50 protein-coding genes (2 of these 50 running past the window's edge) are annotated in these 57671 nt (G+C 71.6%); 28 read left to right on the top strand and 22 right to left on the bottom strand.

The genetic code is table 11. The features are described from left to right. Positions 1-1008 carry the 3' portion of an SLC13 family permease gene (locus tag ACFY93_RS14175; RefSeq protein WP_391357632.1) on the top strand. It extends 291 nt beyond the left edge of the window, so 1008 of the gene's 1299 nt are visible here — the last part of the coding sequence; the start codon falls outside the window, past its left edge; the stop codon is at positions 1006-1008. A 435-nt stretch (positions 1009-1443) separates the two neighbouring features. Here ACFY93_RS14175 and ACFY93_RS14180 read toward each other — a convergent pair whose 3' ends face one another. Then, on the bottom strand, positions 1444-2541 hold the full coding sequence (locus tag ACFY93_RS14180) for a helix-turn-helix domain-containing protein (RefSeq protein WP_391357635.1): 1098 nt from the start codon (positions 2539-2541) through the stop codon (positions 1444-1446). Between the two features lie 82 nt (positions 2542-2623). Between ACFY93_RS14180 and ACFY93_RS14185 the strand changes: the two genes are divergently transcribed. The 3 genes from ACFY93_RS14185 to ACFY93_RS14195 all read left to right on the top strand — a co-directional run bounded on the left by ACFY93_RS14185 (position 2624) and on the right by ACFY93_RS14195 (position 6442). Beyond that, positions 2624-3712: a tyrosine-type recombinase/integrase gene (locus ACFY93_RS14185; protein WP_391357637.1), complete on the top strand. Its 1089-nt coding sequence runs from the start codon at positions 2624-2626 to the stop codon at positions 3710-3712. 68 nt (positions 3713-3780) lie between these two features. Beyond that, a complete protein-coding gene (locus ACFY93_RS14190) occupies positions 3781-6042 on the top strand; it encodes a tyrosine-type recombinase/integrase (protein ID WP_391357639.1) in 2262 nt (753 codons plus the stop codon). Next, the gene (locus ACFY93_RS14195) at positions 6032-6442 is read left to right on the top strand and encodes a DUF6262 family protein (protein ID WP_391357642.1); all 411 of its coding nucleotides are present in this window, start codon (positions 6032-6034) and stop codon (positions 6440-6442) included. The genes ACFY93_RS14190 and ACFY93_RS14195 overlap by 11 nt, the downstream gene beginning before the upstream one ends. Here ACFY93_RS14195 and ACFY93_RS14200 read toward each other — a convergent pair. Beyond that, a complete protein-coding gene (locus tag ACFY93_RS14200; protein WP_391357645.1) occupies positions 6439-6855 on the bottom strand; it encodes a hypothetical protein in 417 nt (138 codons plus the stop codon). The genes ACFY93_RS14195 and ACFY93_RS14200 overlap by 4 nt on opposite strands. Before the next feature lie 487 nt (positions 6856-7342). Next, complete coding sequence (locus ACFY93_RS14205; RefSeq protein WP_391357647.1) at positions 7343-9307, bottom strand: NAD-binding protein; 1965 nt, start codon at positions 9305-9307, stop codon at positions 7343-7345. 361 nt (positions 9308-9668) lie between these two features. Here ACFY93_RS14205 and ACFY93_RS14210 point away from each other — a divergent pair, with 361 nt between their 5' ends. From ACFY93_RS14210 to ACFY93_RS14225, 4 genes are all read left to right on the top strand, one after another. Next, positions 9669-10103: a hypothetical protein gene (locus ACFY93_RS14210; RefSeq protein WP_391357650.1), complete on the top strand. Its 435-nt coding sequence runs from the start codon at positions 9669-9671 to the stop codon at positions 10101-10103. Positions 10104-10223: 120 nt separating this feature from the next. Further along, complete coding sequence (locus tag ACFY93_RS14215; RefSeq protein WP_391357652.1) at positions 10224-12269, top strand: SPFH domain-containing protein; 2046 nt, start codon at positions 10224-10226, stop codon at positions 12267-12269. Between the two features lie 74 nt (positions 12270-12343). Continuing rightward, on the top strand, positions 12344-17224 hold the full coding sequence (locus ACFY93_RS14220) for a DNA repair ATPase (RefSeq protein WP_391357655.1): 4881 nt from the start codon (positions 12344-12346) through the stop codon (positions 17222-17224). A gap of 61 nt (positions 17225-17285) precedes the next feature. Continuing rightward, positions 17286-17504: a hypothetical protein gene (locus ACFY93_RS14225; protein ID WP_391357658.1), complete on the top strand. Its 219-nt coding sequence runs from the start codon at positions 17286-17288 to the stop codon at positions 17502-17504. Positions 17505-17558: 54 nt separating this feature from the next. On the opposite strand, the gene ACFY93_RS14230 is transcribed toward ACFY93_RS14225, so the two are convergent. The 8 genes from ACFY93_RS14230 to ACFY93_RS14265 all read right to left on the bottom strand — a co-directional run bounded on the left by ACFY93_RS14230 (position 17559) and on the right by ACFY93_RS14265 (position 24673). Further along, positions 17559-18050 (bottom strand): CBS domain-containing protein, encoded by a 492-nt coding sequence (locus tag ACFY93_RS14230; protein WP_391357661.1) that lies wholly within the window; start codon positions 18048-18050, stop codon positions 17559-17561. A gap of 152 nt (positions 18051-18202) precedes the next feature. Further along, a complete protein-coding gene (locus ACFY93_RS14235; protein ID WP_391357662.1) occupies positions 18203-18550 on the bottom strand; it encodes a hypothetical protein in 348 nt (115 codons plus the stop codon). Positions 18551-18691: 141 nt separating this feature from the next. After that, positions 18692-20125 carry an SPFH domain-containing protein gene (locus ACFY93_RS14240; RefSeq protein ID WP_391357665.1) on the bottom strand — a complete coding sequence of 478 codons (1434 nt, stop codon included), beginning with the start codon at positions 20123-20125 and terminating at the stop codon, positions 18692-18694. Between the two features lie 113 nt (positions 20126-20238). After that, a complete protein-coding gene (locus ACFY93_RS14245) occupies positions 20239-20754 on the bottom strand; it encodes a hypothetical protein (protein WP_391357667.1) in 516 nt (171 codons plus the stop codon). A 263-nt stretch (positions 20755-21017) separates the two neighbouring features. Continuing rightward, positions 21018-22004, bottom strand: a complete 987-nt coding sequence (locus tag ACFY93_RS14250; protein WP_391357669.1) for a hypothetical protein — start codon at positions 22002-22004, stop codon at positions 21018-21020. Next, positions 22001-23476, bottom strand: a complete 1476-nt coding sequence (locus ACFY93_RS14255; RefSeq protein ID WP_391357673.1) for a M48 family metalloprotease — start codon at positions 23474-23476, stop codon at positions 22001-22003. Before ACFY93_RS14255 ends, ACFY93_RS14250 begins: the two co-directional genes overlap by 4 nt. A 194-nt stretch (positions 23477-23670) precedes the next feature. Continuing rightward, entirely contained in the window at positions 23671-24444 is a 774-nt protein-coding gene (locus ACFY93_RS14260) for a hypothetical protein (protein WP_391357676.1), read from the bottom strand. Position 24445: 1 nt separating this feature from the next. Then, positions 24446-24673, bottom strand: coding sequence for a hypothetical protein (locus ACFY93_RS14265; protein ID WP_391357678.1), 228 nt, complete (start codon positions 24671-24673; stop codon positions 24446-24448). A 461-nt stretch (positions 24674-25134) separates the two neighbouring features. Here ACFY93_RS14265 and ACFY93_RS14270 point away from each other — a divergent pair, with 461 nt between their 5' ends. Further along, positions 25135-25542: a hypothetical protein gene (locus ACFY93_RS14270; protein ID WP_391357681.1), complete on the top strand. Its 408-nt coding sequence runs from the start codon at positions 25135-25137 to the stop codon at positions 25540-25542. Between the two features lie 248 nt (positions 25543-25790). Here ACFY93_RS14270 and ACFY93_RS14275 read toward each other — a convergent pair whose 3' ends face one another. After that, entirely contained in the window at positions 25791-26075 is a 285-nt protein-coding gene (locus tag ACFY93_RS14275; RefSeq protein ID WP_391357684.1) for a hypothetical protein, read from the bottom strand. 436 nt (positions 26076-26511) lie between these two features. After that, positions 26512-27135, bottom strand: coding sequence for a TetR family transcriptional regulator (locus ACFY93_RS14280; RefSeq protein WP_391357687.1), 624 nt, complete (start codon positions 27133-27135; stop codon positions 26512-26514). A gap of 220 nt (positions 27136-27355) precedes the next feature. On the opposite strand from ACFY93_RS14280, the gene ACFY93_RS14285 reads away from it, so the two are divergent. The 5 genes from ACFY93_RS14285 to ACFY93_RS14305 all read left to right on the top strand — a co-directional run bounded on the left by ACFY93_RS14285 (position 27356) and on the right by ACFY93_RS14305 (position 32820). Next, a complete protein-coding gene (locus tag ACFY93_RS14285) occupies positions 27356-28024 on the top strand; it encodes a DUF2218 domain-containing protein (RefSeq protein ID WP_391357690.1) in 669 nt (222 codons plus the stop codon). Between the two features lie 374 nt (positions 28025-28398). Beyond that, positions 28399-29355 (top strand): hypothetical protein, encoded by a 957-nt coding sequence (locus tag ACFY93_RS14290; protein ID WP_391357692.1) that lies wholly within the window; start codon positions 28399-28401, stop codon positions 29353-29355. Positions 29356-29811: 456 nt separating this feature from the next. Continuing rightward, complete coding sequence (locus ACFY93_RS14295; RefSeq protein WP_391357695.1) at positions 29812-31245, top strand: DUF2252 family protein; 1434 nt, start codon at positions 29812-29814, stop codon at positions 31243-31245. 91 nt (positions 31246-31336) lie between these two features. After that, a complete protein-coding gene (locus tag ACFY93_RS14300; RefSeq protein WP_391357698.1) occupies positions 31337-32353 on the top strand; it encodes a hypothetical protein in 1017 nt (338 codons plus the stop codon). 137 nt (positions 32354-32490) lie between these two features. Then, a complete protein-coding gene (locus ACFY93_RS14305) occupies positions 32491-32820 on the top strand; it encodes a rhodanese-like domain-containing protein (protein ID WP_391358026.1) in 330 nt (109 codons plus the stop codon). A gap of 199 nt (positions 32821-33019) precedes the next feature. Here the strand turns inward: ACFY93_RS14305 and ACFY93_RS14310 are convergent, their stop codons facing one another. The 5 genes from ACFY93_RS14310 to paaA are packed head-to-tail and all read right to left on the bottom strand — an operon-like array spanning position 33020 to position 36786. Continuing rightward, positions 33020-34090 carry a 2Fe-2S iron-sulfur cluster-binding protein gene (locus ACFY93_RS14310; RefSeq protein ID WP_391357701.1) on the bottom strand — a complete coding sequence of 357 codons (1071 nt, stop codon included), beginning with the start codon at positions 34088-34090 and terminating at the stop codon, positions 33020-33022. After that, positions 34090-34662, bottom strand: coding sequence for a 1,2-phenylacetyl-CoA epoxidase subunit PaaD (gene paaD / locus ACFY93_RS14315; RefSeq protein WP_391357704.1), 573 nt, complete (start codon positions 34660-34662; stop codon positions 34090-34092). Before paaD ends, ACFY93_RS14310 begins: the two co-directional genes overlap by 1 nt. Continuing rightward, the gene (paaC, locus tag ACFY93_RS14320) at positions 34656-35423 is read right to left on the bottom strand and encodes a 1,2-phenylacetyl-CoA epoxidase subunit PaaC (RefSeq protein WP_391357707.1); all 768 of its coding nucleotides are present in this window, start codon (positions 35421-35423) and stop codon (positions 34656-34658) included. The genes paaD and paaC overlap by 7 nt, the downstream gene beginning before the upstream one ends. Then, complete coding sequence (paaB, locus tag ACFY93_RS14325) at positions 35420-35707, bottom strand: 1,2-phenylacetyl-CoA epoxidase subunit PaaB (protein WP_391357710.1); 288 nt, start codon at positions 35705-35707, stop codon at positions 35420-35422. Before paaB ends, paaC begins: the two co-directional genes overlap by 4 nt. Then, positions 35704-36786 (bottom strand): 1,2-phenylacetyl-CoA epoxidase subunit PaaA, encoded by a 1083-nt coding sequence (gene paaA, locus ACFY93_RS14330; protein ID WP_391357713.1) that lies wholly within the window; start codon positions 36784-36786, stop codon positions 35704-35706. The genes paaB and paaA overlap by 4 nt, the downstream gene beginning before the upstream one ends. 258 nt (positions 36787-37044) lie before the next feature. Between paaA and ACFY93_RS14335 the strand changes: the two genes are divergently transcribed. Genes ACFY93_RS14335 through ACFY93_RS14345 form a run of 3 tightly spaced genes read left to right on the top strand, consistent with a single transcriptional unit; the run spans position 37045 to position 40207 of the window. Beyond that, a complete protein-coding gene (locus tag ACFY93_RS14335) occupies positions 37045-38019 on the top strand; it encodes a DUF5819 family protein (protein WP_391357716.1) in 975 nt (324 codons plus the stop codon). Then, entirely contained in the window at positions 38016-39344 is a 1329-nt protein-coding gene (locus ACFY93_RS14340; protein WP_391357719.1) for an HTTM domain-containing protein, read from the top strand. The genes ACFY93_RS14335 and ACFY93_RS14340 overlap by 4 nt, the downstream gene beginning before the upstream one ends. Continuing rightward, positions 39341-40207, top strand: a complete 867-nt coding sequence (locus ACFY93_RS14345) for a TrmH family RNA methyltransferase (protein WP_391357721.1) — start codon at positions 39341-39343, stop codon at positions 40205-40207. The genes ACFY93_RS14340 and ACFY93_RS14345 overlap by 4 nt, the downstream gene beginning before the upstream one ends. Positions 40208-40227: 20 nt before the next feature. Here ACFY93_RS14345 and paaN read toward each other — a convergent pair whose 3' ends face one another. After that, positions 40228-41934 carry a phenylacetic acid degradation protein PaaN gene (paaN, locus tag ACFY93_RS14350; RefSeq protein ID WP_391357724.1) on the bottom strand — a complete coding sequence of 569 codons (1707 nt, stop codon included), beginning with the start codon at positions 41932-41934 and terminating at the stop codon, positions 40228-40230. A 148-nt stretch (positions 41935-42082) separates the two neighbouring features. Here paaN and ACFY93_RS14355 point away from each other — a divergent pair, with 148 nt between their 5' ends. Next, on the top strand, positions 42083-43597 hold the full coding sequence (locus ACFY93_RS14355) for a 3-hydroxyacyl-CoA dehydrogenase (protein WP_391357727.1): 1515 nt from the start codon (positions 42083-42085) through the stop codon (positions 43595-43597). Then, a complete protein-coding gene (locus tag ACFY93_RS14360) occupies positions 43594-44184 on the top strand; it encodes a TetR family transcriptional regulator (RefSeq protein WP_391357730.1) in 591 nt (196 codons plus the stop codon). Before ACFY93_RS14355 ends, ACFY93_RS14360 begins: the two co-directional genes overlap by 4 nt. A gap of 55 nt (positions 44185-44239) precedes the next feature. Here the strand turns inward: ACFY93_RS14360 and ACFY93_RS14365 are convergent, their stop codons facing one another. Continuing rightward, a complete protein-coding gene (locus ACFY93_RS14365) occupies positions 44240-44740 on the bottom strand; it encodes a winged helix-turn-helix transcriptional regulator (RefSeq protein ID WP_391357733.1) in 501 nt (166 codons plus the stop codon). A gap of 174 nt (positions 44741-44914) precedes the next feature. On the opposite strand from ACFY93_RS14365, the gene pdhA reads away from it, so the two are divergent. The 7 genes from pdhA (at position 44915) to ACFY93_RS14400 (ending at position 53592) form a co-directional block, all read left to right on the top strand. Continuing rightward, positions 44915-46060 carry a pyruvate dehydrogenase (acetyl-transferring) E1 component subunit alpha gene (gene pdhA / locus ACFY93_RS14370; RefSeq protein WP_391357735.1) on the top strand — a complete coding sequence of 382 codons (1146 nt, stop codon included), beginning with the start codon at positions 44915-44917 and terminating at the stop codon, positions 46058-46060. Next, positions 46057-47061: a transketolase C-terminal domain-containing protein gene (locus tag ACFY93_RS14375; protein ID WP_391357738.1), complete on the top strand. Its 1005-nt coding sequence runs from the start codon at positions 46057-46059 to the stop codon at positions 47059-47061. Before pdhA ends, ACFY93_RS14375 begins: the two co-directional genes overlap by 4 nt. Further along, on the top strand, positions 47061-48488 hold the full coding sequence (locus ACFY93_RS14380) for a 2-oxo acid dehydrogenase subunit E2 (RefSeq protein ID WP_391357741.1): 1428 nt from the start codon (positions 47061-47063) through the stop codon (positions 48486-48488). Before ACFY93_RS14375 ends, ACFY93_RS14380 begins: the two co-directional genes overlap by 1 nt. A gap of 120 nt (positions 48489-48608) precedes the next feature. After that, the gene (locus ACFY93_RS14385) at positions 48609-49742 is read left to right on the top strand and encodes a DUF6457 domain-containing protein (RefSeq protein WP_391357743.1); all 1134 of its coding nucleotides are present in this window, start codon (positions 48609-48611) and stop codon (positions 49740-49742) included. Continuing rightward, entirely contained in the window at positions 49739-51286 is a 1548-nt protein-coding gene (locus tag ACFY93_RS14390; protein ID WP_391357746.1) for a molybdopterin-binding protein, read from the top strand. The genes ACFY93_RS14385 and ACFY93_RS14390 overlap by 4 nt, the downstream gene beginning before the upstream one ends. 46 nt (positions 51287-51332) lie before the next feature. Continuing rightward, the gene (locus tag ACFY93_RS14395) at positions 51333-52430 is read left to right on the top strand and encodes an NAD-binding protein (protein WP_391357749.1); all 1098 of its coding nucleotides are present in this window, start codon (positions 51333-51335) and stop codon (positions 52428-52430) included. A 172-nt stretch (positions 52431-52602) separates the two neighbouring features. Beyond that, the gene (locus ACFY93_RS14400; protein ID WP_391357752.1) at positions 52603-53592 is read left to right on the top strand and encodes a zinc-binding dehydrogenase; all 990 of its coding nucleotides are present in this window, start codon (positions 52603-52605) and stop codon (positions 53590-53592) included. A gap of 73 nt (positions 53593-53665) precedes the next feature. Here the strand turns inward: ACFY93_RS14400 and ACFY93_RS14405 are convergent, their stop codons facing one another. After that, positions 53666-54397 carry a hypothetical protein gene (locus ACFY93_RS14405; protein WP_391357754.1) on the bottom strand — a complete coding sequence of 244 codons (732 nt, stop codon included), beginning with the start codon at positions 54395-54397 and terminating at the stop codon, positions 53666-53668. Between the two features lie 440 nt (positions 54398-54837). Here ACFY93_RS14405 and ACFY93_RS14410 point away from each other — a divergent pair, with 440 nt between their 5' ends. Beyond that, positions 54838-55380 carry a proteasome activator gene (locus ACFY93_RS14410; protein WP_391357757.1) on the top strand — a complete coding sequence of 181 codons (543 nt, stop codon included), beginning with the start codon at positions 54838-54840 and terminating at the stop codon, positions 55378-55380. 117 nt (positions 55381-55497) lie between these two features. Here the strand turns inward: ACFY93_RS14410 and ACFY93_RS14415 are convergent, their stop codons facing one another. Then, a complete protein-coding gene (locus tag ACFY93_RS14415; RefSeq protein WP_391357759.1) occupies positions 55498-57141 on the bottom strand; it encodes a protein kinase in 1644 nt (547 codons plus the stop codon). Between the two features lie 357 nt (positions 57142-57498). Here ACFY93_RS14415 and ACFY93_RS14420 point away from each other — a divergent pair, with 357 nt between their 5' ends. After that, positions 57499-57671, top strand: partial view of a protein kinase gene (locus ACFY93_RS14420; protein ID WP_391357762.1) — the 5' portion only. It continues 1384 nt past the right edge of the window; only the first 173 of its 1557 coding nucleotides appear in the window; it begins with the start codon at positions 57499-57501; its stop codon lies beyond the right edge, outside the window.

The raw sequence follows: 57671 nt of genomic DNA on the forward strand, positions 1-57671 counted from the left end.
CGGGTGATGGCCATGCTGGTCGTGATCACAGCGGTGGCCTCGGCCCTGCTGGACAACGTCACCACGGTGCTGCTGATCGCGCCGGTGACGCTGCTCGTCTGCGAGCGCCTCGCCCTGCCGGCTGCCCCGTTCCTGATCGCCGAGGTCATGGCGTCGAACATCGGCGGGACCTCGACCCTGGTCGGTGATCCACCCAACATCATCATCGCCAGCCGGGCCGGACTGACCTTCAACGACTTCCTGGTCCATCTGGCGCCGATCGTGGTTGTCCTGGTGATCGCGCTCCTCGTGGTGTGCCGGGTGATGTTCCGCAAGGCGTTCCGCTACGACGGGGATCGGGCCGCCGAGATCATGGCGCTGGAGGAGCGTGAGGCCATCAAGGACCCGCGACTGCTGGTGCAGGGCCTCGGGGTCCTGACGCTCGTGGTCGCGGGTTTCGTCCTGCACCCGGTGCTGCACTACGAGCCCAGTGTCGTCGCCCTGCTCGGCGCCGGGCTGCTCATCGCCATCTCCACGGCGGAGACCGGAGAGGTCCTCAAGGAGGTGGAGTGGCCCACTCTTGCCTTCTTCGCCGGGCTGTTCATCATGATCGGCGGCCTGATCGAGACCGGGGTGATCGGCGAGATCTCCAAGGCCTTGGCCGACGCGATCGGTGACAACGAACTCGGCGGCTCCATGACCCTGCTGAGCGCCTCCGCCGTCCTGTCCGGCATCGTCGACAACATCCCCTACGTCGCCACCATGGCACCGATCACCAGCGACCTCGTCCAGAACATGGGCGGCGGCAGCGACCACGTCATGTGGTGGGCCCTGGCGCTCGGAGCCGACCTGGGAGGCAATGCCACCGCCATCGGCGCCAGCGCCAACGTCGTCGTCCTCGGCATCGCCGAACGCAACCGCCAGCCCATCTCCTTCTGGCAGTTCACCAAGTACGGCCTGGTCGTCACCGGCGTGACCGTGTCCCTTGCGCTCGGCTACGTGTGGCTGCGCTACTTCGCGCTCGGCTGACGTCTCCCGAAGCGGGCCGAACCCCTGTCCCACACACCGGATCGGAAGAAGGGGCGAGCGCTGACTCCTCTCTCCCGGCACGGCTGGTCGTCATCGCCATGCTGGTGATCAGAACCGCGATGATGGACGGAGATCCGCCGACCGGGCAGCGTGGGCCGGCAGTGGTCGTTCCTGGCCAGGCGCGAGGCGCCAGGCGCCAGGCGCCAGGCAAGTGCGGCAGGAGCGGCAGCGGCCGTCCTGCTCTCCGTCTACGGCTGGCCCGCGGCAGGATGTGTCTGCGTGTGTCAGACCTCGGGTCTACTTGTAAGCCGCGTCGCCTGATCGGCTGACGCCGTCCGCCCAGTCGGGCTTGCGGTAAACGGTCAGACAGCCGCGACTGCGGGCGAGGGATCGGCCGTGCGTGAGCAGTGCCCGACGACGGTGGACTGTGGGCCGTCAGACGTCGTCCTGGGGCCACCCCAGGAGCCGGGCCCCGATCACAGCGGTCTGCAGGGTGTAGCGGTGGACGGGGTCACCCGGGTCCGCGCCGGTGAGCGTGTGGATACGCTCCAGACGGTAGGTGAAGGCCCGTACGCTCAGGTTCAGGCGCCGGGCCGCCTCGGCGGCGACGCAGCCGGAGTCGAAGTACGCCGTCAGTGTCTCTACGAGGAGCCCGGCTCCGCCGCGTGCGCTCTGCAGCGGGCCGAGGGTGTTGCGCACAAGGTCGGCCATGGCCTGCCGGTCGCGCGTCAGGACCGGGTAGACGAGGAGGTCGGAGGCGCGTAGCACCGGCTCGTGGATCTGCAGCCGAGCCGCCAGGTCGAGGGCGTTGAGAGCCTCTTCGTAGGAGTGGACGACTCCACCGGCGCCCGGGTGCGCTCGTCCGATGGCGACCTGGCCGCCCTCGGTGGCCGCGTACGCCTGTTTGGCGAAGAACGTCAGCACGTCGTCCTGGTCGCCGGGCGCGATGCAGACCAGTCGGCCGTCCTTGGTGGTGAGCAGGATGCGTCGCTCGCCGAACCGGCCCACCACGGCACTCTCCACCTGCCGGGTGGCCGGGGCGGTCTCCTCGACCGGCTTGCCGCCCTGAGCGACGGCGACGGCGTGGGCGCGGGAGAGGAGCAGCCCGAAGCGTTCGGCCCGTTCGGACAGTCGGCCCAGATCGCTCCGGCCGTACAGCAGGTCGTCGATGAACTCCCTGCGCACCGCCTCCTCCTGCCGCACGGCGAGCTGCTGCGCACGTTCATGCCCCTCGGCGAAAGCGTCGACCGATTGCTCGATGGCGGCGAGCGCGCGATCACCCGCCGCGGCGGAGAGGACCGGCCAGATGTCCCGGGCCACGGCCAGGTGGCGGCGAACGACGGCCCGCAGCCCGAAGCTGGCCTCGGCGGCTTGCTCCCCCCGCGTCCGCAGGAACTCCAACTCGTCCCGGGTGAGGCGGCGACCCGTCGCACACACCTCGGTCAGTATCTGGGCATACCCTTCCAGATTTATCTGTACGCAGGCCAGACGTGTCAGGGACGTTCGCCACGAGGGATCGGCGAAGTCGCGCATCCTCGTGGCTGACAGTTGGTCGTGACCGTTGTCCGTGACAGTCGTTACCCCATCCGAGTAGCCAGCGGGTGGGGAGATCGGGATGTACGTGCGTCGGGTCGTGGGGACGGGAGCGGGTCGGGAGACGTACACGATCGTGGACGGCGACGGGAGAGTCGTCGAGATGGTGGACGACTACCTCGCACTGTGCACTGACCGGGAGCACTCGCCGAACACGCTGCGGGCGCGTGCCTTTGACTTGAAGGCGTGGCTGGTCTTTCTGCAGCTCGTGGGCCTCGATCCGCTGACCGCGTCTCCGGAACACGTGGACCAGTTCGCCGGCTGGATGCGCCGCCCGGTCCAGCCCGGCCGTCTGCGCCCGGTGGATACGGACAGCGGCCCGGCTCGGGAGGCATCGACGGTGAACCGCGCACTGAACAGCGTCTACATGTTCTACGAGTTCCTCGCCCGCCGCGGTGTCGGCATGGGTGCTCAGCTGACCCACCGTCGGGCGACCTCGATCGGTGACCACGGCGGCTTCCTCGCGGGGATCGCCGAGCGGCAGGTCGTCCATCGGCCGACACGGCTGAAGCAGACCAAGCGCCGACCGCCGACACTGACCGACGCCGAGGTCCAGCAGATCCTGGACGCCTGCGACCGGATTCGGGACCGGCTGCTGATGGCCTTGATGTTCGAGACGGGCTGCCGAATCGGCCAGGCGCTGGGGCTTCGCCACGAGGACATCAACACCGACCGGCGGACGCTTACCCTGCGGCCGCGCGAGGACAACGCCAACCGGGCACGGGGTAAAAGCCGCGACCCGAAGGAGATCCCGGTCCGGTGCACACTGCTCGACCTCTACACCGACTACCTGTTCGCCGAGTACGGCGAGTTGGACTGCGACTACGTGTTCGTGAACCTGTGGAACGGCGTGGTCGGCACGCCGATGGGGTACTGGGCCGCAATGAGCCTGGTCAAGCGGCTGCGGCGGCGCACGGGCATCGACTTTCACCCACATCAATTCCGGCACACCCACGCGACTGCGCTCCTGCGGGCGGGGGTCCGGCTGGAGGTGGCGAGCGAGTTGCTCACGCATGGCTCGGTCCGCACCACGGCCGAGATCTACGGGCACCTCGACGTCGACGACCTCGCCGAGGAGCTGGACCGTGTCGGCTTCCGGGGCTCGCGGTGAGCGCCGACGGCGGGATGGCCGCCATCGTCCCGTTCCCCGCAGACCCACAATTCGCGGCCCTTCTGAGCGTGGTGCGCACCGAGTTCCGTGTCGAATGCTTCATGCCGCGCGCCGGGCACTTCCTCGCCCCGACTCCATGCAGGGTCAGCACCTGTCTGCGGAAGAACGCCTCGCGGGGGTTGTGCGCCGAGCACGACGTGGCCTGGCGGAAGGCCGGCCGACCGGACCGCGAGGCGTGGATTGCGGACCCGGCGAACTGGCCGGCCGGGCTGAGCCTGGACGTGGCTTCCTGCCGGGTCGGCGGATGCCCTTATTCGGGCGGCCTGTCACGGCTGTGTGACCTGCACCTTGCCGACTGGAACGGCCTGCACTCACGTGGCCGGCGCATCGGCGTCACCGAGTACGCAGCCGCGGCTCCGGTCCTCGCTCGCCCGGCCGTGGGGCCGTGCAGCTTCCCCACCTGCGGCTACGGCATCAGCCGCCACCAGCTGTGCGACGGCCACCACTACCGCTGGGCGAAGATCGGCCGACCTCCGCTTGCAGAGTTCCCTGCCGAGCTGGAGCGGCGCAACATCCCCCGGTTCTCCGTCGCAGGACTGCCACCGCTGGCCGCGCTGGAGTTCCAGTACCTGCTTCAGATCCGCACCGACCAGCGCCGCTCGAAGGCGCTCCCCAGCGCCTGGGTCCGCGCGGTGAACACCGTCGTCGCCGAAGGCGTCACCTCCGTACGCGACCGCACGGCACAGCACTGGGGCCAGCTGTCCCCCCGCCACACCACCGTCCGCCAACTCTTCACAGACCTGCTGGAGGCCCTCGGCGACCTCGACGGCCCCGCCGAGGAGTGGGACAGGGATGTGTGGCGCCCGGACCGGCTCGGCTTCAGCATCGAAGAACGCCAGCGGGTCGCCCCGCTGGACTTCACCGGCATCACCCAGCCCTGGCTGCGGGAGACCATCAAGCGCTACCTGCGGCTGCGGCTCGCCCGGACGGAACTGCGGACGGCCGCGCGCAACCTCAACGACTTCGTGATGTTTTCCCGGTTCATCGCGGAAGCCCGTCCGGACCAGCAGCACGATCCGGCCGTCCTGGACCGGCCGTTGCTGGAGTCCTACATCGGCTGGGTCGGCCGCAGGACCGTGGAGAAGAAGGGCGCGTACTACGGTCAGCCGCTCACGCCGAGCAGCCGCAGCCGCCTGCTGTCCGTGGTGGCCACGCTGCTCGAAACGTGGCGCCGCTACCACTGGCAGCCCGTGCTGCCGCCCGACGCCCGCATCCACCGGGACGAGTACCCGCGGCCCCGCGGGCTGAAGGCCAACTTCATCGACGAGCACCTGATGGAGCAGTTCGAGTCCGAGGAGAACCTGGCCCTGCTCGATCCCGAGACTCGCGCCCTGGTGCTGATCTGCCGGGACGAGGGCCTACGCATCAGCGAAGCGCTGATCCTGAAGACCGACTGCCTGAAGAAGACGCCGTCCGGCCGCTGGGCCCTGGTCCACTACAAGAGCAAGGACAAGAGCTTCCGGGCGATCCCCGCTTCGCGAGTAGTGGTGGACGCGGTTCGAGAGCAGCACGGCCGGGTCCGGGAACGGTTCGGCGACGCGTGCCGGTGGCTGTTCCCGAAGGTCAGCGGCAACCCGGACGGGAAGTACCCGATGCCCTACGGCACGGCCGACACCCGCTTCGACGCCTGGCTGCAGCGCATCCAGCTCATCGACGCCAACGGCGACCCTGCGACCGTCAACTGGCATCAGTTCCGGCACACGCTGGGCACACGCATGGCGAACGCGGGCGTGTCCGGCCGCACCATCCGCGAGATCCTGGGCCATACCTCCTGGGAGATGCAGGAGCACTACTCGCGCATCGCGGACGAGACCCTTCGCCGCGAGTACGAGGAGAAGTACGAGGTGCGCTTCAACCTCAAAGGCGAAGCCGTCAAGGTCCGCCCTGATGCCGACCTGTCCGGCGTCGAGTGGCTCGCCGAGAAGATCGGCCGCCGGCTTCACGCGGTGGCCGGCGGCTGGTGCGGGCGGCACATCTCACGCCCGTGCCCGAAGACCGCGGCTGATGGCTGCTACTTCTGCCAGGACTTCCAGAGCGATCGGCAGTTCCTGCCGATTCACCGCGACACCCTCGCCCGCACGCGCGAACTCCAGGCCGATGCCACCGCAGCTGGCCGGTCACGAGCCGCCGAGGTCAACGAGCGGTTGGCGGCCGCGGTCGAGCACGTCATCACGCGCATCACCGACCAGGAGCACGACGAGCTGTCCCCAGCATCGAACGACGCCAGGGCAAGCCGCGACGAAACGGAGGGGACCGCCGATGCGGGCTGACAACTCGGCGCACCTGGCCGAAGCCGCACAACAGCGACATCTCGCCTGCATCGAGCGTGTCCACGTTGTCCTGGACGCCCTGGAACGCGACGGCGGAGCGGTGACCGTCGCCGGCGTCGCCGCCCGGGCCGGGGTCTCCCGGACCTTCCTCTACGACGCTGTCCAGGCGCCATTGCTCGCTAGGCTGCGCGGCCTTGCCGACAAACAGCCCTCCACGGGGCGACCCGCTCTGCCCGAACAGCAGCGAATCACCACCAGGTCACACGAGACAGTAGTCAGAGCACTGCGAGACGCCAACCGCAAACTGCACGACGAGAACGAACGCCTTCGCAACGAACTTGCAGTGGCCCTCGGCCAGCTCCGAGATCTCCGCCGAGGCGTCCAGGTTCCACGCGGCTAATGTCCCGTCTCGGGGTATGGCCCGACATCGGCGAACCGGCGGATCCGGTCCTGTTCGGCGGTCTCGTCGGAGGCGTCGAAGTGCCGCACCTGGTTCCACCAGCGATCATGGTCATAGCCCTCGCAGTGGTTGAACTCGTGGGCCGTACTGCGTAGCCGCTGCCACTCGCGCACGATCGCGGCCCGCTGCCACGTTTCTGGCCGCTCCACTGCGAGCAGGGTGTGCAGGAGCCCGGCCGAGTCGCAGACCAGGATGAGCAGAGACCGCATCGCAAAGGACGTCTCACCAGTCTCGCCGACCTCCTCGTACACCCGCCCCAACTGGACGTTGAGGAACGTCTCCAGGGCGTGAACGTCCTCAGGCTTGAGGTCTTCCGCGTATATGAGGGTGCGCTCGGACGGCGGGGTGGTCATGCGGGCGGGTCCTCCCATTCGCGCGGTGCCAGCCGAATCAGCTCCGGTGACACTCAGCAACTCTACGAGAGGTGACTGACACTGTAAGCCACACAAAAGACCAGCTCATCATGCCTGCCGAGTGCAAGAGATCCAGATAACGGCCTACTCGTCGGGGACCTCCCGCCCTGTCACGCGTCCTCCCGTGTTCTTGGCGCTCTGCCAGCAGCGCGTTTCTGGTGCAGGATGAACAAGACTGGCAGATCCGGGGCGGACCACGGAGTCGGGAGCGGAAGTTGCTGTGGAGGCCGGGGCAGGTGGCGGCGATCATGCCGGTGACGGCGACGCAGGGCACTTCGGCGGCGAGGCCGGGGAGTGCCTTCGAAGAGGTCGCTCTGGGGACGCATGATGATGCCGCACCCGGCCGGCTCCGCCCACCTCACCGAAGCACCGCAATCCTTCCCGAATCGCCGTCGCGCGAGCGGAGTTGGTGAAGGGCGTACCGCGTTCAAGGGCTGGTGCCACTCGGGTGGTTCGGCAGGTGCGTTCCGAGGAGTTCGGCCAGCCCCTGGCGGGTGGCGGCCAGGACGACGCGGTCCCGTTGGTGAAGGACGTAGCCGGGGTGCAGGTCCCAGAGGAGGCCGCCGTGGTGTTCCGCGCCGTCGGGTGACGGGGTGGCCGCGAGGTCGGGGAGGCGTTCGCCGGGATCCGTGGAGTCGACAGCCAGGACGCGCCAGGCACCCGGGCGGAACGCCTCGGCGATCGTGCGGCCCTCCAACTGTGGGTGGCCCGCTACGTCGAGGGCGGCGAAGACGAGGACGCGCCGTTCGACCGGGATGGCGCCGAGGATCCGGCGGCCCATCATGGCTCCGGCGAAGGCGGGTGCGGCGAGGGTGGACACACTGCGGCTGCGGGTCAGGGCCTCGGGGTGGGCGGCGCGCAACGTGCGGTAGACGGCGGTGGCGAAGTCGTCGTCGTACAGACGCAGCGACACCCTCAGCCGGGGTGCCACGGAGCGGGCGTAGAGGGCGGCTTCGAGGTTGGTGGTGTCGCTGCTGGTGACGGCGAGCAGTGCGTGGGCGCGGTGGACCTTCGCGGCCTCCAGGACGCCTTCCTGGGTGACGTCGCCGGTCACGGTGGGTACATGTAGTCGGCGGGCCAAGGGAATGCCGCGGGCCTCGGGGTCCTCCTCCACGCACACCACCGGGATGCCGAGTTCGTGCAGCCTGGCCAGGACGCGGGTGCCGACCTTGCCGAGGCCGAGCAGGACGACGTGGCCGGACAGCCCGCGTGGCGGGCGGCGCAGCGCGGTGGCGGTGCGGAAGGTGCCGAGCCCTTCGAGTACGGCGGCGAGCAGCACGGGCAGGAGCAGCAGCCCGGTCAGCCCGGACAGGAGCTGGAGGATCTGACGGGCGGTGGGTTCGCCGACGGCGGGATCGCCGATGGCGAAGAGGTCCAGGAGGGTGAGGTAGGCGGCGTGCAAGGGGTGATCGCCGGTGGTGAGCCAGGACGCCACGGCCAGTCCCAGGACGCTCAGCACGAGCCCGGCCAGGGACAGGCGCAGGCGGCGTGAGAAGAGGGAGCCCATCGGCAGGCCGCGGCCCGCGAGCCGGCCGGGCGGACGGCCGGTGCCCACATGGGTGACGGTCTGCAGGACGATGGTGCCGCGCCCCGTGGCGGCGGTCACTGCGCCCTCGTCGGGCAGCAGCAGAGGCCCGTCCTGTCCGCTGGCGTCCGAACCCTCCGCTCCCGCGGGGTCGTTGGCGGTGGCGGAGAGGAGGGCGAGCGTGCACAGGCCTGGGTCGGCGACCTCGCCCGGCCGCGGCGGCGTGCGCTCCACGGCCCGCAGCAGCAGTCCGTCCGCCTGGACGACCTTGCTGGTGCCTGTGACAGCCGTGGCCACCAGCGCGGGTGCCGCGGTGTCGGCGTCGGACAGGACGGTGGTGGACGTGTCCAGGGCCGCCGGATCGAGGCCGGGAGAGGCGACCGCGGCGGCCTGGTCGAGCAGGTCGGCCAGGTGCTGACCGAGTCTGCGGTCGTAGAGCCGGATGACCAGACGCAGGCGGGGGTTGAGACGGCGGGCCGCGAGGGCGGCGCGGATGTTGGCCTCGTCGTCGTCATGGACGAGCGCGAGGGCGTCGGCATACGCGACACCGGCCTCGGTGAGTGCCTGTTCGTCGAGGACCGCGGCCTGCAGGACACGGATGCTTGGTCCCGCGTCCGTGTCGGAGGCCCGGTTCACGACCGCCTGCATACGAGCGAACAGAGCGGTGGCCGCCGCCCATCTCTCCGCGCCGGTTCTGACGGCACCGGCACCGGACAGCGATGGCAGGACGACGGTGACTCGCGTGCGGTACAGCTCACGCAGTTCCGCGGCCAGGCGTTCGGCGAGGGCGTCGTCGCCGCACACGACCATGTGGCCCGGAAGCGCCGGGTGCCGGGTCTGGCCGGGAAACGGAGGCACGCGCCTCATGGGCGGGTCCGCTTCCCGGGCGTGGTGACGTGGCTGTGTTCCCGGCTTTCGTCTGCTCGGCCGTTTGTCCCTCGGCGGTCTCCTACTGCTCCGTACGCGACTCGGCCCACTTGTGTCCCTTCCCCGATGTTGCTGTCGACCTGGCCGGGCGACGACGGCAAGGTTAGACAACGGGCCGGCGCTCGCATCAGTTGTCGTTGCCCGGCATCAACAAGGCGTCAAGACTGCCGGAACACGGCAATGCGCCACGCTGCATGGGCAGTTCAAGATGAGTGCAGCGGAAACAAGGGGAGCAGTCCCGGCACCCGCCCTGGAAACAGGGCATGTGCCGGGACTCGGGACTCGGCTCGGGGGTGAGGAGATGGGGCAGGTCGTGGACGCCGCCGTGCGGTTCCCCACCGTCACTCTCACCTCGGCCCTGGTCGTCGCTCTCGGTTTCTGGCTGCTTGTTCTGCTGGGCCGGGCCGACGTGCGCGCCTTCGACGCCGACGCCCCGTCACTGACCAGGTCTCTCGGCGGGATGCCGGTCGCCGTCGCGGCCTCCGCCGTGATCGTGAGTACCTGGCTCGTCAGCGTCACCGGAACGGTTCTGATGGACCTGGCACACCTGACCGGTCCCGGTGGCGCCGCGGCCCGGGTCGCACTGCTCGCCCTGTCCACGCTCGTCGCCTGGCCGGTGACACGAAGGTGCGCGGCCTCTCCCCCCAGGCTTTTCCCGGGCCGGGCCGGGCTGCACCGGCCGGCTGCGGCGAGCGGCACTCCGTACGACCCCGGCCCTCCCCGCGCCCGCGGCTGAGCCGCACACAGGCCCCGCGGCCGCACCGCCTCTCACGCCTGACGCGCCTGCTCGAGGCCGAGCAAGCCACCCCGCCTCGCCGTCGAGGCGCCAACTCCTCGCAGACTTCAAGGATTTCGCATGGATGCCATCTCCGTGGGCGTCGGCGTGCTCATCGCCGCCTGCCTGCTCGTCGCGATCGCCGCGCTGTTCGTCCTCTCCCGGCTGTTCCGCAAGGTGGAGCAGGGCAAGGCACTGATCGTCTCCAAGGTACGCAAGGTCGATGTGACCTTCACCGGGCAGGTGGTGCTGCCGGTGCTGCACAAGGCCGAGGTGATGGACATCTCGGTGAAGACCATCGAGATCACCCGGGCCGGCAAGGAGGGGTTGATCTGCCGGGACAACATCCGTGCGGACATCCGGATCTCGTTCTTCGTGAAGGTGAACAAGACCGTAGAGGACGTCATCAAGGTCGCCCAGGCCGTCGGCACCGTGCGGGCGAGCGACCAGAGGACGCTGCAGGAGCTGTTCCACGCGAAGTTCTCCGAGGCGCTGAAGACCGTCGGCAAGCAGATGGACTTCACCGACCTGTACACCAAGCGCGAGGAACTCCGCTACAAGATCATCGAGTTGATCGGCATCGACCTCAACGGCTACCACCTGGAGGACGCGGCGATCGACTACCTGGAGCAGACGCCGCTCACTCAGCTCGACCCGGCCAACGTCCTCGACGCCCAGGGCATCCGCAAGATCACCGAGTTGACGGCCATCGAGCACGTGCGCACCAACGAGTTCCAGCGCACGGAGGAGAAGGAGATCACCCGGCAGAACGTCGACGCCCGGGAGGCCATTCTGGAGCTGGAGCGCCGTCAGGCCGACGCGGAGATCAAGCAGCGCCGGGAGATCGAGACCGTACGGGCCCGGGAGGAGGCCGAGACGGCTCGGGTGGTGGAGGAGGAGCGGCTGCGGGCGCAGGGCGCGTTCCTGAAGACCGAGGAGCAGCTCGGCATCCAGCGCGAGAACCAGGCCCGCGAGGTCGCCGTCGCGCAGAAGAACCGCGAGCGGGTCATCGCCATCGAGAACGAGCGCATCGAGAAGGACCGACTCCTCGAAGTCATCGCACGGGAGCGGGAGACGCAGCTGACGCAGATCGCAGCCTCGAAGGAGGTCGAGGGCGAGAAGCGGGAGATCGCCGAGGTCATCCGGGAGCGGGTCGCCGTGGACCGCACGGTGGCCGAACAGGAAGAGGCCATCAAGAAGCTGCGGGCCGTGGAGGAGGCGGAGCGGCAGCGGCAGGCCGTGATCATCGCCGCCGAGGCCGAGGCGCAGGAGCAGCTGGTCAAGGACATCAAGGCCGCCGAGGCCGCCGAGCAGGCCGCCGTCCACCGCGCCGCCGAGGAAGTGACCCTGGCCCAGGCCCGGTTGAAGAGCGCCGACCTCGACGCGCAGGCCAAACTGCGCCTCGCCGAAGGTGTCCAGGCCGAATCCGCGGCCGAGGGGCTCGCGGCCGTCCAGGTGCGCGACAAAGAAGCCGAGGTCATCGAGAAGGCCGGCCGCGCGGAGGCCGGGGCAGCTGAGGCGCGCATGCGTGCCGACGCGGAAGGCGCCCGGGCGCAGGCTCTCGCCGAGGCGGAGGGCATCGGCGAGAAGCTGAAGGCGGAGGCGGCCGGTCTGACGGAGAAGGCCGCGGCGATGGCCGCGCTCGATGAGGCGTCCCGCGGCCACGAGGAGTACCGGCTGCGGCTGCAGGCCGAGAAAGACATCCGGCTCGCCGGACTCGACATGCAGAAGCACGTCGCCGAGGCGCAGGCCACGATCCTCGCCACCGGGCTGGAGAACGCCGACATCAACATCGTCGGCGGGGAGTCCGTCTTCTTCGACCGCCTCGTCAACTCGATCGCGCTGGGCAAGAGCGTCGACGGGTTCGTCCAGCACTCCGAGACGGCCCAGGCCCTCGCGCGGCCCTGGCTGGACGGCTCGTCGAGCTTCACCGACGACCTCAGCCGCGTCCTCGGCTCGGTCTCCACGGCGGACGTGCAGAACCTGACCGTCTCCGCCCTGCTGATGAAGCTGATGAAGACGGGCGGAGCCGACTCCGGCGCTCTGGAGCAGCTGCTCAGCAGGGCCGGTGAACTGGGTGTCGCCGACACCTCGCTCGCGGCCCTGAACGGCAGCGCCAGGGTCTGACAGGCCGCGGTCCGGAGCTGCCGCACAGGGGACGGCAGCTCCGGACCGCTTTTCCGACTTCTGAGAGGGACCCCATGACCACCGGCCTGGACACCGGCACGTACGAGGTGCTGCGCGACCGCCTCACCGCGCAGGCCGCCGAGCTCGCCCGCCGCGCCGAGGCACTGAACGCCCGCCGCACCGAGGAGTTCGGCTCCACCCGGCTCGAGCTCGCCGGCACCGAGCGGCTGCGCACCGAGCAGGCCTGCGTGGCCCGGGACATCGTCTCCGTCGGCGGCGTTCTGCTCTTCGGCCACAACGCCTTCCTCGGCCTCAAGTCCGAGACGACCGTCGGCGACGTCTTCGCGCTGCACGACCGCGACTTGAACCGGCTGCCGGACGACGCCGTGCCCGGCCTGCTCGATGACCCGGCCTTCGTCCGCGAGTTCGCCGCCCTCTACCGCTACTACCGGCAGGCCCACCTCCTCCAGCTCCGCCGCGTCGACGGCAGACTGCTGGCCGTCTTCCAGACCGGTGAGAAGACCGGGGACATCCGCGTCCTGCGCTGGGCCGTGACCGACGACGGACAGGTGTCCTTCCTGGACGCCCGCGGCGACCGCGACCACGTCTTCCCGCCCGCCCACGACTTCGAGTGGACTGTCACCACCCGGGAAGACCACGTCCTCGGCCGCCACCCCCACGTCTCCGTCGAGGGCGAGGTCTTCGTCGGGACCGTCGGCGGAACCCTCACCGTCAAGGTCGAGAACGACACGGAGACCGACGAGGGCATCTACTCGGAGCCGGTCGAGGAGCCGCTGCAGTCCCTCGCGGACGCGGACATCGCGTACGCGCGCGTGGGGGCCCTGATCCTGCTGCGGATCCGCCCCTACAAGGAGGACGCCGACCGCCACCTGGTGTTCAACACCCTCACCAGGACGGTCGTCCGCCTCGACGGGATCGGGCAGGCGTGCCGTCGGCTGCCCGAGGACCAGGGGATCGTTTTCCCCGGCGGCTACTGCCTGGCAACGGGCACGTACAAGACCTTCGACGCCGTCGTCACCGAGGGCCTGGAGTTCGAGTGCCTGGTCCGCTCGCCCAACGGCGAGGACGTGCTGTTCGCCTTCCATTCGCGCGTAGAGGGACGCAGCCTGCTGCTGCCGTACAACGCGATCCGCAAGGAGGCCGCCGCCCCGCTGTCCTGCCACGGCTGGGCCCTTTTCGACGACGGCGCCCTCGTCGTCCTGCGCGCGGACAGTGACGAACCGCAGCGTGTCCACCCCGTCCAGCTGTGGAACTCGCCGTTCGTCTCCGACACCCACGCCGCCGCCAGGCCCGCGGGCACCGGCCCGGTCGCCCGCGTCGGCAACGCCGACCTCGTGCGCGGCATCTCCGACTGCCTGTCCATCACCCGTGCCGTGAACGAAACCACCCCGACGAGCGAGCTGTACGAGGCACTGACCGCCGCCTGCGTCCGGGCGGCGGACTCCCACCACTGGCTGGGCGAGCCCGAACTCGGCGATCTGCACGAGCCGCTCACACAGGTGCGAGCCACCGCTGAGCAGGTCTTGGCCGAGTTCGAGACCGTCCAGGCACTCACCCGCCAGGCTGCCGAGGCACTCACGGAGGCTGCGGAGCGGGTCGCCGTCGTCGTGCGGCGTCTGCGGGGCGAGGCCCCGCGCAGCGCCGCCGCCTGGGTCACCGGCCTGACCGCACTTCGCCACGCCCAGGGGCACCTGCTCACCCTGAAGGACATGCGGTACGTCGACACCGCCCGCATCGACGAACTCGCCGCCGACATCGAGGCCGACCTCGCCTCCTTCGGCCAGCGGGCCGTCGCCCACCTCGCGCGCGATGACGCCTTCGCCGGCCACCAGGCCGACGTCGAACAGCTCGTCGCCGACGCCGAGGCGATCACCACCGTCGCCGAAGCCGCCCCCGTCGCCGCCCGCCTCGACGACCTCGCCGAAGGGCTGCGCACGGTGACCGAGGTCGTCACCGGCCTCGATATCGCCGACGCGACCGTCCGTACGTCCGTCCTGGAACGGATCGCCGAGGTCCTGGGCGGCGTCAACCGCGCCCGCGCCCTCCTCGACGGCCGCCGCAGGGCCCTCCTCGACCGCGAGGGACGCGCCGAGTTCGGCGCAGAGTTCGCACTGCTGGGCCAGGCGGTCACCGGCGCGCTCGCCGCCGCGGACAGCCCTGAGGCGTGCGACGCACAACTCGCCCGCATGCTCGTCCAACTGGAGAACCTGGAGTCACGGTTCGCCGAGTTCGACGACTTCCTCGGCGACCTCGCCGACAAGCGCGACGAGGTCCACGAGACCTTCTCCGCCCGCAAACAGACCCTTGCCGACACCCGCGCCCGCCGCGCCGAACGCCTCGCCGACTCGGCGGCCCGCGTACTGAGGACCGTCACGCGTCGTGCCGTCACGCTCACCGACACGGATGCCGTCACCACGTACTTCACCTCCGACCCCATGGTCGCCAAGGTCCGCCGCATCGCCGACGAACTGCGCGAACTCGGCGACCAGGTCCGGGCGGAGGAACTCGACGGCCGCCTCAAGGCCGCACGCCAGGACGCCCTCCGCTCCCTGCGCGACCGCACCGACCTCTACACCGACGACGGCCGCACCCTCCGTCTCGGCGCCCACCGCTTCGCCGTCAACACCCAGCCCCTCGACCTCACCCTCGTCCCGCAGGGTGACGGCCTCGCCTTCGCACTCACCGGCACCGACTACCGCTCACCGGTGACCGATCCCGACTTCGCCGCCACCCGCCCGTACTGGGACCGGACCCTGCCGTCGGAGTCTCCGGAGGTCTACCGAGCGGAGCACCTCGCCGCCCGGCTGCTGGACGAACACGGCCCGGTGGCGCTGGAGGAGTCCGACCTGCCCGCCCTCGTGCGACAGGCCGCGGAGGCGGCGTACGACGAGGGGTACGAGCGGGGTGTCCATGACCACGACGCCGCCCTGATCCTCACCATGCTCCTGCGTCTGTACGCGGACGCCGGCCCGCTGCGCCACGAGCCCGCGGCGCGTGCCGCCGCCCAGATGTTCTGGGCCCACGGCACCACCGACGAGGCCCGGCGGGACTGGCAGCGGCGTGCTCTCTCGCTGGCCCGCGCCCGAGACACGTTCGGCCTGGCTCCCGCGATCGACGACCTGCGGCTGGAGTTGGCGCAGGAGATCACCGGGTGGAGCGGAGCCGCGGGCACGGCTGCCTCCGCCTACCTCTTCGAGGAGCTGACCACCGGCCCCGACGGGTTCGTCATCAGCGCGACAGCCCGCACCCTGCTCGACAAATTCCGCCACACGGTCGGCTCGTCGGCCTACGACGACGACCTCACCGCACTCGGCGACCTGGCCGCACGCAAGCAGCTCGTCGAGGCGTGGCTGTCCTCCTACACCGCTTCCACCGGTGCCGGTATCACTCCCGGCGACCTGGCCGAGGCGGTGGCCGGCGAACTCGGCCCCGACTTGGCCCGCTACGACTGCGACGCGCAACTGACCGGGACGGTCGACGGTCTGCTCGGCGTCCACCCCCGCATCACGGCCGGGGCCCTGTCCCTCCGCGTCGACGAATTCCTCGCCCGCACCCGCGCCTTCCGCACGCACGACGTGCCCGGCCACCGCGACTACCAGCGCCGCCGTACGGCCTTGGTGGCCGCCGAACAGGCCCGGCTCCACCTGGACGAGTACCGGCCGCGGATCATGTCCGCGTTCGTCCGCAGCAGACTCATCGACGAGGTGTACCTCCCGCTGATCGGCGACAGCCTCGCCAAGCAGCTCGGCACCACCGGCGCGTCCAAGCGGACCGACACCGGAGGCCTGCTCCTGCTCATCTCCCCGCCCGGCTACGGCAAGACGACCCTCATGGAGTACGTCGCCGACCGCCTCGGCCTGATCCTCGTGAAGGTCAACGGACCCGCGCTCGGCCACGCGGTGACCTCCCTCGACCCGGAGGAGGCTCCGAACGCCACCGCCCGCCAGGAGGTCGAGAAGATCAACATCGCACTGGAGGCGGGCAACAACACCCTCCTGTACCTCGACGACATCCAGCACACCTCGCCCGAGCTGCTGCAGAAGTTCATCCCGCTGTGCGACGCCACGCGCCGCATGGAGGGTGTGCGGAACGGCGAGCCACGCACCTACGACCTGCGGGGCAAGCGGTTCGCCGTCTGCATGGCCGGCAACCCCTACACCGAGTCCGGCGCCCGTTTCCGGGTGCCCGACATGCTCGCCAACCGCGCCGACGTGTGGAACCTCGGCGAGGTCCTGACCGGCAAGCAAGACGTCTTCGCGCTCAGCTTCGTCGAGAACGCCCTCACCGCGAACCCGGTTCTGGCCCCGCTCGCCGGCTACGACCGGGCTGACCTGGACCTGCTGGTCAGGCTTGCCCAGGGCGACACCACGACCCGCGCCGACCGGCTCACCCACCCCGTCGCGCCCGCCGAACTGGAGCGGATCCTGGCCGTGTTGCACCACCTGATCACGGCCCGCGACACGGTCATGGCAGTCAACAGCGCCTACATCGCCTCGGCGGCCCAGTCCGACACCACACGCACAGAGCCGCCCTTCCAGCTCCAGGGCTCCTACCGCAACATGAACAAGATCGCTCAGCGCATCCAGCCGGTCATGAACGACGCCGAACTGTCGGCGCTGGTCGACGACCACTACACCGCCGAGGCCCAGACCCTCACCACCGGCGCCGAGGCCAACCTGCTGAAACTAGCCGAGCTGCGCGGCTCACTCACCCCTGAGCAGGCCGCCCGCTGGACCGAGATCAAGATCGCCTACGTCCGCACTCGGACACTCGGTGGACCTGAGGACGACCAGCTCACCCGCGCGATCGCCGCCCTCGGCCTCCTCGCGGACCGGATCGCGGCCGTGGAGTCGGCCATCAACCGCGCCGCTGACCCGCGCCACCTCATGTCCAACCCGACGGCCCGGCACGCGGTCCGGCCGCGCGAGGAGTAGTTCCACACATTCCACAGGACTGGCCGAAGCGCCGCGCCGGCCTGCTACGACGGGAGGCTTCATGCTCTACATGACGATGACCGCCGCAACTCTGGGCCTGGTGCTGGCCGCCTCGGTCGCCGTCCTGCTCCGTCGCGAGCGGAGACAGAGGGACTCCGGCCTCGACGCCCTGCCGAACGGGGCGGTCACCGCGCAGGGGATCCGGGACGTACGACGCCAAGCTCGTGTCCGCCGGCACTTCGCGACGCTCGGCTCGCTGCGGGATCGTGACTGGGGCTGAGGACTTTCCGGCGGTCGGGTGACCGGCCGGGACGGGGTCCTGAGCCAACTGCCGTCACGGGGAACCCGATGCTCCTGTAGCCCCGAGGAGCTCGTGCAGAAGATGCGAAGCGGTGATCACACCCAGCAAATGCGTGCCCCCCTCCGCGCGCCTGCCCTTCGCCGTTTCCGCCACGGCCACCAGCGGGCTGCGCACCCGCGCCATCAGCGCGGCCACCTCCAGGGCGGTGTCGTCCGGGTCGGCGATCGGCGGCGCGGCCGCCTCGTGGGGCAGACAGTCGCCGACGCGCCGGCCTGCCAGGGCCTGGCAGAGCCGGTCGGCGTGCTTCTCGTCGACGACCGCGGCCAGCGTCGGGTCCTCGACGACGTAGGCGGGCACCAGAATCTTGATCATCTGCGAGGCGGGAAGGATCGCCTTCGGCTCGCCCCGTTCGTCCACCACGAGCAGGGCAGGCAGTCTGTGCTCGGCCATCAGCCGGGCCGCCTCCATGGCGTCGCTGTCGACGCTCACCGTTTCGTACTCGACCGCCAGGTCACGCGCACGCATAGCGGCATCCCCATCTGCTGGAAAGGTTGCTGTACTCACCGTCTTACGTCATCGGCGAGCAGGCCAGGTCATTGACGCGAAACATACGCGGCGGCACCAAAAGAACCACCGCGCGAGGGAGAACCGGCCACGGCCCGGCCCGGGCGACGCCATCAGAGCTGCTCGCCAACACCCTGGTCCACAGCCTGTGAATGTGCGGCGCGCCGACGGAAACGGTCACCGAGCTGCGACCCACTGATGAGCCCCGCCGCGAACAGCATCAGACCGGCCTGTGCAGCGGGCAGGAGGAACATCGCCTCCTCGTCAACCAGCCCGCCCCACCGTCCCAGCGGGACGACCAGCCCGCCGACCCACATCACCAGCAGGGCGACGCCCCGGACACGGATGCTCCACGGCGTCGTGCGACTGCGGACCCGCCTGGGCGCCCAGCCCCGCAACGAGGCGATAGACAGGGGCAGCACGAAGGCCGACCAGCCGATCAACCAGGCCCAGAGGAACATCTCCCACCCTCCTTCTCCAAGACGGCCGAGCGGCCGCAAGATGCTCGCGGCCGCTCGTCGGCGATCAGTGGACGCCTGCATCTGTCCTTCGAGCCCGGGCGGTTCGCGAACGCCCGGGCTCACACCACTGCCGTCCCGGCGTCAGCCGGTGATCTCGACCTTCCCGTTTGCCTCGGCGGGTGCCGTGGTCGCGGCCTGCGTCCCGCTGCCTCGCTGGGTGATGTTCTTCAGCAGTTCGGCGAGGTCGACTCCGGTGGTGGAGCTGAGGAGTTCGACGCCCTGGGCGACGTTGTCGGCGACCGTCCGGGAGAGCTGGGAGGCGCCGTCGGTGGAGATGACGGTCATCTTGTCGATGGCGCTGAGCGGCTCGGACGCCTTGGCGACCACCTGCGGCAGGACCTCGACGAGCATCTGCAGCACGGCCGCGTCACCGTACTGGGCGAAGGCGTCGGCCTTCTTCTGCATGGCCTCGGCCTCCGCGGCACCCTTCGCGCCGATGGCGGCGGCCTCGGCCTCACCCTCGATACGGACCGCGTCGGCGAGTGCGGCGCGGTGTGCCTTCTCGCCCTCACCGGTCAGCCGGGAGCGCTGGGCGTCGGCCTCCGCCTGCTTCACCAGGGCGATACGGCGGGCCTCGGCCTCCTGCTCGGCCTGGTAGCGAGCGGCGTCAGCGGGCTTGCGGACCTGGGTGTCCAGTTCGCGGTCGGTCAGCGCTGCCTGCCGCTCGGCGACCTTCTCCTGCTCGCTCAGCACCTCCTGGCGGCGGGCCGCCTCGGCCAGCGGGCCCGCGGCATCCGCACGGGCGGCGGCCTCGTCGGTCTCGGCCTTGATCTCGGCCTGCTTCAACGCGAACGTCCGCTGCGCGACGGCGATCTCCTCCTCGGCCTTCAGCCGCGCCTGCTCGGCAGCCCGCCGGGCGACCGCCTCGGCGATGTCGGCCTCCTGCTTGGCGCGGGCGGCCTCCGGGCGGCCGAGGTCTTCGAGGTAGGAGCCCTCGGTGCTGATGTCCTGGATCTGGAAGGCGTCCAGCACCAGGCCCTGCCCGGACAGGCTCGCCTCCGCCTCCTCAGCGACCTGTCCGGCGAATGCGGCGCGGTCGCGGATGATGTCCTCGACCGACATCCGGCCCACGATGGCGCGCAGCGCACCGGAGAGCACTTCCTGGGTGAAGCCGACGATCCCGTCCTGCTGCATCAAGAACCGCTGGGCCGCGGCGCGGATGGAGTCCTCGCTGCCGCCGACCTTGACGATGGCGACACCCTCCAGGTGCGCCTTGACCCCGCGCAGGGTCACCGCGCCACGCACCGCCACCGGGATGTGCCGCGAGGACAGGTCGAGGGTGAACTTCTGCTGCACGAACGGAACGACGAACACGCCGCCGCCGACCACGACCTTCTGCCCGCTGTTGTCGGTGAAGATCCGGCCGGTCTCCGGATCGGTGGACTTCTTGCCGCGCCGCCCGGTGACGATGAACGCCTGGCTCGGCCCGGCCACCTTGTAGCGGGTGACGACGACCAGAGCGAGGAGGACGAGGAGTACGACGACTCCTACGACGGCGACAGCGACTGAACTCATGGTGTTTGCCCCTCAGCCCTCCCAGGGGACGGCAGATCGATACGGATACGTGTACGTGTGCGGAAAGAGGCGTCGGCGGGCGGTGCGACGAGAACGGCGGTGGTGCGGTTCGGTCACCGCTCCACGGGGCGTACGGACACCGCTGTCTGCGACAGCGTCCCCTCCACCCAGACCTCGGCCCCTCGGACCAGCGGGGCCGTACTCTTCGCGGCGAGTTTCACTGGCTGCCCGGCACGATGGACCAGCACCTCGCCGTAGCCGTCGGCCGGAATCGCCGTGACCACGGATCCCGAGACGCCGATCAGATCTTCATCGCGTGGTGCGGCGCCGGACCGGTCGCGCAGGAGCATCCGGCTGAGGCGGTACGCGAGCCAGCCAGTGACGAGCCCGGCCGGCACGCCGATCGCGGTCGCACCGACCGCGCCCACGCCCGTAGTGCCCATGGCGATCGCGCCGGAGAAACCGAGCATAGAAACGAATCCGGCGATGACCGGCAGCGACAGCAGCCCGTCGAAGAGACCATCCAGCACGCCGACGCTGTCGAAGAGTCCTTCGAGGACGCCGTCGAAGACGAGGGACAGCACGAGGAGGACGACTCCGACGATGCCGAGACCCAGAAACCAGCCCATCCGCCCACACCGCCTCTCTCTTGTGTCACCGTGCCAGTGGTTGCATGCTCACATGTTCGGGGCGGTCCTGGCATTGCCTGTTCCCGGCAATCTTTACGTGTTATTGATGCCGGACTCTGCACCGCCCGACATCCTCCGAAGGAGGCCCGACGGTGGTTCGCCGGGGGAGGGCGCTGGGGTGCGACGCAGGCTGTCGCAAGCCCTTCGGCGTCTGTTCAAAGGGCACTTGCGGGAGGCCGAGCGGGACGGTGCCTTACGGCACGTCAGGGCCCCGGGGACGACAGGGCCCATGACGAAGTGAGCGCCGTGGCGCCGCTGAGGGCGAATGACACGGTGGCGACGAGGCTGCCGTCGGTCAGTGCGAGGCCCGGGACCGCGGCGATGACAGCGCCCAGGACGGCGGCGTGAGCGCCTGGCCGCCACCAGGGCTGCGTGGGCGGCGGCTTTGAACCGTCCGGGAAGAAGGAGTCACGCAGGTCGGCGCGGACGGCATCACGCTCACCGACGAGCAGGCGGCGCGGAGGACGCCGGTGCAGGCGCCCCAGCGGCACCAGTCGTGTGCCGTCGGTCAGTTCCGCAACCAGGGCGGCGCGACCTCGGACTCCGTGATGCGCGGTCACCGTGACAGGTTCGGCCGACCCCTGGCCGAGGACGGGATGCCACATGACCCGTTGCCAGGCGACCGGCAGACCGGGCTGGTCGGTTTCGGCCAGGACCAGCCAGGTGGTGTCCGACAACAACCACCCTGCGGCACCGGTGCGTTCGCCGCATCGCACGATGGCGCTCATGGGGCGCCCCGGCCGTCGTGCCGCCCAACAAAAGCGCAGGCCGCGCCGCGCCCAGACGCCGCACACAGCCGCCGCCGCGACACCGGCGAGACCGATCGGGACGAGCAGGTCGTCCTCGGCCGCGGTCTCGTCCGGGTCGGCCGGGAAGCCGCGCGGACGGGTCTGGCGGGGGTCGTAGGCGATGGGGAAGGAGCGGCCCTTGGTGTAGCGGTCGGTGTTGTAGATGCCGAAGCGCTGCACGTGCTCATGGCCGGCCTGATCGGTCCACCGCACGCGGATGTCCTCCTCGTCGCCGATGTCGTCCTCGACGACCCGGCCGACGGTACGGGCCATGGCCCGGTCGCGGGCGCTGTCGTACCGGTGGGCATGCACGCCCAGCCAGGTGGCGAGCAGGGCGAAGCCCGTCATCGTGCCGACCACGCCCACAAGGGCGACACGCAGGGCGGGACCAGGACGTCTCATACCGGAACCTCTTGAGTGCCGATGTTCTCCAGCAGGGCTCGCACGGGCTCCGGGTCTGCGCTGTCCACAGCGGCGGAAAGCAGTTCGTAGACGTCGAGCACGCTCCTGTCCTGCGCGGTGAACACGGTGCTCATCCACGGGCTGGCGTAATCCCAGCCCGCCCCGCGCAGCAGGGGGACCAGGGCTGTTCCCATAGCTTCGACCAGTACGTCGCGGGAGGCCGAGGGACGCTCTGCGGCAGGCATCCACCGCAGGGCGGGTTCGAGCCGGCGGGTCAGACGGGGCCAACTGCCGTCGCGAACAGCTTCGAGCGCGGCGGAAAGCGCCTGGACGGGCGTCTCGCAGCGGGTTGCGGTCAACAGCGCGAGCGCATCCCCGTCATCGTGCCGGGCGTGGAGTCGGCCCGTGTCGCGGTCGAGCAGGCGCACCGGCTCAGGTGGCTCGTACTGGCGCCCACGGCCCGGTGGACGCTCGTTGCCCCGGGGAGCCTTGTCCCGCGCGCCCTCGACGCCCGGAGCGTCCAGGCCGGCCAGCCGGTGGACGCACCACTGCTCGATCGCCGTCGCCGCGTGGAGCGTGAGCGGTTCGTTCTCCCAGAAGCGGGAGCCCTGGGCCTGCGGCAGCGCGGCCAGCCGCTGGCCGAGGGGCGGGTGACCGGCCGCGTGGTACGGGTCGAGGGCCTCCTGCGCGGCCACGACGTCGGCAGAGCGGCGGCGGACGAGCGGGTCCCGCAGCGCGGCGTCGAACGCGTCGTAGAAGTCCTCCGGATACGTATGCTCCTCGGCCAGTTCCGACAGCCACCTCTCACCGATCCCCTCGAACGTGGCGACGGAGGCGTGGAGCAGTTCCAGGGCCTCGGCGGTGTTGTCGGAGCCCGCGACGCGGGCGGCGTCGGCGTCGGCGGCCAACTCCGCCTGCCAGGCTTGATGCTGAGAGGCCCGCAGCAGCGGTCTGGCCAACGGTGCGAGCGGACGGAAGCGGCCCTCCAGGCGCTGGGCGAGCGCGGAGCGGGCATCCAGCAACCAGGATGCGCGCCGATTGCCGATGTGCTGGCGATGCGCGAGCTCGTGCCCGATAACGGCTGCCAGCTGTCCCACGGTCAGCGCCCTCAGCAGAGGCAGGCCCAGCAGCAGAACATAAGTGTGCGCGCCGGACACCTTCGCGCGCCCCAGGGCCGCCTCCGGCTCGGGCGCGATCCTTACCAGCAGGTGCTCCCGGAATCCGACCTGCTCGGCCACCGCCCTGACCACAGCGGCCAGTTCCGGCTCCTCACCGGGCTGCACAGCCCTGCCTGGCAACGCCTCCCGGCCGCCGAAGCGCCGCAGGACGCCCATCATCATCCACATCAGCGGCGGAAGGAACGCCTGCGGCAGATGCCATATGACCGCCACGGCGAGCAACGCCGGGGTAAGGCAGACCACAGGCAGCCAGGCGACCGCGAACATCGCCGTGATGAGCAGCCACTCACGCACTGCGGAAGCCCGGTCCGAACTGTGAGATATAGGGGTGTCCATCACTTTCCTGTCGTTTCACGGGGGGTGGCCGGACTCTTGGGAGCTGAACGGGCCTGCCTGTTGCCCGGGGACCATGACACGGATATGACAGCCCAACGCAGTACAGGACGCTGCTTTTCCCGTACTTGGCCGACGCACGTCGTCGGCTCGCGTCAGCGGGACGGAGTGGGCTGTCGCGTGTGACGGCCGGCCCGTCGCGATTCAAGCCGTCGCATCAAGCCCCAGACGGCCCCGCTGAGTACCGCCCACAACGCGACGACTCCCCACGGGCCGGTCCAGGTGCCGAACACGCTTGCCGGGAAGGCGCACAACGCGGAGCCCAGCGCCTGCTTGCCGCGCAGGACCAGGAGCCCCGGAAGGCCCTCGGCGGCGTACGTAGGGGCGCGGGCGAGCACGACGCCCCCCGCGAGGGCGGCGAAGAGTCCGCAGGAAAGCAGGGCCACGGCCACGGAGGCCGCGATCAGCGGTTCGCCCTCGGGGGTGTCAGCGGACCGCTGGGTCAGGCCGTCCTTGCTCACCGCGGTCGCGTAGTCACGCCACACGGTCACCATCACCATGTCTCCGGCCTTCAGGCGTTCGAGCAGCGGTTCGCTGCTCCCCATGTCGAGTTCGGCAGGCACCGGTCGGGGTCCGGCGAGCTTGAGCGTGTGCTCGGAGTCCTTGGCCCGGTCCCGGATCACCGTGCCGCGCACGGTGGCCCGCACTTCCCGCAGACAGTCGCCGACGACCGTCCCGGAGCAGGGGCGGGCGGTGTGAAAGGCCTGCTCGTCGTCCATCAGGTCGGGCACGGCGGCCAGGCCGATACCGGCGGCGACCACCAGGGCGATGCCCAGCATCGCGGCACCGGCTCCCCAGGCGCGGTGGCAGAGGGCACGCCGGCGCAGACCGCGTGGTGTGCGGGTGAGGACGTGGCGGTCGAGTACCACGTCAGGTACTCCGCAGCCGGGAGCAGACGGTGAAGACGACCAGGGCCACGACGAGTCCCGTTTCGGTGGCGAGGGTATCGGCGGGCAACCGGGCCGGCGACGGCCGCAGGGCGTCGGCGACGAGGAACGCTGCGGCAGATCCGGCCAGTGCCGCGACGGCACCCGGTCCCCAGAGGCGGTGACGCAGCCAGAACCAGCGGGCCAGGACCATCACCACCGGTGCGGACACCGGCAGCTGTTCCTCGCCCAGCAGGGCCAGGAGTGCGTAGGCAAGTCCGCACAGGACAGAGCACCCGATCGCTCTCCATGCCGCATCGCTCCATGCAACCGGAGCAGGGCGTACTTCATTCACCGCCTGTGCCTTTCCTGCTGAGTGCCACGGTCATTGAGTCACAGCCCTGTCCGCGGGGGTCATGCCACTCAGCGGCATGATCTGAGGCGGCCCGACTGCCGGACTACGGCAGGCAAGACTTGTTCCTGGCTGCACATTGACCGGATGAGCGGAGGCACCGCCGTGAAGGCCTCCAAGGAGACCGCTGCCACGACCGAGCGCTGCCGGCCGCTGCGGTCTTCCACAGCGGCAGCGAGGCACGGCCATCCAGGAGGCCTCCCGGCGGAGCCACGCCAGCATGCCCGTGAACGTCCGGGTCACTTGGGAGAACCTTGAGGTCGAAACTCTACGGTGACACGGTGAGGTGCGATCTGCGGGAACGATGGGACGGACAGCCGCTATGGGCGAAATGGGTTCGCGCGGCGTACATGATCGGATTCCTGGAAGGAGCCTGCGTCCACATTCTCGATCTGGCCACTGACGGCATCCATGCCTATGCGTCGTTTCCTCAGGTTCCTGCGCAGGTGTTCTTCGTCAGCTTGGCGATTCTCGATCCGCTGGTGGCCGTTCTGGTGGGACTCGTGCGGCGGGAAGGGGTCTGGCTGGCAAGCACCGTGATGGTGATGGACGTCTTCGCGAACGGGTGGGGCAACCGGCACTGGCTACAGGACGATCCTGCGAAGCTGGTGCCCATGTTGCCCATCACCCTGTTCGGACTGTTCGTCGTCGCGTGCTCGTTCCCCTTGCAACGCAGGGTTACCAGGTAGGCGGCCAGGCCTCCGGTGAACATGCCGCCTGGCTGATGACTCACGCGCCAGATGAGTCCTGCTCACATGGCCAGCGATCACCCTGATCACCCGCCGAAGCTCCCGCAGGAGCGGCCGGCTGGCATCCCACGAAGCCGACCGGGACTGACCGTCTCAAGGTCAGGGCCGTCACCTTGGCCTGTGGCGCCGCGTCAGTCGCCGCCCTTGAGCCCACTCCCGTCGCCCGACAAACCTGTCAGGTGATTCACCTATTCGCCCGCCAAGACCAGCAGGTCACCGCCGTTTGACGGTTCCGTCACGGTGTGTCCCAACTGGACCAGCAGGCCCGAAACAGCAGCCCGGACGAGCGTCCGCATGCTGTCACCCACGGCTCCGGGCTGGTCTTTCGCCAACGAGGTGAACCCATCTGAGGCCGTCCATCCCACCAGCACCCCGGTCGGCACCGTCGTCACCGCAAGCCCGCTTCTGCCGTCCTCCGCATCTTGACCGACGAGGTGGAACCCCGCCTCGATCAAGGCATGCCGAACCTGCACGAGGAGATCGGACCGTGCAGACGACACAGCCATCGCCTGCCCTCAGATCTCAAGATCAAGCGTTCCCCTTGGGAGCGGGCATTCATGAAGCCAAGAGTCCGCGTCGGTTCCGCTCACAGTCTTGCGACGGCTGTTGGCGAGGGACGTGGGAAATGATCTCCCCTTGCATGGGAAACGATCACTGAGAGACCGCGCAACACTGCTGACCAGCGAGTTCCGTCGGTGCCCCACCAGGAGAAACCGACGAAACGGGTCTCCGCCAGTGACGAAAGTCCTGGTGGGGCCCGTTTCTCGTTGTGCAGTCAGTCAGTCAGTCAGTCACGGCCCGGGCAGTGACGTGACAGGGCCCCGATGGTGAGCTATCTCACGGTCAGGTCCCTACCTATTCATCGATGACCAGCGCTGCCACCCCACGCGACGCTCACGGGCGGCGCGCTCAAGCGCCTGGCTGCACCGGCTCTCGGTGACGGCTCGCGGGTCGGTCCTCTCCTCGTGATGGCCGGAGCCCCGAGAGGGTGACGCTGACGAGCCGGCGGACCGCTTCCTCGGAGGACAGACCTCCTGCGGCGGACAGGGCGTGCAGGCAGTAGTCGGCCAGCTCGCCCGGGGAGACGTCGTGGCGGACCTCGCCCGCCCTGCCGGCTTCGGCGATGACGCCGCTCACCAGATCGTGCAGATGCCGCTGAGCCTCGACGACATGCCGGGTCCTGTGGACGAAGGCGGCGATCTCTCCGTCCTGGCGCCGCTTGTACGTGATGTGCGCGTACCCGCGCAGGACCGCTTCGAGCCGGGCCGCGGGCCCGCCGGCGTGATCCCGGGCCCGGCCCAGCTCGTCCAGGTGGGCTGCGACGTGGCGCTCGTGCCAGGCGATCAGGATCGACTGGACATCCGGGAAATACTTGTACAGCGTCGCGCGCCCGATCCCGGCCTCCTTCGCGATCTGCGACATCGTCACCGACGCCAGGCCGTGCTCGCCCACGAGCGCGACGGTCGTCTCCACGATGGCGTCCTGCACGGCGCGGCGATGCGCGTCCATCGTCTCGTCCCACAACTTCGGCATACGCCTGAGGATACGCAACGCCGTGGGCGTGACACTTTGTCTTGACAGAGACAATGTGTCTCGATAAATCTGGTCGGGTCGAGAGGAGAGGCCCCTATGCCGGAGGCGCCACTCGCCCGCAGTGCCGGCCTGGCCGGTGTCGCGACACCTTCATCCCTGGCGGGCGTGCCGGCTTGACGCGCCTGGGACACAGGGCCCGTACTCGAGATAAGGAGCGGTCATGCCGACCGCAGAAACCCGCCTCGCGACCGACCGCGCGAGCCGCTACCTTGTCCAGCTCTGCCGCCATCTGCGCCAGATGCCCCGCATGAGCCGGCGTCCGCCTGGCGGCCACGGCGGGGGCGGGGCGCGGCCTGAGGTACGGCATGTCGAGTTCACCGACACGCACGGCACGGTCCGCTTCGCCGACGGCCTGTGGACCCTGGACGCCACAGCGGACGCGCTCGTGCTGCGGGTCGACGCCGACGACGAGGAGGCGCTGCAGCGTCTCCAGGACGCGGTCACCGCGCGCATCGAGAAGATCGGCCGGCGCGACGGACTGCAGGTGCACTGGCGGCGGGCCGTGCCCGACGCCTCGCCGCGGACGAAGCACGATGCGGAAGACGGCGTCAGTGGCTCGGGCGGGAGCCGCGGCCGCCGGGGGGCCACCCTGGGCCTGGTGACGGCCGGAGCGCTGATCGTCGCGGTGCACCTCGGGATCGGCGGCGCGGCGCTGGCCGACGCGAAGTGGACCGGCTGGGCCGTCAACGCCGTCCTGGCCCTTGTCCTGGTGAAGCTCGTGCTTCTGGGCAGCCATTTCTTCCTCGGGCGTGCCGCGCTGCGACGCGGCGTCGTGTTCCGCCACCGCAGGAAGGCGCACGAGCAGACCGGAGCTGATGCCGCAGGCTGAACGCGGTGAATCCCCGGCATGCTCGGCCGAGTAGCCGGGGTGCCGCCGCGGAGAGTGAGTGAGGCGGGAAGCCGGTCCGCCGACACGGTGTCCGCCCCGGATGCGTGAACAAGTGCCGTGCCACACAGTGGAATCAGGCACGTTCAAACCGCCGTTCCTCCAAAGATTTTCGAACGCGGGCGCACCTGTGTGCTCTGCCGATTTCGGGCGACCCGCCATCGAGCTTGCGGCGCACCGTGCTGCCCTACGTACATCCCGCGTGCCGCCGTGCCCCGTGCGCCTGCCACGCCGCGCTGCCGTATGTGCCCTTCGGTGGCCGTGCAGCCGCGCAGGCGACCTCGCCGACTGCAGCGATTCAGGAAGGCCGAGCCCGCATGAACGCCTTTCCCAAGCCCGTCATTGACGCCATGGCCGATCGCGCCATGCGCATGCACCACATGCTGTGGCACAGGACACGAGACTCGTGGTCCGTGCTGACTCCGCAGGAGAAGGCGGTCTTCAGCGCCCACGGCTGGGTGCCGCCCCGCCCGTCCCTCGGGCCGCCGGACCCGGCCACCGGAGTCAGGCCGGTGGAACTCGACAACAAATCGGGCGAGGACTTCCTGTACATGCACCGGCAGATGATCGCCGAGGTCAACGGCATCCTGGCCGAGGTGGGCGATCCCCAGTACCCGCATGTGCAGGGGTGGGTGACGATTCCGGCGCCGGACGACCCCGACTTCCCCGTCCCGCCCGCATACGAGCTGCCGGGCGACCCCGGCGGAACCCAGGGTCTTCTGGACGTCAAGTCGAAGGAAGCGTACGACCAGATCCACGCACTGGAGACGCAGGTCACCGACCCGGCGGTACTTGGCCAGATCACCCTCGGCCGCCTCGGCGCCGCCGTCGAGTTCTTCATCCACAACACGCTGCACATGCGCTGGTCGACGCGGATGCCCGAATACCGGCCCGGAGGTGACGAGTTCAATGTCGACCCCAAGTGGGACGACTCCGCCTACGACTGGCTGGGCGACACCTACTCCTCCCACGTGAACCCGCTCTTCTGGAAGATTCACGGATGGGTGGACGCCCGGATCGACGACTGGATGGCCGCCAACAACCTGCAAGGGCAGGTGCCATGGAGCTTCGATCCGCCCTGGAGCGGGCATGAGGGCGCACACGACCACGGCCATCACATGATCGCCCATCTCGCGCTGCGAGCCCGGCCGGGCAACGCCGAGGCCGATGCGCTGCGGTCGCGCCTGGGCGCCATGGAGGCGACGGTCGAGGACCTGAAGCTGGCAGGCGTCCGGGAACCGGCCCGCTTCCCGGTCCACCACGGCGAGCTCTGACCGAGCGGCGCCGGATCAGGCAGCATCCTCGTCACCGCGGGGAAGCCGGCCTGCCCCGCTCGGGCCAGGCCGGTACCGCTGCCGTGGTCCGCCGCGCGCAGGAAGTCGATGTCCCGCAGGTCAATGACCTGCGGGACTTCTGCGTCGTCCGGGAACGCGGCGCGGCCGGAGACGGGGACCGGGGGCCCGGGCGGGGGCGGAGCCGCGTGGCGGCGTGTGGCGGTGCGTGGCGGCGTGTGGTCGGGGCGCGGGTTCGTCGGGTGGGCGGGTGGGCGGGTGGGCGGGTGAGGACAATCACACTGTCCGATCGACGTGTGGGGCGCGCCGCGAGGGTTCGGAGGCCCCGTTGTCCACAGCGGTCGCGTTGTCCACAGGGGCTGACGCGTTCCGGTGGGGTGGTTGTACGGTCGTCCACGAGTTGATGTTCGTGCGTTCGCGCAGGGGGAGGCGGTCGGCATGACCGAGGTGGTTGCCGGGGTGCCGGCGGGGCCGGCGGGGCCTTCGAGGTCCGGTGTCGTGGAGGTGCCGGGGTTCGCGAGGTGGCCCGAGGAGGAGTCGCCCAAGAAGCGGGGGAAGGCGCTGCGCGAGCGGGTCCCCCGTGGCGCGCACGCCGAGCTGACGCTCGATCCCGGGCGGCCGGACGCGGTGACCGCGGTGGAGGAGTCGGGACGCGGCCGGATCTCCCGGCTGACCCCGCTCCGGGTCGGCAGGATGGCCGCCACTCCCTTCGCCTTCCTGCGCGGGTCGGCCGGCCTGATGGCGTACGACCTGGCCCGGACCCCGATGACCCGGATCAGCGCGCAGATATGCGGTGACGCGCACGCGGCCAACTTCGGCCTCTACGCGGACGCCCGGGGCGGTCTCGTCATCGACCTGAACGACTTCGACGAGACGGTGCCCGGCCCCTGGGAATGGGACCTCAAGCGGCTCGCCACCTCACTGGTCCTCGCGGGCCGCGAGGCCGGAGCGGACGAGGACGTCTGCCGCGCGGCGGCGCACGACGCGGCCGGGGCCTACCGCCGCACGATGAGACTGCTCGCGAAGCTTCCGGCGCTCGACGCGTGGAACGCCATCGCGGACGAGGAACTCGTCTCCCACACCGACGCCCACGACCTCCTCGGCACGCTGGAGCGGGTCTCCGAGAAGGCGCGGGCCAACACCAGCGGGCGGTTCGCTGCCAGGTCGACCGAGGCGACCGAGGACGGCGGGCGCCGCTTCGTCGGCGCGCCCCCGGTGCTGAGCCGCATACCCGAGGCGGAGACCGCGGCGGTGGCGGCGGCACTGGAGTCCTACCTGAGCACGCTCGCCCAGGACCGTCTCCCCCTCCTCGCCCGGTACGCCGTGCACGACGTCGCCTTCCGGGTCGTCGGTACGGGCAGCGTGGGCACCCGCTCCTATGTCGTGCTGCTCCTGGACCACCGGGGCGAGCCCCTCGTCCTCCAGGTCAAGGAGGCCCGGCCGTCCGCTCTCGTCCCCCACCTGGCGACCGCGGGCCTGCCCGTGCCCGGCGTGGAGCACGAGGGCCGTCGCGTGGTCCTCGGCCAGAAGCGCATGCAGGTCGTGAGCGACTTCCTGCTCGGCTGGACCACGGTCGACGGCCTGCCCTTCCAGGTCCGCCAGTTCCGCAACCGCAAGGGCAGCGTCGACCCCGCGGCCCTCGCCGCCGACCAGATCGACGACTACGGCCGGATGACCGGCGCCCTTCTCGCCCGGGCCCACGCGCACAGTGCCGACCCGCGCCTCATAGCCGGGTACTGCGGGAAGAACGACGAGCTGGACGAGGCCATCGCCGCCTTCGCCGTGGCCTACGCCGACCGCACCGAGGCCGACCACACGCGGCTGGTGGCGGCGGTCCGGGAGGGCCGGATCGAGGCGGAAACGGGCGTCTGAGAGGGCTGAGGGCGATCCGTGCCCGACGGGCGTGCCGGCGTCCGCCGGTGATCCGGAACGGGCGCCGCGGGCCGTGGCCTACGCTGGTCGGGTGACAACGCCGGAAGCTGAGCAGAGCCAGGTCCCGACCGCCGACGAGGGCGGCCGGGAGCCGTCCGGGCCCGGTGCCCCGGACGCCGGTCAGGAGGCCGCACAGGCGCCTGGTGCGGCCGGGACGGACCCCGAGGGGGCCGAGGCGGGAGCTGAGGAGACCCTGGCGGCCGAGGAGACCCGGGCGGCCGGGGCCGAGGCGGCTGGGGACGAGGCCCGCCCCGAGGAGCCGGCGTCCGCGCCGTCCGAGGGCGAGGAGCGGCTGGAGCGTGCCGTGCGGGCAGCCGAGCAGGCGCTGATCGAGTACGAGATCGCCGTGGAGACCTTCCGTGTGGAGGTCGACAACTTCTCCCGGCTGCACCACCAGAAGCTCGGTCCGATGTACGCGCGCCTCGACGAACTGGAGGCTCAGATCGCCGAGGCGCGTGCGGCGAGCACCGGCGACCCGGAGGACGCCCGCAAGGCCCGGGAGGCGAGGGCCCGCGTCATGCCCATGCCGGGGGTCGAGGAACTGTTCCACGGCTGGATGGACGGGGAGGGCCTGTTCCCGGAAGCGGTGGCGATGCTGACGGAGCAGCCCGTGCGGCCCCCGGAGCGGGTGCGTCCGAGCGACGAAGCCCGTCGGCTCTACCGCGACCTGGTCCGCAAGGCCCACCCGGACCTGGCGCAGGAGGAGGGCGAGCGCGGGCGCAGGGACGAGTTCCTCGTCCGGGTCAACGCGGCTTACAGCCGGGGCGACGAGACGATGCTGCGGGAGCTGACCGAGGAGTGGGCCGCGGGTCCTGTGCCCGAGGAGCGCGAGCCCAGCCGCAGCGAGGAGCTGTACGCCCGGCTGGAGTGGCTCGCCCAGCGCAAGGAACTGCTCAGCCTGCTCGCCCGTGAGCTGGAGGAGGGCGCGATCGGGGCCATGCTCAAGCTGGCACCGGACGACCCGGACCGGCTGCTCGACGAGATCGCCGAACAGCTTCTGACGCAGGTCGGCGAGCGCGAGGCGGAGCTGGCCCGGCTGACCGCGTAGCCCGCAGGACCGGACGGTGCGGACCGGACCGTGCGGATCGGACCGTGCGGACCGGACTGTCCTGGACCGGACTGTCCGGAGGGGCCGGATCGCGGGTCCGGTCGGGTAGCGTCGGAGACATGCGTTTTGGATCTGGTGTGCCCACGGTCGAGGTCGGGGATCTCGCGGAGAAGGACTTCCTGCTGGACGTCCGGGAGGACGACGAGTGGCAGGCGGGCCACGCCGAGGGGGCTCTGCACATTCCCATCGGTGAGTTCGTCGCCCGGTACGGCGAGTTCACCGAGGCGGCGCCCCAGGACGGGCGGGTCCATGTGATCTGCCGCTCCGGCGGCCGGTCGGCCCAGGTCGCGATGTATCTGGTCCAGCAGGGTGTGGACGCGGTGAACGTCGACGGTGGCATGCAGGTGTGGGCGGCCGCGGGCCGGCCCGTCGTGGACGACAAGGGCGAGCCCGGCTTCGTGCTCTAGACCGGGAGCTCCAGCCCTCGGTCTCTCTGGGCCCGGTGCTCCGGCTCCCGTTCCCGCCCCGCCCCGGCCGGGCCGGGGCGCAGGCCCCGGTTCGGTCTCTGTTTCTTGCGCGCGCGGTCCCCGTCAGGCTTCGAGGCCTGACGGGGACCGCGCGCGGCGTCTCTTCGGGAGGCGGCCGGGCCGTGCGGCCAGGGGGCCGTCACCGGTCGAAGTCGAGCTCGACCTTCTCCGTGGCCGGATGCGACTGACAGGCCAGTACGTACCCCGCCTCGGTCTCCTCGGGCTCCAGCGCGAAGTTGCGGTCCATCCGCACCTCACCGGAGACGAGGAAGGCGCGGCAGGTTCCGCAGACTCCGCCCTTGCAGGCGTACGGGGCGTCCGGCCGGTTGCGCAGCACCGTCTCCAGCAGGGACTCGCCCTCCTGCACCGGCCACGTGCCGCCGCGGCCGTCGAGCCGCGCGGTCACCGTGCTGTGCGCGGGCGCGGGGACGGTGGACGCCACGGCGGTGCCACCGTCCACATGGAAGATCTCCTGGTGGATGAGCGACCGTGCGACGCCCAGGTCGCGCAGCGCCCGCTCGGCGCCCTCGACCAGTCCGAAGGGCCCGCACAGGAACCAGCCCGCCACCCGGTCGACGGGCAGCAGCGCCCGGATCAGTCCGGTGAGCCGCTCCTGGTCGAGCCGCCCGGACGGCAGTCCCGCCTGCTGCTCCTCCCGGGACAGCACCGTCACCAGCTGGAACCGGTCGGGGTAGCGGTCCTTCAGGTCGGCGACCTCTTCCAGGAACATGGTCGAGGCGGACGTCCGGTCGCTGCGTATCAGACAGAACCGCGCCTCGGGCTCGCGTGCCAGCAGCGTCGTGACGATCGACAGGACCGGGGTGATCCCGCTGCCGCCCACCACCGCCGCGTACAGCCCGGGTGCCGGGTCGAGCGTGAACCGTCCCGCCGGTGTCATCACCTCGATCTCGTCACCGGCACCGATCTCCTTGAGCGCGTACGCCGAGAACGCGCCGCCCTCGACGAAGCGCACCCCGACCCGCAGGGTCCGGGGGCCCTCGCCCTGCGGTGCCGAAGCGGGCGCCGGGGAGCAGATCGAGTAGGTGCGCCGGACCTCCGTGCCGTCGATCGTGCGGCGCAGGGTCAGGTGCTGGCCGGGGGAGTGCCGGTACGCGTCGCGCAGCTCCGGCGGCACGTCGAGGGCGAGGGCCACGGAGTCGTCCGTGAGCCGGTCGACCTCGGCCACCCGGAGCGGGTGGAAGCGGGCCATCACAGCTCCTTGAAGTGGTCGAAGGGTTCACGGCAGGACAGGCAGCGGCGCAGCGCCTTGCACGCGGTCGACGAGAAGCGGCTGAGCAGCTCCGTGTCGGTGGAACCGCAGTGCGGGCAGGCGACGGGGGCCGGGTCGGCGGCGTCCCCCGCCGGAGCGCCGCCGGTGGCGGTGCCGGTGGCGGTACGGACCGGTCCCAGCTCGACCGGAACGGGTCCGGCGGGGCGCTGGGTACGCGGGGGTGCTATCCCGAACTCCCGCAGTTTGCGGCGGCCTTCGTCGGAGATGTCGTCGGTCGACCAGGCGGGCGACAGCACCGTGTGCACGGACACCTCGCGCACGCCGTGGTCGTGCAGCACGCGCTCGATGTCGGCGGACATGGCCTCGATGGCCGGGCAGCCGGTGTACGTCGGCGTCAGCTCGACCTCCACCGCGCCGGTGCCGCCGACGTGGACCGCGCGCAGGACCCCGAGATCCTCCAGGGTGAGCACGGGAAGCTCGGGGTCGGGCACGGAGCCGGCGAGGCGGCGCAGCTCCTCCTCGAGCGGAGTCGTGGACGTGCCGGTCACCATGACGCCCCCGGGTGGCTGCGGTGCAGGTGCTGCATCTCGGCGAGCATCCGCCCGAACGACTCGGTGTGCAGTCCCTCGCGTCCCGCACCGGCGGTCCAGGCACCGGAGCGGGGTCCTTCGGGCACCGTCAGCGTCGCCTGGCGGAGGACACCGGTGACGGACTCCAGCCAGGACGTCTCCATCGCGGCCCAGCCGACGTCCACGCCCTCGACGGGCCGGAACAGCTCGCCCGTGAAGCGCCACAGGGCGTCGCAGGCCCGCTGCATACGGCGGTGGCTCTCGTCGGTGCCGTCGCCGAGCCGCAGGGTCCACTGCTCGGCGTGGTCCTGGTGGTAGGCGACCTCCTTGACGGCCTTCGCCGCGAGCGGTGCGAACCGGCTGTCCGTGGCCGTCAGCCGCGAGTACAGCAGCCGCTGGTAGGTGGAGAAGTAGAGCTGACGGGCGACGGTGTGCGCGAAGTCGCCGTTCGGCTGCTCCACGAGCTGGAGGTTGCGGAAGGCGCGCTCCTCGCGGAGGTAGGCCAGCTCGTCCTCGTCACCCGCCATGGAGAGCAGGACGCGGGCCTGGCCCAGCAGGTCGAGGGCGATGTTGGCGAGTGCCACCTCCTCCTCGAGCACCGGGGCGTGCCCCGCCCACTCCCCCAGGCGGTGGGAGAGGATCAGTGCGTCGTCGCCGAGGGCCAGCGCCGCGGCGTCGACGGCGGAGCCGGCCGCGGTGGCCTGCGAGGCGTCCGTCCCGGGCGTTGCGCGTGCGGTCGTCACAGGTGCTTCACCCCGTCGGGGATCTCGTAGAACGTCGGGTGGCGGTACGGCTTGTCCGCGGCCGGCTCGAAGAACGAGTCCTTCTCGTCGGGGGACGAGGCCGTGACGGCGGTGGAGGGCACGACCCAGACCGAGACGCCTTCGCCGCGCCGGGTGTACAGGTCGCGCGCGTTTCGCAGGGCCATCTCGGCGTCCGGAGCGTGCAGGCTGCCGGCGTGGGTGTGCGAGAGGCCCCGGCGGGAGCGCACGAAGACCTCCCACAGAGGCCAGTCGTTGGTCGTCATGCTCGTGCCTTTCCGTGCGTGTCCGCCGTGCCGGCGCCGTGGCTGTCGCCGCTGTAACCGCTGTCGCCGTTGTCGCTGTCGTGGGCACCGCCGGCCGCTCGCTTGCCCGCATACGCCGCGGCGGCCTCGCGTACCCACGCGCCCTCGTCGTGTGCGCGCCTGCGCTGGGTGATCCGCTGTTCGTTGCAGGGGCCGTTGCCCTTGAGGACCTCGCGGAACTCGGACCAGTCGATGGGCCCGAAGTCGTGGTGTCCTCGCTCCTCGTTCCACACCAGGTCCGGGTCCGGGAGGGTCAAGCCGAGCGACTCGGCCTGGGGGACGCAGATGTCCACGAAGCGCTGGCGCAGCTCGTCGTTCGAGTGGCGCTTGATCTTCCAGGCCATCGACTGCGCCGAGTGCGCGGACTCGTCGTCGGGCGGGCCGAACATCATCAGGGACGGCCACCACCAGCGGTTCACCGCGTCCTGGGCCATCTCGTGCTGCTCGGCGGTGCCGCGGCTCAGGGCCAGCAGCAGCTCGTACCCCTGGCGCTGGTGGAAGGACTCCTCCTTGCAGACGCGGACCATCGCGCGCGCGTACGGCCCGTACGAACAGCGGCAGAGCGGGACCTGGTTGGTGATCGCGGCGCCGTCCACCAGCCAGCCGATGGCGCCGACGTCCGCCCAGGTGAGCGTCGGATAGTTGAAGATCGACGAGTACTTCTGGCGGCCGCTGTGCAGCTTGTCGAGGAGCTCGTCCCTGCTGGTGCCCAGGGTCTCCGCCGCGCTGTACAGGTAGAGACCGTGGCCCGCCTCGTCCTGGACCTTCGCCATCAGGATGGCCTTGCGGCGCAACGAGGGCGCCCGCGTGATCCAGTTGGCCTCCGGCTGCATGCCGATGATCTCGGAGTGGGCGTGCTGCGCGATCTGGCGGACCAGCGTGGAGCGGTACGCGTCGGGCATCCAGTCGCGGGGCTCGATCCGCTCGTCGGCCGCGACGGCGGCGTCGAAGACGGCCTCCTGCGCGGCCGCCCACGCCTCATCCTCTGCCGGTCCGCTCGCGTGCGACCGGGCCGTGTGGTGCGCTGCTGCTGTCGCCATGCCGTCCCCCTCGACCTCTCATTCCCTACCGACCGATCGTTCGGTTCATTCGACTCAATGGTGGGTCGGGCGCCGTATGGTGTCAACCGCTGTGGATAACCTCATGGCCACGGTGGTGACCGCTGTGGCCAAGGGGGCTGTGCCGGGCGGGTGGGCCTGAGTACCTTTCCTGTGCGAACGCCGCGGCGCGGTGCACGCGGGTCGCGCGGCGTCCCGCTGCCCGGGGCGGCGGCGGACCGGGAACGGAATCGGGGCTGCATGGACGCGCAGGACGCGCACGACGAGGGCGCGAACGCCCGGCACGGGCCGAAGGGCACACCGTCCGGCCCGGAGAGCGACGGTTCGCCCGCATTCGCCCCGCGGATACCGGCCCCCGCATCCGGAACGCCGAGCCCCCCCGGCTACCCGGGCGCCCCGGGCACGTTCGCGTCCGCGTCCGCCGATGAAACGGCTCCCGTGCCCCCCGGCACCGTGCCCCCCGGCACCGTGCCCCCCAGCACCGTGCCCCCCAGCACCGAGCTCCCCGGCACCCCGGCCTCCGGCGCCGCGCCCGTCGGCATGGCCGCGCTGTCCCTCCGGTACCAGATCGTCGCCGCCCTTGCCCTCGCGGTCGTCGCGGTCGCCGCCGTCGTGCACCTCGGCATGGTCTTCCTGCACGTCGCCCCCTCGAACACCGTGACCAAACAGCACGGGCGGGCGATCGACGAGTGGATCTACCCCGAGTTCGAGCAGAACTGGAAGCTCTTCGCCCCCAACCCGCTGCAGCAGAACATCGCCGTGCAGGTGCGGGCCGAGGTCCGTACGCCGGACGGGGCCCGGAGCACGACGGGCTGGTACGACCTGTCCGCGCGCGACGGCGCGGCCATCGACGGCAATCTGCTGCCGAGCCACACCCAGCAGAACGAACTGCGCCGGGCCTGGGACTTCTATGTCGGCACGCACGACAACGACAACCGGCCGGCCGGTCTGCGGGGTGACCTCTCCGAGCGCTATCTGCGCCGCATCGCGGTGCTGCGTCTGGACCGCGCCCGGGCCGGCGGTGACGGTGCCGTCGTCGAACGGGTGCAGTTCCGCTCCCGTACCACCAACGTGCCGGCTCCGAAGTGGAGCGAGGAGCAGGTGTCCGACGAGCCGTTGATCCGCGAGCTGCCCTGGTGGACGGTGTCCGCGGGAGACCTCGCGGACCTCACGGAGGCCGGGACCGAGGACAGGACGGAGGCGGGCGCGCCGTGAACCGTTTCGCCCTGAGCGTGTCGCGCGCGGTCACCCGTGTCACGGAGACGGCCCTGGGGCCGTACCAGACGGCGGTGATCCGGATCGGGTTCTCGGTCACCTGGCTGCTGTTCCTGCTGCGTGAGTTCCCGCACCGCCAGGAGCTGTACGGGCCCGACGGGCCCTGGAGCTGGGACCTCGCCCAGCGGCTCATCACGGACAACGGCGCCTTCAGCGTCCTCATGTGGTCGGACGGCCGGGCCTGGTTCGAGGCCGTCTACGCGCTGGCCGTCCTGTCGAGCGCGCTGCTCCTGGTGGGCTGGCGCACCCGCACGATGTCCGTGCTCTTCATGGTCGGCGTGCTGTCGCTGCAGAACCGCAGCATCTTCATGGGCGACGGCGGAGACAACGTCATCCATCTGATGGCGGTTTACCTCGTCTTCACGCGCTGCGGCCAGGTGTGGTCGCTGGACGCGCGCCGGGCCGGAAGGGACCGGCTCGACCGGACGGCACGCGCGCGTACCACTGCGCTTCCCGCACCGCCGGTACAGCCCGGAGAGCCCGCACTCCCCGAACAGCCCGCACTCCCCGCACTCCCCGAACAGCCCGCACAGTCGCCGGCCCGTGCCGACCGGGTCGGCCCGCTCCTGTGGGCCGTGCTCGGGCTCGTACTGCTCGTGGCGTCGGCCACGGGGAAGCTCGGCGGCGGCCTGCTGATGGAGCTGGTGCTGTGGGGGTCCTGGTCGGCCCACGGCCTGTGGTGGCTCGCCGGCCGCTCGGCGCGTGGCGCGCAGCCGCGGATCCTGCTGGACGTCCTCGGCAACATCGTCCACAACGCGGCCCTGCTCGTGATCATGGCCGAGGCGTGCCTCATCTACTCGACGGCCGGCTGGTACAAGATCCAGGGCTCGCGCTGGCAGGACGGGACGGCCGTCTACTACCCCCTCCACCTCGACTACTTCTCGCCCTGGCCCGCCCTCTCGGACCTGCTGACCGCGCACGGCACCCTGGTGATGCTGGTGACGTACGGCACGGTCGCGGCGCAGGTCGCCTTCCCGTTCACCCTGTTCAACCGGCGGGTGAAGAACGTCCTGTTGGCGGCCATGATCACCGAGCACGCCGTGATCGCGGTCGTTCTCGGGCTGCCGTTCTTCTCGCTCGCGATGATCGCCGCCGACGCGGTGTTCCTGCCGACGTCCTTCCTGCGATGGGCCGGAGGCCGGGCGGCACGCGCGCGTGGACGGCTGTTCCCGGGCGGCGGGAACGGGACGGTGCCGGGGCCGCGGGGGAAGGAGCGGCGCACTCCGGAGACGGCCGGCCGGGCGCACGTAGGCTTCACGGCATGAGCGCCACCGATCCGCACGGCACCCGGGGAAGCGTCGAGGGGCATCAGCCGCGACTGCACCGGGGTCCGGAGCCGGGCACGCACCCGGATCCGCCACGGGACCGCCCGGAGGCCCGGCGCGACCCGGTGCGGGTCTGGAACGAGCTCACCGGCGCCGCCGTCCTGCTCGACGGCTTCCACGCCCTCAAGCACGCGGTCCGCTTCCAGGCGGACGTCCAGGTGGCGGTCACCGCCGACCGCAAGAGTGCCCTCGCTCTCGCGGACGAGCTCGCCCCGGACGTGCGGGACGCGATGGACGCACTTCTGGTGGAGGTCCCGGAGAGGACGCTGCGCGCTCTGGTGGCGCGCCCGCATCCGACGGCCGTGGCCGCCCTCGCCGTACGGCCCCCGCGCGAGGCGAATCTGCACACGCTCGCGCGGATGCCCCGCGGCGCGCCCGTCGTCGTCCTCGACGAGCCCCGCAACCTGGGCAACGCGGGCGCCGTGATCCGTCTCGCGGCGGGCTTCGGGGCGACCGGCGTGGTCACGACGGGCACCCTGGACCCCTGGCACCCGACGGTGCTGCGCGGCGGTGCGGGGCTGCACTTCGCGACGGCCGTGGAGCGGCTGCCGGTCGCGGAGCTGCCGCCGGGGCCGGTGTTCGCGCTCGACCCGGAGGGCGAGGACATCCGGGGGCTGCGGCTCCCGGACGACGCGGTGCTCGCCTTCGGCTCGGAGCGCAGCGGCCTGTCGCCGGAACTGCGCGCCCGCGCCGGCCGTCTGGTGTCCCTGCCGATGCGCCCCCAGGTCTCCAGCTACAACCTCGCGACCAGTGTGGCCATGACGCTGTTCCACTGGAGTGCCCCCGGGGGCGCGGCCCTCTAGGGCGGTCTGGGCTTCCCGGCTCAGGCCTCCGTGCGGACCTCGACCACCCGGAAGCGGTTCGCCACGAAGGCGCCGTCGCACAGCGCGGCGTTCGCCGCGGCGTTCCCGCCGGAGCCGTGGAAGTCGGAGAACGCGGCCGTCTGGTTGACGTACACACCGCCCGTGAGGTTCAGCGAGAGCTGGGCGCACTCCTCCAGGCAGGCCTCGCGGACGGCCTCGGTGACGTCGTCGGAGGTGGTGTACGCGCCGACGGTCATCGCTCCCTTGTCGCGCACCGTCCGCCGCAGCAGTTCCACCGCGTCGTCGGCGGAGTCGACGGCCACGGCGAAGGACACCGGGCCGAAGCACTCGCTCATGAAGGCGGGCTCCTCCTCCGCGCCGTCCCAGTACTTGCGCGCGCCGTCGAGCTTGACGATCACGGGCGTACGGACGACGGCGTCCGGGAAGTCCGGGTTGGTGACCTCGCGGGAGGCGAGGGCGACCTCGCCGAGACCGGCGGCGGCCTCCAGTCGGGACTTCACGTCCGGGTTCACGATGGCGCCCAGCAGGGCGTTGGCGCGCGCGTCGTCGCCGAGGAGTCCGCCGACCGACTTCGCGAGGTCCGCGACGACCTCGTCGAAGGACCGGGGGCCCTCCTCCGTACGGATGCCGTCGCGCGGGACGAGCAGGTTCTGCGGGGTGGTGCACATCTGGCCGCTGTACAGGGACAGGGAGAAGGCCAGGTTGGACAGCATGCCCTTGTAGTCGTCGGTCGACTCCACGATCACCGTGTTGACGCCGGCCTTCTCCGTGTAGACCTGCGCCTGGCGGGCGTTGGCCTCCAGCCAGTCACCGAACGCCGTGGAACCGGTGTAGTCGATGATCCGGATCTCCGGGCGCAGGGCGAGGGTCTTGGCGATGCCCTCGCCGGGCCGCTCGGCGGCCAGCGCAACGAGGTTCGCGTCGAAGCCGGCCTCGGTGAGCACCTCGCGGGCCACCTGGACGGTGAGCGCGAGCGGCAGCACCGCGCGCGGGTGGGGCTTCACGAGCACCGCGTTGCCCGTGGCGAGGGAGGCGAACAGGCCCGGGTAGCCGTTCCACGTCGGGAACGTGTTGCAGCCGATCAGGAGGGCGATGCCGCGCGGGACGGGTGTGAACCGCTTGGTCAGCGCCAGGGGATCACGCTTGCCCTGCGGCTTGATCCACTCCGCGGTGTCCGGGGTGCGGACCTGCTCGACGTACGCGTACGCCACCGCTTCGAGGCCGCGGTCCTGGGCGTGCGGGCCGCCCGCCTGGAGCGCCATCATGAAGGCCTGGCCGCTGGTGTGCATGACGGCGTGCGCGAACTCGTGCGTCCGCGCGCTGATGCGGCTGAGGATCTCCAGGCAGACCATGGCGCGCACCTCGGCGCCCGCGTCGCGCCACGCCCGCTGTCCGGCGCGCATGGCGGGCAGCAGCACGTCGACGTCCGCGTGCGGATAGCTGACGCCCAGCTCGATCCCGTACGGCGAGACCTCGCCGCCCACCCAGTCGTCCGTGCCGGGCTGGCCGAGGTCGAGGCGACTGCCCAGCAGGGCGTCGAAGGCGGCCTTGCCCTCGGCCGCCCCCAGGCTGCCGTTCTCCCCGTAGGCCTTGGGGTGCTCGGGGTGCGGGGACCAGTACGCGCGCGTGCGGATCGCTTCCAGCGCCTGGTCGAGCGTGGGCCGGTGCTGTGCGATCAACTGGTTCGCGGTGAGCTCGGCGGCCATGAGGGACCAACTCCTCGTCTCTGGAGCGCTTCATCGCACTCGCGAGCTGGGCAGGGACGTACGGACAGAGTTAGAGTAACCGAACGATCGGTCGGGACAAGGGGATCCGCCGCATCTGTGGAAAACGCCGTGCGGGAGGATCGCGAGCATGACAGCACTCGACCTCAGCAGCGCCGTGGCCGTCGTCGGCACCGGCACCATGGGCCAGGGCATAGCCCAGGTCGCGCTGGTCGCCGGCCACCCCGTCCGGCTGTACGACGCCGTGCCCGGCCGCGCCACGGCGGCGGTCGAGGCGATCGGTGCCCGCCTCGACCGGCTCGTCGAGAAGGGCCGCCTCACCGGCGACGCCCGGGACGCCGCACGCGCCCGGCTGCACGCGGCGAAGGCCCTCACCGAGCTCGCGGACTGCGCCCTCGTCGTGGAGGCGGTGCTCGAACGGCTCGACGTGAAGCAGCAGCTGTTCCGGGAGCTGGAGGACGTCGTCGGGGACGACTGCCTGCTCGCCACCAACACCTCGTCGCTGTCCGTCACGGCCATCGGGGGCGCCCTGCGCGAGCCGGGCCGCTTCGTCGGGCTGCACTTCTTCAACCCGGCCCCGCTGCTGCCCCTCGTGGAGGTCGTCTCCGGCTTCGCGTCCGACGTCACGTCGGCCACGCGCGCGTACGAGACGGCCCGCGCCTGGGGCAAGACGCCGGTCGCCTGCGCCGACACCCCGGGCTTCATCGTCAACCGCATCGCCCGCCCCTTCTACGCCGAGGCCTTCGCGGTCTACGAGTCCCAGGCCGCCGACCCCGCCACGATCGACGCGGTGCTGCGCGAGTCGGGCGGGTTCCGGATGGGCGCCTTCGAGCTGACCGACCTCATCGGGCAGGACGTCAACGAGTCCGTCACCCGCTCGGTCTGGGAGTCCTTCTTCCAGGACGTGCGCTTCACGCCCTCCCTCGCCCAGCGCCGGCTCGTCGAGTCGGGCCGGCACGGCCGCAAGTCCGGACACGGCTGGTACGACTACGGGGACGGCGCCGAGCGCCCCGAGCCGCACACCGCCGACCGGGCCGAACCGCCCGCGTACGTCGTCGCCGAGGGTGATCTCGGCCCGGCACGCGAACTGCTCGCCCTGATCCGCGAGGCGGGCATCGAGGTCCGCGAGGAGGACGAGGACCACGGCACCCGCCTGGTGCTGCCCGGCGGAGGCCAGCTGGTCCTCGCCGACGGCCAGACCTCGGTGGAGTTCCGTGACGTCGTCTACTTCGACCTGGCCCTCGACTACCGCAGGGCGACCCGGATCGCGCTGTCGGCCTCCCAGGACACCGCGCCCCGTACGCTCGCGGAGGGAACCGGTCTCTTCCAGGCGCTGGGCAAGGACGTCAGCGTCATCGGGGACGTGCCCGGCATGATCGTCGCGCGGACCGTGGCCCGCGTCGTCGACCTGGCGCACGACGCGGTCGCCAAGGGCGTCGCCACCGAGGAGGACATCGACACGGCGATGCGACTTGGCGTCAACTACCCCCTGGGCCCCTTCGAGTGGAGCCGGGAACTGGGCAGGAACTGGGCGTACTCCCTCCTGGACGACCTGCACTTGCGCGACCCCTCGGGCCGCTACGCGCCGTCCCTCGCGCTGTACCGCCACGCGTACGCCTCCGCCGAGCGTGAGGGCACCTCATGACCACCGCCAAGCGGGACACCTACACGCCCGAGACGCTGCTCTCGGTCGCCGTCCGGGTCTTCAACGAGCGCGGCTACGACGGCACGTCCATGGAGCACCTCTCCAAGGCGGCCGGCATCTCCAAGTCCTCGATCTACCACCACGTCTCGGGCAAGGAGGAGCTGCTGCGCCGGGCCGTGAGCCGGGCGCTGGACGGCCTCTTCGCCATCCTCGACGAGGAGCACGCGCGCGTGGGGCGTGCCGTGGCGCGCCTGGAGTACGTCACGCGGCGCATGGTCGAGGTCCTCACCGCCGAGCTGCCGTACGTGACGCTGCTGCTGCGCGTGCGCGGCAACACCGCCACCGAGCGCTGGGCCCTGGAGCGGCGCCGGGACTTCGACCACCGGGTCGCCGAGCTGCTGACGGCGGCGGCCGCGGAGGGCGACGTACGCGGCGACATGGAGGTGCGGCTCGCCACCCGGCTCGTGTTCGGCATGATCAACTCGATCGTCGAGTGGTACCGGCCCGACGGACGGGGCATGGGCGAGCGCGAGGTCGCCGACGCGGTGGTGCGGCTCGTCTTCGGCGGGCTCCGGAAAGAGGACTGACTCGACGGGGAGAGCCGACGGGGGCCGCTGCTCCGGCCCGCCCCGGCCCGCGTCCTCAGCCCTCCGGCCCCACGTCCTCCACCTCGAAGACCAGCAGGGTGCGGGTGCTGAGCACCTCCGGGATGGCCTGCAGCCGGGTCAGCACCAGCTCGCGCAGCGTCCGGTTGTCCGGGGTGTGCACCAGCAGCAGCACATCGAAGTCGCCGCCCACCAGGGCGATGTGGGACGCCCCCGGGAGCACCCTCAGCTGTTCGCGCACCGCGCGCCACGAGTTCTGCACGATCTTCAGCGTGATGTACGCCGACGTGCCCTGACCGGCGCGCTCGTGGTCGACACGCGCCCCGAAGCCCCGTATCACGCCGTCCTCGACGAGGCGGTTGATCCGTGCGTAGGCGTTGGCCCGCGAGACGTGCACGCGCTCCGCCACCGACCGTATGGACGCGCGGCCGTCCGCCTGGAGCATCGTGAGGATGTCCTGATCGACGGCGTCGAGCGGGCGCGCGGGCGGCAGGGGGACCTCGGCGTCCGGTCCCCCGGCCATTTGTTCAGGTGCCATGTCCCCCCGCCTTCCTACGATGGACGTACTGCGTTCATCTCAGGCTGTGGAGAACCGTTTGTCCACAGCCTGACGGTGCCTGTAGCCAAAATGTGCCGACGACCGAACAATCGGTTGGTGAGGCGCGCCACACCTGTGGCGTGCTCTGAGCCACTCCCACGAGGAGGTGCCGTCATGACGGTCATGGAGCAGCGGGGCGCGTACCGGCCAACGCCGCCGCCCGCCTGGCAGCCCCGCACCGACCCCGCGCCACTGCTGCCCGACGCGCTGCCCCACCGCGTCCTCGGCACCGACGCGGCCGCGCAGGCCGATCCGGACCTGCTGCGCCGCCTCTACGCGGAACTGGTGCGCGGACGCCGGTACAACGCGCAGGCCACCGCCCTGACCAAGCAGGGCCGGCTCGCCGTCTACCCGTCCACCACGGGTCAGGAGGCCTGCGAGGTCGCCGCCGCGCTGGTCCTGGAGGAGCGCGACTGGCTCTTCCCCAGCTACCGCGACACCCTCGCGGCCGTCGCCCGCGGCCTGGACCCCGTGCAGGCGCTCACCCTGCTCCGTGGCGACTGGCACACCGGCTACGACCCGCACGAGCACCGGGTCGCCCCCCTGTCGACGCCTCTGGCGACCCAGCTGCCGCACGCCGTGGGGCTCGCGCACGCCGCCCGCCTCAAGGGCGACGACGTGGTGGCGCTCGCCATGGTCGGCGACGGCGGCACCAGCGAGGGCGACTTCCACGAGGCGCTGAACTTCGCGGCCGTCTGGCAGGCCCCCGTCGTCTTCCTCGTCCAGAACAACGGGTTCGCGATCTCCGTCCCGCTCGCCAAGCAGACTGCCGCACCCTCCCTGGCCCACAAGGCCGTGGGTTACGGCATGCCGGGCCGCCTGGTCGACGGCAACGACGCGGCCGCGGTGCACGAGGTGCTGGCCGAAGCCGTGCGCCACGCGCGCGCGGGCGGCGGCCCGACGCTGGTGGAGGCGGTGACGTACCGCATCGACGCCCACACCAACGCCGACGACGCGACCCGCTACCGCGGCGACTCCGAGGTCGAGACCTGGCGGGCGCACGACCCGATCGCCCTCCTGGAGCGCGAGCTGACCGAGCGCGGACTGCTCGACGAGGACGGCATACGGGCCGCCCGCGACGACGCCGACGCGATGGCCGCCGACCTGCGCGAGCGCATGAACCAGGACCCGGTGCTCGACCCCATGGACCTGTTCGACCACGTGTACGCCGAGCCCACTCCCCAACTGCTGGAGCAGCGGGAGCAGCTGCGGGCCGAGCTGGAAGCCGAGGCCGACGGGCCGGAAGGAGCCGGGCGATGACGACCGTCGCTCTCAAGCCCGCCACCATGGCGCAGGCCCTCGGCCGCGCCCTGCGCGACGCCATGGCCGAGGACCCCACCGTCCACGTCATGGGCGAGGACGTCGGCACGCTCGGCGGTGTCTTCCGGGTCACCGACGGACTCGCCAAGGAGTTCGGCGACGACCGCTGCACGGACACGCCGCTCGCCGAGGCGGGCATCCTCGGGGCGGCCGTCGGCATGGCGATGTACGGGCTGCGGCCCGTCGTCGAGATGCAGTTCGACGCCTTCGCGTACCCGGCGTTCGAACAGCTCGTCTCGCACGTGGCGCGCATGCGCAACCGCACCCGGGGCGCCATGCCCCTGCCGATCACGATCCGCATCCCCTACGGCGGCGGAATCGGCGGCGTCGAGCACCACAGCGACTCCTCCGAGGCGTACTACATGGCGACTCCGGGGCTCCATGTCGTCACCCCCGCCACGGTCGCCGACGCGTACGGGCTGACGCGGGCCGCCATCGCCTCCGACGACCCGGTCGTCCTCCTCGAGCCCAAGCGCCTGTACTGGTCCAAGGCCGAGTGGAACGCGGACGAGCCGACGGCCGTGGAGCCGATGGGCCGCGCCGTGGTGCGCCGCACGGGCAGCAGCGCCACGCTCGTCACGTACGGGCCGTCCGTGCCCGTCTGCCTGGAGGCGGCCGAGGCGGCACGCGCCGAGGGCTGGGACCTCGAGGTGGTCGATCTGCGCTCGCTGGTGCCGTTCGACGACGAGACGGTGTGCGCCTCGGTCCGGCGCACCGGGCGCGCGGTCGTCGTGCACGAGTCGGGCGGTTACGGCGGTCCGGGCGGGGAGATCGCCGCGCGGATCACCGAGCGCTGCTTCCACCACCTGGAGGCGCCGGTGCTGCGCGTGGCCGGCTTCGACATCCCCTACCCGCCGCCGATGCTGGAGCGGCACCACCTTCCCGGCGTCGACCGGATCCTGGACGCCGTGGGGCGTCTGCAGTGGGAGGCGGAGAGCTGATGGCGCAGGTGCTCGAGTTCAAGCTCCCCGACCTCGGAGAGGGCCTCACCGAGGCGGAGATCGTCCGCTGGCTCGTCCAGGTCGGCGACGTCGTCGCCGTCGACCAGCCGGTGGTGGAGGTGGAGACCGCCAAGGCGATGGTCGAGGTGCCGTGCCCGTACGGCGGTGTCGTCACCTCCCGCTTCGGCGAGGAGGGCACGGAACTGCCCGTCGGCGCGCCCCTGCTGACCGTCGCCGTCGGCGCCGCGTCCGCCGGCACCGCGCCGTCGCCCGCCAAGGACGAGGACAGCGGTTCGGGCAACGTGCTCGTCGGGTACGGCACCGGCGCGCCGCCCGCGCGGCGCAGGCGGGTGCGGCAGGCCACGGCCGCCCCGGCCCGGCGCCCGTCCGGCACCCCGGCGGCGGCCACCGGCACCGGCCGGGAGCCCGGTGCGGCCACCGCGCCCGGCGACCACGGCACAGCCCGGCGCCCCGCCGCGCACACGGGAACACCGGACCGCGCCGTCGCGGGGGCGCGGGCGGACGGGCCCGTGCCCGTCATCTCGCCGCTCGTACGCAAGCTCGCCCGCGAGCACGGACTGGAGCTGCGCGAGCTGCCCGGCTCCGGACCCGAGGGGCTGATCCTGCGCGCGGACGTCGAGCACGCCATCCGTGCGGGGTCCCCGGAGCGGGCCCCACAGGCTGCCCCGGCCGCCGACGGCGCCGCGCGGAGCACCGGCGCCTCCGCCCCCGCGCGCGACGGTCACCGTGTCCCGCTGCGAGGCGTGCGCGGCGCGGTCGCCGACAAGCTGTCCCGCAGTCGTCGCGAGATCCCCGACGCGACCTGCTGGGTGGACGCCGACGCGACGGAGCTGATGCGGGCGCGCGCGGCGATGAACGCGGCGGGCGGTCCGAAGATCTCCCTGATCGCGCTGCTCGCCCGGATCTGCACGGCCGCGCTCGCGCGGTTCCCCGAGCTGAACTCGACGGTCGACATGGACGCCCGCGAGATCGTCCGACTCGACGGTGTGCACCTCGGCTTCGCCGCGCAGACCGAGCGGGGGCTCGTCGTGCCGGTCGTGCGGGACGCGCACGCGCGGGACGCCCAGTCGCTGAGCGCCGAGTTCGCCCGGCTGACCGAGGCGGCCCGCACCGGGACGCTGACTCCGGGGGAGCTCACGGGCGGCACCTTCACGCTGAACAACTACGGCGTGTTCGGCGTCGACGGCTCCACGCCGATCATCAACCACCCCGAGGCGGCCATGCTCGGCGTCGGCCGGATCGTCCCCAGGCCGTGGGTGCACGAGGGTGAGCTGGCCGTGCGCCAGGTCGTCCAGCTCTCGTTCACCTTCGACCACCGGGTCTGCGACGGCGGTACGGCGGGCGGTTTCCTGCGCTATGTGGCGGACTGCGTGGAACAGCCCGCGGTGCTGTTGCGCACCCTGTAACCGACGGGATCCCGCTCCCGGCCGGCCGGCGTCCCGCGCCCGGACCGGGCCGGGTCCCGGCGGACGGGCCCTGAGGCACCCGGAGGTGGAAACGATCCTGCGGGCAGCCATACTCGGGGCATGAACGCGTACGAGCCGACGCGCCCGCCCGGCGCCGAGGCCAGTGCCGAGAAGGCCGGTGCCGAAGAGGCCCCCGCCGAGGGGGCCGGTGACGGTATGGCCGTCACCATGGTCTTCGACGCCGTCGTGCTCGCCGGCGGCGCCGCCCGGCGGCTCGGCGGCGCCGACAAGCCCGGCGTGCGAGTGGGGGGCCGCGCCCTTCTCGACCGGGTCCTGACCGCCTGCGCCGGTGCCGCCACCACCGTGGTGGTCGCCGAGCCCCGGCCGGTCGCCGTGCCCGTGGTCTGGGCGCGGGAGGAACCGGCCGGAGGCGGCCCGTTGGCCGCGCTCGACGCCGGGCTGCGGCACACCACCGCGGAGTACGCCGTGGTCCTCTCCGCCGACCTCCCGTTCCTGGACGGGACGACGGTACGGCGGCTGCTGAACACGCTGCTGACGTCCGGCGGACCGGGAACGGCCGGGCACGCCCCGGCCGGCGGTTCCGCGACTCACTCCTCCACCGGCCCCGGCGACGGCGCCGCCTCCGCGCGCCCCGCCGTCCCCGACGGCGTGCTGCTCACCGACCCCGGCGGCCGGGACCAGCCGCTCGTGGCCGCGTACCGCGTCGCCGCGCTGCGCCGGGAACTCGCCTCGCTCACCGCCGAGCACGGCGATCTCACCGGGCTGCCCCTGAAGCGGCTCGTCGCGGCTCTCGAACTCACCCGCATTTCCGACCCCGTCGCGTCCTTCGACTGCGACACCTGGGACGACATCGCCGCCGCCCGGGCACGTATCAGGGAGCATGGGCACGTGTTGGACGAATGGATCTCCGCAGTCAAGGACGAACTGGGCATCGACCTGGACGTCGACACCGGCGTGCTGCTCGACCTGGCGCGCGACGCCGCGCACGGTGTGGCCAGGCCCGCCGCGCCGCTGACCACGTTCCTCGTGGGCTACGCGGCCGCACGGGCCGGGGCGGGCAGGCCCGAGGCGGTGGCCGACGCCGCGCGCAAGGCCGCCGCGCTGGCCCTCCGCTGGGCGGACGAGGACGCCGCCGGAACCGGACGGCCGGGCACCGCGCCCGGCACCGGTCAGGACGCCGGTCCCGGCACCGCGCCGGGCGCGGTGCCGCAGACCGGTCCGGACGCCGGATGACCGCGCCGGGGGCAGACACCGGCCGGGCCGCCCCCGCCCGCCGGGGCGCACAGGACGTCCGGGACGACGAACTCGACGTGGAGGAGGCCCTGGCCTTGGTCAAGGACAGTGGCGGCCGGGGCCCGACGCCGCGCCCCGACCCGTACCGCCGCGACGCGGGCGACGACGACGTCGAGGAGGCCCTCGCCCTCGTACGGGGCCCCGGCGACCACGCCTCCCCACCGCACGCGTCCCCCTCTGTCGGCGGCTCCCCCGCCGGAGCCGAGGGCCCGCAGCACGCCCTCACCGTGCCCCGGGGTTCCTCGGACGGCCGGCACGCGCACGGCGGCGAGGGCGTCCACCACGCTGCCTCCCCCTGGCCCGAGGCACGGGCAGCCGCCGAGCGCGCCGCCCGCTCCGTGCCCGCCCGGGCCTCCGTCCGCGTCCCTCTCGACGCTGCCCTCGGCCTGGTCCTCGCCGCGCCCCTGACCGCGCTCACCGACCTGCCCTCCTTCGGCACCTCGGCGATGGACGGCTGGGCCGTCTCCGGGCCCGGCCCCTGGGACGTACGGGAGGACGGCGTCCTCGCGGGCCAGGCCGGGCCCCCGGCACTCACCGACGGCGAGGCGGTCAAGATCGCCACCGGCGCCCGCGTCCCGGGGGACGTCACCGCCGTGCTGCGCAGCGAACACGGTCACGTCGACGCCAGGGGCCGGCTGCACGCGACCCGCGACCTCACGCACGGTCAGGACATCCGGCCGCGCGGCCAGGAGTGCCGCAGCGGCGACCACCTTCTGCCGCAGGGGACCCTGGTCACGCCCGTCGTGCTCGGTCTCGCCGCGTCCGCCGGATACGACACGCTCTGCGGTGTGCCGCGCCCGCGCGTCGAGGTATTCGTCCTGGGCGACGAGTTGCTGACCGAGGGGCTGCCGTCGGAGGGGCTGATCCGGGACGCGCTGGGGCCGATGCTGCCGCCGTGGCTGCGGGCGCTGGGCGCCGAGGTCGTGGCGGTGCGCCGGCTGGGGGACGACGCCAAGGCCCTGCACCGGGCGGTCACCCGCTCCGACGCGGACCTCATCGTGACGACCGGAGGCACCGCCTCGGGCCCCGTCGACCATGTTCACCCCATCCTGGACCGCGTCGGCGCCGAACTGCTCGTGGACGGCGTGCGGGTGAGGCCGGGTCATCCCATGCTGCTGGCCCGCATCGAGCCCGGCCGCCACCTCGTGGGCCTGCCCGGCAACCCTCTGGCGGCCGTGTCCGGGCTGCTCACGCTCGCCGAGCCCCTGCTGCGTACGCTCGCCGGGCGCACCGCTCCGGAGCCGTACTCCCTGCCCCTCCAGGACGCGGTGCACGGGCACCCGTACGACACCCGGCTCGTCCCCGTCGCCCTGCGGGGGGACCGGGCCGTGCCGTTGCACTACAACGGGCCCGCGATGCTGCGTGGAGTCGCCGCGGCCGACGCACTCGTCGTCGTACCGCCGGGCGGCGCCCGTCCCGGCCAGGACGTCGAACTGCTCGATCTGCCCTGGACGATGACCGGAATCGGGGACTGCGCACCGTGAACTGGGCGGTGCCGCACGTCGTGAAACGAAACGGGGAGTGTTTCACGTGAAACTTCCGGGCCAGGACGCGATCGCCCGCCAGGCCGACGAACATCTCGTGACCCATCGGGTGCAACTCCCGAGGGCCGTGGTGGAACGACCCATCCGCCAGGTCGGCAAACGGCTGGCGATGGCCCTGGTGGTCCTCGCCGCGACCGCCTTCATCGTCTGGTTCGACCGCGACGGCTACAACGACAGCTCCGACGGCGCCGTCGATCTGCTCGACTCCTTCTACTACGCGACCGTCACCCTCTCCACCACCGGATACGGGGACATCACGCCGGTCGGCGACGGCGCCCGGCTCACCAACATCTTCGTCGTCACACCGCTGCGTGTGCTGTTCCTGATCATCCTGGTCGGCACCACTCTCGAAGTGCTGACGGAACGCACGCGGGAGGAGTGGCGACTGAACCGCTGGAGGTCAACCTTGCGTGAGCACACCGTTGTTGTCGGCTTCGGGACGAAGGGGCGCTCCGCCATCCAGACGGTGTGCACGACCGGGCTGCGCAAGGAGCAGGTCGTGGTGGTCGATCCCAGCTCCAAGGTGGTCGACGCCGCCGCGGCCGAGGGGTACGCGGGGGTGATCGGCGACGCGACGCGCAGTGACGTGCTGCTGCGGGCCGAGGTGCAGAAGGCGCGGCAGATCATCATCGCGACGCAGCGGGACGACACCGCGGTGCTCGTCACCCTGACGGCGCGGCAGCTCAACCGGACGGCCAAGATCGTGGCGGCGGTCCGGGAGGAGGAGAACGCGCCGCTGCTGAAGCAGTCCGGAGCGGACGCGGTCATCACCAGTGCCAGCGCGGCGGGGCGGCTCCTCGGGCTCTCCGTGCTCAGCCCCAGCGCCGGCCGGGTCATGGAGGACCTCATCCAGCAGGGCAGCGGGCTCGACATCGCCGAACGGCCGGTCATAAAGGCCGAGGTGGGCAAGGGCGTGCGCGAGACCGAGGACCTGGTGGTGAGTGTCGTACGCGGTCACCGGGTGCTCGGATACGACGATCCGGCCATCGGCACGCTCCAGCTGATGGACCGGCTCATCACCATCGTCCGGGTCTCGCGGGCGAGGCCCGCCGCGCCCGACACGCGGCCGCTGCCGATGGACTAAGGGCTGTCCGCGGACTCCCCTCGTCGCCCGAAGGGCTGGGCAGGGGGCCGAAGACACGGCCTGTCAGGGGACGGGCCGCCCGTCCGGTCCTTGCGGGCGGGTGGGCAGCGCGGCGCCGCGTCCGGAGAGGTGAGAGCGTCTCCGGACGAAGGCGAGGAGTAGCGTCCCTCCCATGTACGCGATCACGATTCCTGAACCTGGTGGGCCCGAGGCGCTGGTGTGGGACGAGGTCCCGGATCCGGTGGCCGGCGAGGGCGAAGTCCTGGTCGAGGTGGTGGCCAGTGCCGTCAACCGCGCTGATCTGCTGCAACGTCAGGGTTTCTACAACCCGCCGCCCGGGGCGTCCCCGTACCCCGGTCTCGAATGCTCCGGGCGGATCGTCTCGCTCGGCCCCGGAGTGTCGGGGTGGGCCGTCGGTGACGAGGTGTGCGCGTTGCTCGCGGGCGGCGGATACGCCGAGAAGGTCGCGGTCCCGGCCGGACAGCTGCTCCCCGTGCCCGAGGGTGTCGAACTGGAGCGGGCGGCCGCGCTGCCCGAGGTGACGTGCACGGTGTGGTCGAACGTCTTCATGGTCAGCCACCTCCGCCCCGGTGAGACGCTGCTCGTCCACGGTGGGTCCAGCGGGATCGGCACGATGGCGATCCAGCTCGCGAAGGCGGTCGGCGCGAAGGTCGCCGTCACCGCGGGGACCAAGGAGAAGCTCGACTTCTGCGCCGAGCTGGGCGCGGACATCCTGGTCAACTACCGCGAGCAGGACTTCGTCGAGGAGGTCAGGCGTGCCACGGGCGGCGCGGGTGCGGACGTCATCCTCGACAACATGGGCGCGAAGTACCTCGACCGGAACGTGCAGACCCTCGCCGTCAACGGGCGGCTCGCGATCATCGGTATGCAGGGCGGGGTCAAGGGCGAGCTGAACATCGGGACGCTGCTCGGCAAGCGGGCCGCGGTCAGCGCGACCTCGCTGCGGGCCCGTCCCCTCGGCGAGAAGGCGGCGATCGTGGCGGCCGTACGGGAGCACGTGTGGCCGCTGGTCTCGGGCGGCCATGTGCGGCCGGTCGTCGACCGGGGCCTGCCGATGAGCGACGCGGCCACGGGGCACCGGGTCCTGGAGGAGAGCGGCCACATCGGCAAGGTGCTGCTGGTCGCCCCGGGGCAGCCGTAGGCCCGCAGGGCCCGTAGCGCGCGGTAGCGGCAGAGCCGCGGCGGCCGGAGGCCGGTCCGGGCCTCCGGCCGGCTCAGCCGCGCCGCACGCGCAGGGCGAGGAAGGCGACGCCCAGGCCGAGGCCGATGAGGACCAGGCCGCTGCCGAGGGGCAGCATCCGGAACACGGGCCCGGTGGCGGTGCCGGGGCCGGAGCGGGCGACGGGCTGCTCGGGCGGCACCGCGGCCCCCCGGGTCGGCTCGGGAGTGACGGTGGCCTCCGGGAGGGCCGGGAGCAGCGGGCCCGGGCGAACGGGCTGGTCGGCCTCCGGTGGCACGGTCGCCTCCCGGCCCGGCCGCTCCCGCCCCTCGCCTGCGCGGCTTCCGGCCCGCGAGCGTCCGGGGCTGGGCCGGGGCGCCCGCGAGGCGGCCTCGGCGTGCGGGGTGCGCGCGGCGGACGCGGACGGGGCGGGACGCGCGGCCTCCGCGGTGCGCCCCGAGGCGGAGACGGAGGCGGGGGCGGGGTCGGCGTGCCGGACCGGTCGCTCCGGCCGCGTGGGCCGGCCGGTGTGCCGCGACGCGGCGGGGTGGGACGGCTGCCCGGCCGGCGGGGGAGCGACATGCGGCCGCCCTGGTCGGCCCGGCCGCCCCGGTGGCGTGGGCTTGAGTGCAGAGGTGGGCCGCACGACGGACGTGGGCGACGCGGGCCCTGGCGTGGGGCCGGAGCGGGCCGCCGGAGCGGTGGAACCCGTGAGGGCGTACGTGGGCTGAACGGCGTACGAGGTGAGCGCCGCGGCTCCCGCGACGACCGTGACGGCGGCCGTCACGGCCAGCAGCGGCCCGCTCCCGAGCGGTGCGCGGAGCCCGCGACGAGGCGTCCCGCGGCTGCCCGGTCCGCCACCGGCCGTGCCGCCCGGACCGCCACCGGCCGTCTCACCGCTCTCGCGGCTCTCGCGTCCGACAGGCTCCCGCGCCCGTCCCCCATGGGGCCGGGACGCCGGGCCGCCCGTCCGCGGAGCCGCGCCGTGCGCCCGCCGCACCCGCCGGATCACGCCCGTCCGTGGAGTCACACCCATGACCCCTCCCGCCGCGTCTACGCCAAGTCGTCGAGATTCCGGAAACGGTAGGCCGCCGGAACATCGGAACAAGAGTCACATATGGTCACCATTCCGGCACTCCGGAGAGGACTGCCCCGGCGCGGCGGGGTGGATCAGTCCCAGGAGGGGGCACCACGCTGGGAGGTGCGTCCATACGAGAGAATGGCGGTATGGAGATGCCGAGGAACGAACGGTCGCCCGAGAACCCTCAGATCCTGGTCCTGGGCCAGGACGGGATGACTCTGGGCGGCGCCGGAGACGAGGACTCCCGAGAGATCCCGGTGACGGACATGGTGGAACAGCCGGCCAAGGTCATGCGGATCGGAAGCATGATCAAGCAGCTTCTGGAGGAGGTGCGCGCGGCTCCTCTGGACGAGGCGAGCAGGGTCCGCCTGAAGGAGATCCACGCCAGCTCTGTGAAGGAGCTGGAGGACGGCCTCGCGCCCGAGCTCGTCGAGGAGCTGGAGCGGCTCTCCCTGCCCTTCACGGACGAGGGGACCCCCAGCGACGCGGAGCTGCGGATCGCCCAGGCACAGCTGGTGGGCTGGCTGGAGGGTCTGTTCCACGGGATCCAGACCACGCTGTTCGCCCAGCAGATGGCCGCCAGGGCCCAGCTGGAGCAGATGCGCCGCGCCCTCCCGCCGGGCGTCGGTGGCGCGGAGGCCGAGGACGACCCCAGGACCATCGGCCGCTCGGGAGGCCCGTACCTGTAGGCCACGGCCTGTAGTCCCGGCCTGTAGAGCCGGACCGGACGCCGAAGGGGCCCGACCTGTGCGTCGGGCCCCTTCGACGTTTCGCTTCGTCCGGTCCGCTTCCGCCTCAGCGGTGGATCACGAGGGGTCGCCGGTCGACACGTTGAGCTGGATGTCGGGCATGTTCTCCGGGTCGGCGTCCGTCTCGGCGGACGGGAACTGCGACATGACCGTGCCCTCGCCGTACGTGTTCTCGTCGACGTCCTTGAGGTCGTAGTTCCAGCCGGCCGCCTGGAGGCAGGCCTTCACCGACTTGATGTTCTTGAACGTGAAGTCGGGCACCTTGATCTTGTCGGGGTCGTTGTACGACTCCTCAGGCTCGGTGCACTTCTCCTTCTCCATCTTCTTCGTCATGTCCGGGCCCTTGTGGTCGACCACCTCGGAGGCCGACGGGCTGGACGAGGCGCCGCCGCCCTCGTCGTCGCCGCCCTTGCTCAGGGTCAGGGCGGTGATCAGGCCGCCGATGGCGATGAGGGCGACGAGGATCGAGCCGATGACGACGCCCTTGTTGCTCTTGCCGCCGCCGGAGCCGCCCGAGGACGAGGCCGTGGGCTGCGGCGTCAGGTTGTACGGCGGCGGCGTCGACGCGCCCTGCTGCGGGGCGTACGCGGCGGTCTGCGGCGGTGCCTGGTAGCCGGCCTGCTGGGGGTAGCCGTACGACGGCGGCGTCGGGGCCGGCGTGTTCATCGGGGCCGGCGAGCCGTACGGGCCCGGCTGGTACGGGGTCTGTACGGGGCCCGTGGGCGCCGGGGCCGCCTGGTCGACCGGCGGGAACACGGCGGAGCCGACGCCCGAACCGCTCGCGGTCTGGGCACCCGGGACGATGCTCGGGGCCGCAGCCTGGAACGACTGGGCCACGCGCAGGCACTCGTCGCGCATCGTCTCGGCGCTCGGGAAGCGCTCGTTCGGGTTCTTCTTCAGCGCGCGGGCGACCAGCGCGTCCACCGCGGGCGGCAGCGAGCGGTTGATCGAGGAGGGAGCCACCGGCTCCTCCTGCACGTGCGCGTACGCGATGGCCAGCGGCGAGTCCGCCTCGAACGGCAGCCGTCCGGTGACCAGTTGGAAGAGCATGATGCCGACGGAGTACAGGTCGGAGCGGGCGTCGACGCCCCGGCCCAGCGCCTGCTCCGGGGACAGGTACTGCGGCGTGCCCACCACCATGCCGGTCTGCGTCATCGACGTGACACCCGACTGCATGGCGCGGGCGATGCCGAAGTCCATCACCTTGACGACGTTCCGCTTCGTCATCATCACGTTGCCGGGCTTGATGTCCCGGTGGACCAGGCCCATTTCGTGGCTGATCTCGAGCGCGGCCAGCACATCGGCGGTGATCTTCAGGGCCTTGTCGGCGGGCATGGCGCCGTACTGGGAGATGTCCTGGTCGAGCACGGAGCCGAGCGGGCGGCCCTCCACGTACTCCATGACGATGTACGGCGTCGTCTGGCCGTCGAGGTCGTCCTCGCCGGTGTCGAAGACGGAGACGATGTTGGTGTGCGTGAGTTTGGCCACCGACTGGGCCTCGCGCCGGAACCGCTCACGGAAGGCCTGCTCACGGCCGAGCTCGGTGTGCAGCGTCTTGATCGCCACCTGGCGGTCGAGCACCGAGTCGTACGCGAGGTGCACCGAGGCCATGCCGCCCTCGCCGAGCAGATCGCGCAGCTGGTAGCGGCCGCCGGCGACCGCACGCCCCGCGTACCGGCCCTGTCCGCCGTCCTGGCTCATCTTCTGCGTCCCCCATCGGCGCGGCGGCAGAGGCTGGTTGCTCCCCGCGGGTCCGTGATCTGTCGTCGGTGCTCGGCCGGTGTCAGGTGATCGACTGGCCCATTACCGGCCAAGTCTGCCCCAGGGCAGTGACACGTCAAGCTCGGTGCCCGTTCCGTGACCGTACGCGAAAGAAGAGTCGCGGAAGCGTTACAGCCGACGTACGGGCGGTACACAGGATTTGCACCCGGGGACCCGCTGCGGGTTTTATGACCGGTCCATCTCGAACCGGCGCCGTGCGCGAAGCCTGTAGCGTGGCCCGGCGGAGACCGTGACAACCACCGCGCAGACCGCGGGCAGAAACGACGGCGAGGACCGATGGCACAGCAGCAGCGCGCTCAGGGCCCGTCCGACCCCGAGGCGACTGGCGGCGGCATGTCAGACGCGCCGGAGACGTGGGGCAACGGCGGGCTGGTCGGCGACGGCCGGTACCGGCTGACCCGCAGACTCGGGCGGGGCGGCATGGCCGAGGTGTTCGCGGCCGAGGACGT

The sequence above is a fragment of the Streptomyces sp. NPDC008313 genome (assembly GCF_042956125.1).
Classification (GTDB): Bacteria; Actinomycetota; Actinomycetes; order Streptomycetales; family Streptomycetaceae; genus Streptomyces.

Bases quoted from the DNA above. Each gene is read 5' to 3' on its own strand.
- ACFY93_RS14390 (WP_391357746.1), top strand. From the start codon at position 49,739: ATGACCGCGCCGGGGGCAGACACCGGCCGGGCCGCCCCCGCCCGCCGG.
- paaN (WP_391357724.1), bottom strand. From the start codon at position 41,934: ATGGCCGCCGAGCTCACCGCGAACCAGTTGATCGCACAGCACCGGCCC.
- ACFY93_RS14285 (WP_391357690.1), top strand. From the start codon at position 27,356: ATGCCGACCGCAGAAACCCGCCTCGCGACCGACCGCGCGAGCCGCTAC.
- ACFY93_RS14410 (WP_391357757.1), top strand. From the start codon at position 54,838: ATGGAGATGCCGAGGAACGAACGGTCGCCCGAGAACCCTCAGATCCTG.
- ACFY93_RS14215 (WP_391357652.1), top strand. From the start codon at position 10,224: ATGGATGCCATCTCCGTGGGCGTCGGCGTGCTCATCGCCGCCTGCCTG.
- ACFY93_RS14345 (WP_391357721.1), top strand. From the start codon at position 39,341: ATGAGCGCCACCGATCCGCACGGCACCCGGGGAAGCGTCGAGGGGCAT.
- pdhA (WP_391357735.1), top strand. From the start codon at position 44,915: ATGACGGTCATGGAGCAGCGGGGCGCGTACCGGCCAACGCCGCCGCCC.
- ACFY93_RS14240 (WP_391357665.1), bottom strand. From the start codon at position 20,125: ATGAGTTCAGTCGCTGTCGCCGTCGTAGGAGTCGTCGTACTCCTCGTC.
- ACFY93_RS14235 (WP_391357662.1), bottom strand. From the start codon at position 18,550: ATGTTCCTCTGGGCCTGGTTGATCGGCTGGTCGGCCTTCGTGCTGCCC.
- ACFY93_RS14335 (WP_391357716.1), top strand. From the start codon at position 37,045: ATGGACGCGCAGGACGCGCACGACGAGGGCGCGAACGCCCGGCACGGG.
- ACFY93_RS14380 (WP_391357741.1), top strand. From the start codon at position 47,061: ATGGCGCAGGTGCTCGAGTTCAAGCTCCCCGACCTCGGAGAGGGCCTC.
- paaA (WP_391357713.1), bottom strand. From the start codon at position 36,786: ATGGCGACAGCAGCAGCGCACCACACGGCCCGGTCGCACGCGAGCGGA.
- ACFY93_RS14225 (WP_391357658.1), top strand. From the start codon at position 17,286: ATGCTCTACATGACGATGACCGCCGCAACTCTGGGCCTGGTGCTGGCC.
- ACFY93_RS14250 (WP_391357669.1), bottom strand. From the start codon at position 22,004: ATGAGACGTCCTGGTCCCGCCCTGCGTGTCGCCCTTGTGGGCGTGGTC.
- paaB (WP_391357710.1), bottom strand. From the start codon at position 35,707: ATGACGACCAACGACTGGCCTCTGTGGGAGGTCTTCGTGCGCTCCCGC.
- ACFY93_RS14375 (WP_391357738.1), top strand. From the start codon at position 46,057: ATGACGACCGTCGCTCTCAAGCCCGCCACCATGGCGCAGGCCCTCGGC.
- ACFY93_RS14415 (WP_391357759.1), bottom strand. From the start codon at position 57,141: ATGAGCCAGGACGGCGGACAGGGCCGGTACGCGGGGCGTGCGGTCGCC.
- ACFY93_RS14365 (WP_391357733.1), bottom strand. From the start codon at position 44,740: ATGGCACCTGAACAAATGGCCGGGGGACCGGACGCCGAGGTCCCCCTG.
- ACFY93_RS14230 (WP_391357661.1), bottom strand. From the start codon at position 18,050: ATGCGTGCGCGTGACCTGGCGGTCGAGTACGAAACGGTGAGCGTCGAC.
- ACFY93_RS14310 (WP_391357701.1), bottom strand. From the start codon at position 34,090: ATGGCCCGCTTCCACCCGCTCCGGGTGGCCGAGGTCGACCGGCTCACG.
- ACFY93_RS14205 (WP_391357647.1), bottom strand. From the start codon at position 9,307: ATGAGGCGCGTGCCTCCGTTTCCCGGCCAGACCCGGCACCCGGCGCTT.
- ACFY93_RS14195 (WP_391357642.1), top strand. From the start codon at position 6,032: ATGCGGGCTGACAACTCGGCGCACCTGGCCGAAGCCGCACAACAGCGA.
- ACFY93_RS14400 (WP_391357752.1), top strand. From the start codon at position 52,603: ATGTACGCGATCACGATTCCTGAACCTGGTGGGCCCGAGGCGCTGGTG.
- ACFY93_RS14200 (WP_391357645.1), bottom strand. From the start codon at position 6,855: ATGACCACCCCGCCGTCCGAGCGCACCCTCATATACGCGGAAGACCTC.
- ACFY93_RS14355 (WP_391357727.1), top strand. From the start codon at position 42,083: ATGACAGCACTCGACCTCAGCAGCGCCGTGGCCGTCGTCGGCACCGGC.
- ACFY93_RS14385 (WP_391357743.1), top strand. From the start codon at position 48,609: ATGAACGCGTACGAGCCGACGCGCCCGCCCGGCGCCGAGGCCAGTGCC.
- ACFY93_RS14360 (WP_391357730.1), top strand. From the start codon at position 43,594: ATGACCACCGCCAAGCGGGACACCTACACGCCCGAGACGCTGCTCTCG.
- ACFY93_RS14280 (WP_391357687.1), bottom strand. From the start codon at position 27,135: ATGCCGAAGTTGTGGGACGAGACGATGGACGCGCATCGCCGCGCCGTG.
- ACFY93_RS14180 (WP_391357635.1), bottom strand. From the start codon at position 2,541: ATGCGCGACTTCGCCGATCCCTCGTGGCGAACGTCCCTGACACGTCTG.
- ACFY93_RS14210 (WP_391357650.1), top strand. From the start codon at position 9,669: ATGGGGCAGGTCGTGGACGCCGCCGTGCGGTTCCCCACCGTCACTCTC.
- ACFY93_RS14245 (WP_391357667.1), bottom strand. From the start codon at position 20,754: ATGGGCTGGTTTCTGGGTCTCGGCATCGTCGGAGTCGTCCTCCTCGTG.
- paaD (WP_391357704.1), bottom strand. From the start codon at position 34,662: ATGGTGACCGGCACGTCCACGACTCCGCTCGAGGAGGAGCTGCGCCGC.
- ACFY93_RS14185 (WP_391357637.1), top strand. From the start codon at position 2,624: ATGTACGTGCGTCGGGTCGTGGGGACGGGAGCGGGTCGGGAGACGTAC.
- ACFY93_RS14220 (WP_391357655.1), top strand. From the start codon at position 12,344: ATGACCACCGGCCTGGACACCGGCACGTACGAGGTGCTGCGCGACCGC.
- ACFY93_RS14290 (WP_391357692.1), top strand. From the start codon at position 28,399: ATGAACGCCTTTCCCAAGCCCGTCATTGACGCCATGGCCGATCGCGCC.
- ACFY93_RS14295 (WP_391357695.1), top strand. From the start codon at position 29,812: ATGACCGAGGTGGTTGCCGGGGTGCCGGCGGGGCCGGCGGGGCCTTCG.